This is a genomic window from Anabaena sp. UHCC 0253, from assembly GCF_009712085.1.
In the GTDB taxonomy this organism is placed as follows: domain Bacteria; phylum Cyanobacteriota; class Cyanobacteriia; order Cyanobacteriales; family Nostocaceae; genus Dolichospermum.
This window is the reverse complement of record NZ_VILD01000011.1, coordinates 91,982-149,652: the sequence shown is the minus strand read 5'-3', so window position 1 is coordinate 149,652 and position 57,671 is coordinate 91,982. Positions and strand designations below refer to the sequence as shown.

Here is a 57,671-nt window from a genome sequence, read left to right as displayed (position 1 = left end):
TTACTAGGAGTAGCCAGCATTGCCTTAGAATATGGTGCAAATGAAGATGAAGCGATCGCTGCCCTCTTACATGATGCCATAGAAGACCAAGGCGGAGCAGCCACTAGAGAAGAAATTCGCCGTCGCTTTGGGAATGCCGTTACAGCCATTGTTGATGGTTGTACAGACTCAGACGCTACACCCAAACCCCCTTGGCAACAACGAAAAGAAGCCTATATTGCCCATATTCTTACCGCTTCCCCGGAAGTATTGCTAGTTTCGGCTGCTGATAAACTCCATAATGTTCGGTCAATTATTAAAGATTATCGCATTATCGGTGACGTAGTTTGGGAACGATTTCAAGGCGGTAAAGAAGGCACACTTTGGTATTATCGTTCCCTAGCAAATGCTTTTCAGAAAAATCAAATTACTCCCTTAGTAGCAGAATTAGAAAGAGTAGTTTCAGAACTAGAAATGTTAGCTGCATACAAAAAATGAAGAACGAAAATTTTCATCCTTCACAATTTATATCTCATCCTTTTGGATGATAGTTATTCGTTACTTAACGGAATAAACTACTAAGTGAGCTATCTTCGTGAATTCGCCAAATCGCTTCTCCGAGTAAATTAGCAACTGAAAGCGTCACTAATTGAGGAAACTGGCTGCTCTGTGGGATAGGAATAGTATTAGTGACTATAACTTCCTCAAACACTCCACTGGATAATCTCTCAATTGCCGGTGGAGAAAATACAGCATGAGTAGCACAGGCATATACCTGACTTGCTCCTTCTTGACGCAGTAGCCTCGCGCCTTCAGCAATAGTACCGCCTGTATCAATCATATCATCTACCAATACAGCGGTTTTGCCTTTCACATCACCAATCACATTTAAAACTTCAGCGACATTATGAGCCTGACGACGTTTATCAATAATTGCTAGAGGTGCATCATTCAACTTCTTCGCAAATGCCCTTGCTCTTGCTACCCCACCCACATCAGGGGAAACAACAACAATATCCTGTAATCCTTTAGTAATGAGATAATCCAGAATAACTGGTGAACCATATACATGATCAAAGGGGATATCGAAATAGCCTTGAATTTGCGCTGCGTGCAAATCCATTGCCAGAATTCGGTTAGCACCTGCTTGAGTGATCAAATTCGCAACTAACTTAGCAGTGATTGACTCTCTTCCTGCTGTTTTTCGGTCAGCACGAGCATAACCATAATAAGGAATTACTGCTGTGATCTGTCGTGCAGAAGCCCGACGACAGGCATCAATCATAATTAGCAATTCCATTAAATGATCGTTGACGGGTTGGCAACAAGGCTGAACTAAATAGACATCACAACCCCGAATTGATTCTTGGATTTGAACATAAAGTTCTCCATCCGCAAATCTTTTCCGAATCATCGGACCTAGATCCATTCCCAGGTAACGAGCGACTTCTTGGGACAGTGTTATATTGGCAGAACCAGAAAACAGCCGCAGGCGATTATTATCAGATAGTCCCGTTGCCACTGACTGGAGTGGTAAAGTTGCAGAACCCAGCACAGCAGATTCTCGAAGTGCATTCATAGCCATATCATCAGAAATTGAGCAGATTTAACCGAAATGGAGGAAACAAAACATCTGTAAGTTTTGTTGAATTTTAAATTAACAGTTCCTAATTTTTAGTCTTTCTGGGAAATAGATCACTATCTAGTTGAACTGACATCTAGGTTGTCAAATAGTTTCAGAGTTCCAAATTTTTGGTTTAGGGTAATATGCCCAACTCTACTTATGCTATCTGGTTTTTTCGACCTAGAGTAAATAACTCACAGATAATAGTAATCTTCAAGTTAGCTCTGGTGTGGTAAAACACCTATGATTAAAGCACTGAATGTGCAAACAATTATTCTAGGATACTAGTGACCAATTTATAAACGATTAAATATTTACGTAATAAATCAAAAACCTGAACCAAATCAACAATACACCAAACTCCCGCATATATTAAGTCTGTAAGCATTAAAAAGTAACATTGACATTGCCAGTGATGCCGCTTTATTTACCTATTCTGGATTATAGCTGCTACCATGTTGGACATATCCTGACTAAAGGCAGAATGTGAGAATAGAATAATGTAAAACTTAATTCTAGTATACACTTCCTTTTAGGCAGGGTGACTGAGAAAAATTACGGAAGTCACAATTAAAACATTTGAATTCATGTTGTGGATGAATGATGCTTTTGCTAAGTTCTAGCTCAGTCGCTATTATATTTAATCAATAGACCATGCAATCACCGATTACAGTTGGTACTATCCTGCAAAATCGCTACCATATAATCCACATTATTGGACAAGGGGGTTTTGGTAGAACTTATCTTGCAGAAGACCAAAGACGCTTTAATGAGCTTTGTGTTCTCAAGGAATTAATTGCTTTAGTCACGGGAACATCTAGTGGGGGGAAGGAACAAGAATTATTTGAGCGAGAGGCGGCTACCTTATATCAGATTGAACATCCACAAGTTCCTAAGTTCCGCGAAAAATTTACCCAAAACGAAAGATTATTTTTGGTACAAGATTTTGTGGCAGGTAAGACTTACCGCAATTTGCTGAAAGAACGCCAAGAAGTGGGAACGACTTTCACTGAAGCAGAAGTATTATATTTTTTACGGGCTTTATTACCTGTTTTAACGTATATTCACGGTTTAGGAATTGTTCACCGAGATATATCCCCAGAAAATATAATTTTACGAGAAAGGGATGCTCTACCTGTATTGATTGATTTTGGGGTGGTGAAGGAATTAGCTACAAAATTACAATCCTCAAGTCCCACACCAGTCACTACTGTTGGTAAATTGGGTTATGCGCCTAGTGAACAAATGCAAACAGGCAGAGTTTATCCTAGTAGTGATTTGTATGCTCTGGCTGTGACGGCGATCGTTTTGTTGACAGGAAAAGAACCAGCAGATTTATTTGATGAACAGCAACTAACTTGGAATTGGCAAAACTGGGCTAAAGTTAATCCACAATTTGCTGGAGTTTTGCAGCGAATGTTGAGTTATATACCGGGGGAAAGATATCAAACGGCTGTTGATGTTACTCAAGCATTATTAAATATTAATCAACTGAATCAACCCAATGTATCTACGTCTCATGTATCTTATCTGCAAACTGTTGCTGTCGGTCATCGTCCTGAATCCATATTAAAGGAATCGGAAAAGTCTCAACCTTCAGCTTCTCCTCACCAAAGTAATTCTATTTTAGATAATCCTTTAGCGTTAGGGGCAATTGGTGGGGCTGTGGTAATTTTAGCAGGATTTGGGTCTTGGACATTGGTGAGTTCACTGAAAAGTCAGTCCCGTCAACCAGCAGAAGAAATAATTACAACTCCACAATCATTTCCTTCTCCAGTTATTCCCAGTGTGACAACAACTCCGACACCAACTCCGACTCCTACAGTTAGTGAACCTGTTGTTAATCGTAAACGTCTCAGATTGGATGCGACTAATACAGGGAATGTGTCAGGAACACTCAGGGAAAACGAATTAGTTCAATATAGTTTGCGAGCTAATGAAGGGCAAAAATTAACTGTATCTGTAAATGAAGGTAGTGGGGTTGTACTGACGATTTTAAATGATGATGGTGAAATCATTAATACTCAAGATCAACAATCTCTATCTTACGAGGGAATATTACAGAATAATGGCAGATATATTATTCAGTTAGGTCTGTCTGGGGGTATATTGGCTGCTGATTATAGTTTGAATGTGGTTTTAGAAGCGCCCACACCAACGGAAACTCCCACACCAACGGAAACTCCCACACCGACGGAAACTCCTACACCAACGGAAACTCCCACACCGACGGAAACTCCCACACCAACGGAAACTCCAATTCCAAATCTAGAAGATAATATTCCTACACCTGAAGTTACACCAACATCAGGGTTCACTGGCACTAATTAAGGCTAAATTAGTTAATAATACTTTGTCCAAATCAAAAAAAGTCTTGATTTGTAGGTTGGGTTGACGTATGTTACCCAACAAATGCGTCGGGTTTCACTTCGTTCTACCCAACCTACAAAAAATGGATAAGGTGCTGAGTTAAAGAACTCAATTAGTTGTCATTTTTAGCAAAAAACGTTGTTGAACACTTTACTGATTACGGGAACTGATACGGAAGCTGGTAAAACGGTTGTCACGACAGCATTAGCAGCTTATTGGCAAAAATATTATCCCCAGCGCAGTTTGGGGATTATGAAGCCAATTCAATCGGGAGTAGGGGATAGGGAACTGTATCAAACTCTGTTTAATCTGGAACAGTCCCCAGAGGAAATTACACCTGTGTATTTTCAAGCACCTTTAGCCCCTCCCATAGCCGCTGCTAAGGAAAATCGTCAGGTTGATTTAGCGATAGTTTGGAAAACTCTGTTAGCGTTGCAAAAACAACGTGATTTTGTGTTGGTGGAATCTTTGGGGGGTTTAGGTTCACCTGTTACTGATGAGTTGACGGTGGCTGATTTGGCTGGTGAATGGCGATTACCGACAGTTTTGGTTGTACCGGTGAGATTGGGAGCGATCGCTCATGCTGTGGCTAATGTAGCATTAGCTAGGCAAACTAAAATCAATCTCCGGGGAATTATTCTTAATTGTACTCAACCCCGTACAGAAGCAGAAATCGCTGATTTAACTCCAGCGGATTTAATTCAATCACTAACAAATATACCCGTTTTAGGTTGTCTACCCTATCTAGAAAATCCCCATGATTTAGAACAACTGGCTAAAGTTGCTGCGGCTTTAGATTTAATTGATGATTGGTAATGGGTGATTGGGAAGAGTTTTTTAATTTTCAATTTTTAATTTTTAATTGATAATATGGTTTCTACTTTTCCTCATGCTTCAACAGTAAGTCTCAAAAATGTGCGGTTAGAAATTCGGGCGCTACAGCCGCAATTAGTAGAATGGAGACGACAAATTCACCAAAAACCAGAATTAGGTTTTCAGGAAAAAATTACCGCTGAGTTTATTTCCCAAAAGTTACAAAATTGGGGAATTGAACATCAAACAGGTATAGCTAAAACCGGAATTGTGGCTATTATCAAAGGAACAAAACCTGGTAATGGCAAAGTATTAGCAATTCGGGCTGATATGGATGCTTTACCAATTCAAGAAGAGAATGAAGTTACTTATTGTTCTCAATATGATGGGGTGATGCACGCTTGTGGACATGATGGACATACAGCGATCGCTCTCGGTACAGCATATTATCTCCATCAACATCGTCAAGACTTTAGGGGTACTGTAAAAATTATTTTCCAACCCGCGGAAGAAGGTCCCGGTGGTGCAGAACCCATGATAGCCGCAGGTGTCCTTAATAACCCTGATGTTGATGCTATTATCGGTTTACACTTATGGAATAATCTGCCTTTGGGGACAGTGGGAGTCCGCGCAGGGGCATTAATGGCCGCTGTAGAATTGTTCCGTTGTACCATTTTTGGTAAAGGTGGACATGGGGCAATTCCCCATCAAACAGTAGATTCTGTGGTTGTAGCTGCCCAAATAGTCACTGCTTTACAAACCATTGTCTCCCGCAACGTTAACCCCATTGATTCGGCTGTGGTGACAGTAGGAGAACTCCATGCAGGAACAACGGTTAATGTAATTGCTGATACAGCCAGAATGGGCGGAACTGTCAGATATTTTAATCCTGATTTAGCCAACTTTTTTAAAGAACGCATTCAACAAATTATTGCGGGAATTTGTCAAAGTCATGGTGCAAAATATGACTTAGATTATATCCATCTTTATCCACCAGTGATTAATGATGCCGAAATAGCCGCATTAGTCCGTTCCGTAGCTGAAGATGTCATAGAAACTCCCATTGGTATAGTTCCCGAATGTCAAACAATGGGTGGGGAAGATATGTCATTTTTCCTAGAAAAAGTTCCCGGTTGTTACTTTTTTCTCGGTTCTGCAAATCCAGAAAAAAAATTAGATTATCCTCATCATCATCCCCGATTTGATTTTGATGAAACTGCTTTACCAATGGGTGTGGAAATATTTGTGCGTTGTACAGAAAAGTTTTTTGAATGAAGGAGTATTAGGGGCGAAGCATTCGGAAAATGGCCTTGGACAAAAATGGATAATTTATCACCCGAATGCTTCGCCCGTACAGGAGAAAGAAGGAGATCAGAAGAGTCTTGAATCTGGGTTATTAAACGTTGTCAATTGTCAATTGTCAATTGTCAATTATTTAACCCTAGCAGCATTTGGTAAATTCACTTTCAGCCGTTTAAACATAGCTTCTCTTCCTTCCATTGCTAAAGTATCATCTAAAGGTGAAAGTTCAATTTCCTGTTGATATTTCAACCTTAACGCCGTTTGAATTAACCAATCAGCAACGAAAGGATTTTTGGGTAATAATGGACCGTGGGAATAGGTAGCGATCGCATTTTGATAAAACGCACCTTCTGTGCCATCTTCTCCATTATTCCCCAATCCATACACCACACGCCCCAAAGCTTCCACTTTCCCCAATGTCGTCCGGCCACCGTGATTTTCAAACCCAACTAAATACGGCTTTGTCCCTGTCATTGCTTCTAGTTCTTGCGCTAACCGGGAAGCGGTAACTTCTATAACCAAATTACCAATACACCTTTTAGTATTTTCACCAGGATGAATAGAAACTAAATCTAAAATTCCTAAACCTTCAATTCTTTGTCCAAAAGCTGGTTCATAATAATTTCCTAGTAGTTGGGGAGAACCACAAGTAAAAACTCCAGGTGTGCCATGTTCGATTTTATCCCGCATGGCCTCAGCTTTGGACCCTTGTAAATCGCGCATGACAATTTCTTGTTGACGGTCTTGTGCGCCCCCACCAACGATCACATCAACTGATTTGATATCTTCTGCGGTGGAGTCTTGGTCTAAGGGTAATACGATGACATTATACCCCCGCCATTGAGCGCGACGTTGGATAGTGATCACATTACCGCGATCGCCGTATGTACTCATCAACTGGGGATATAACCAACCAATAATAATTTCCATTGCTGTAAAACTCTTATATATAGGAAATGTGTAACAGGTAATACCAATTTTATAGAATGCTACATAGAATAATTATCATCTGTATTGATCTGCGTTTATCTGCGTTTATCTGCGGTCAATTTTCATTGATATCTTACTTCTATGCAACTACATATTAATTTGGTTTCAACCAATATCACTTAACAACTGTACAAATTTACCATCATTACCAATTATTTTAACTAGCTGCTTTCCAACCATTCATACTGGGAGGAAAACCTCGCACATTATCATAACCCAACAAGTGTAAAGACATAACCGCCATTGCAGAACGATAACCAGAAGAACAATAAACTACTACAGGCTGTTCTTTCGGAATCTGGTCGAGGTTTTGAACCAATGTCCGTAGAGGAATATTGATAGCATCACCAATATGACCGGAAGCATACTCAGAAGGCTCTCTGACATCCACCAGAAAAATATTATCTTGTTTTAACAACTGTTTCAACTCTTCCACTTTCCCTACAGTGTAATAGTTTCCAGGTATGGATTTAAGATAATTATCCACTGTTGTTTGCAGGTCAGTATTAGTAGATGCTACTAAGATATTCTGCTGTGGTGATAAGGGGGATGCTATAGCTGATGAGTTATAGCTAACACCAAAAAAGGCATAAATAAATATGCACAAACTCGATAGAATTACAGTTAAACAAAGTCGAATTTTCATGAGTTATTATTTCTTGAAAGTAATCTACAAAAATACTGAGCGAATAGTTAAAATGAATTGACGCACTTATATCAACAGACAAGGCAGTTAGGACAATTCAAAGGCTGTCATTCCCGCGACGGCGGGAATCCATGTCCTAAGCGTTGTCACTGTTGCTGTATATCATTAATTACAAATTAGCAATTATTCGTTTGTGTTAATAGTTCAAAGACAAAATGCGTCCTTGAGTAAAATTAAAGAAAGCTTCTTTTTGAGCTAACTTTGCCCCTTCAATCAAATCTTCTGGTTGATGATTAGCTGCTTTTAAACACATCGGACAGACGTAGATCGAAATCCCTTTTTTAATCAGCTTATTTAACAAAGTTTTTGCTGATTCAAACTCCCTAAATTCAATTACTTTCTCATTTTTAAGAGCAACTTCTACACCTTGAATATCAAAAAACACTAGAACATCTTTATCTTCAGACATTTTTTCAGCTAGGGTCAATGCCATCAATACCCGGTGGGGGTCTTCTGTTCCTCGACTAATGTGAATAAAGACTCCATCCTTAACTGTAGTTTCCATTTTTTCTCTCCTGCAAGTCTGAACTTTTCAGTATTAATTAAACTGTTTTATTTCCACAGTTGTCTTCCTAGCTACTCCGGCAATATGAGGACTGACAATAGGAAAAGAAAGATTAAACTGTTGATAATCAATGCTTTGAAAACCGACATTTTCTAAAATTTCCCCAGTTTCGCGGTTGGGATGACAATTATCGAAGATTGTCTTCCAGACTGGTTCAATTCCATCTTGAATTCTGCGCGTCCAAGTACCGCATTCAGCCGCAACGTGTTCGATAAATAGGAAACGACCATCAGGTTTGAGTACCCGCACGATTTCTTGTAAGGTAGTTGCAACGTCCGTTACAGAACAGAGGACATGGGTACTGACCACAACATCAATACTGTTATCTTCAACATCTAACCTTTCCGCTGACCCTAAGCGTAATTCAATATTATCTAAACCAAGGCGTTCAGCTTCTTCCTGGAGATAAGAATGCATGAAAGGATTTGGCTCAATACCAATCCAGTGGATATTAGGGGGATAATAACAGAGATTTGCCCCTGCTCCCGGTCCAATTTCTAAAACTCGTCCGTCTAAATCTGTAAAGAAAGCCTGTTTGAGTTGTGCCATAGTTTCATAGCTGCTGTCACCATGCAACTTGATGGCACTGTTATCTGTGGTATTTGCTTTAGCCATTCCCCAAGCAAACAGACTTTTTAACCAGTCTGGAGTTGTTTGTCTGTCTGATGTCATGAAAAAACTCCTGGGAAAACCTCAATTATTACTTACCCGCGCAAGTTTCTAGTCCTAATTGTCGCCACTCCATCATTCCACCACTAATATTGAAGACTTTGGTAAAACCTGCTTTGACCAAATATTCAGCAGCAATGGGGCTGCGGTGGGAAGTTAAACAAATCACAACAATAGCTTCATCTTTGGGTAAATCCCGAAACCATTGAGGATAAAGCCAGCGACGAAAACCTGGTATCATCCCTATCAGCAGCCGTGGCAAACTCAGGTTTATTGCCCCTGGGGCGTGAAACATCCCATACTCAAAGTTGCTACGGACATCTATCAGTAAGGGAGGTTCAGGTAAGTTAGCAAATTCAGAAGGAGAAATATTAATCACCAATGGTTGAATAGAAGATGTAGATGCCATATTAATTGCAACCTGTTATAAAATTAAGTTACTAAACCCACCAAGGTTTTTCACCAGTCCGGGGGTCTATTTCTGTCCAGGGAGAAATGCGGATATACTCACCTTCCAAGTTAACGCCAACAAGCTTGAGGGGAAGCGGTGCAGGACCACGTATTACTCTGCCATCAGGATCATAGCGAGAACCATGACAGGGACATTGAAATTGGCTGTCATTGGGATTCCAAGGAAATGTACAACCCAAATGGGTACAGATATCAACAATTCCCCAAGGGTGCAGAGTCCCATCTGATTGGATTGTGAGGTAAGTAGGTTCTGCTGCTAAACCTGCAACTAAGGCACGAGTACCAACAGGTTCAGTTAAAATCTGGCTAGAAGGAATGAGATTTCCATGAATATCCTTGGCGAGGATAGAACCATCTTCACCCACTTCTGTGGGGGCAACGAAGAATTTAGCCGCAGGATAAAGTAAGCTGCTGGCTGTAGTGGCGACAACTGCACCTGTAAGAAAGTTGAGTAATTGTCGTCTCGACATTGAGGGGCTTTCTAAAGGAAGACTCTCTGACATAAATTTACACTTCCAGTTTTAATATAGGTGTTGAGTGCCTTGGTTAATATTTTGATTGAGTAACCATTGTTTACGCTCTCATTATACTACTATTTAATCATATAATTATTTATTCAGTTAAATCTTTTTCTGTTCCTACTTTTCTTTATCCGTGATGGGTATAAATATACTCACTCTATCTGCGGCGATCGCTTTTGGAAATGCCTTGAACTAAAAACATGATTGTCTTACTATCTAGTTAAGTAGTGTCATGGCGAATTTCTAAAAAAGCGTAGGAATAGAAAGCAGTTTTGTCTTGGCACTTTTCCATCGTTTCTGCGCCAATTTGTAGCAATCGGAGCATTTAACATGGTTCACGTTGTCATACTGGGTGCAGGAATAGGAGGTTTACCAACAGCTTACGAACTGCGGCATTTGTTGCCAAAATGTCATCGCATCACACTTATTTCTGACCACCCAAAATTTACTTTTATTCCGTCCCTACCCTGGGTAGCCTTCGATTTAACCCCACTCGAAAATATTCAATTAGATATAGAAAATTTGCTTTTAGGACGAGGTATTGATTGGATAGAAGGAAAAGTTACAGCCCTTGATCCTCAAGCACAAACCCTAAATATTGCCGGAAAAACCATTAATTACGACTACGCGGTAATTGCGACGGGGGCATCCTTAGCACTGGATGCCGTACCGGGATTAGGTCCAGAGCAAGGTTATACCCAATCTGTATGTAATCCCCATCACGCTTTATTGGCGCGGGAAGCTTGGCAAAAGTTTCTGGATCATCCAGGACCCCTAGTAGTGGGAGCAGTTCCCGGAGTCAGTTGTTTTGGTCCGCTGTATGAGTTTGCTTTACTGGCAGATTATGTTTTGCGACAACGGGGTTTGCGTGATCAAGTACCCATTACTCTAGTGACACCAGAACCTTATGCAGGTCATTTAGGGATTGGTGGAATGGCAAACTCTTCCGAGTTGGTGACTCAACTGCTACAGCAACGAGATATTGAATTAATTGAAAATACGGAAATTACTGAGATTAATCCGGAAAAGATGACCTTAGCAGATGGTCGTATTTTACCTTTTCAATACTCAATGGTATTGCCACCTTTTCAAGGAGCAGAATTTTTGCGGTTAGCAAAGGGATTAACTGATGAGAATGGGTTTGTGCCAATTTTACCGACATACCAACATCCAGACTTTCCCTCAATTTATAGTTTGGGTGTGGTGGTACAGTTAACTCTTCCAGAACAGACATCTATCCCAATTGGTGTACCGAAAACTGGACAAATGACAGAAGCAATGGGAATGGCTGTTGCTCATAATATTGCTAGGGAATTGGGAGTGATCAAAACAGCAGCAGTAACACCAACCCTAGAAGCAATTTGTATGGCAGATTTTGGCGATACGGGGATTATTTTTATTGCTGCTCCGGTATTACCTGATTGCGTAACGGGAAAACGCCGGAGTTCTGTCGCTAAACGGGGTCGTTGGGTGAGTTGGATGAAGGTAGCTTTTGAGAAATTTTTCTTAATGAAGATGCGGTTGGGGATGTCTGTTCCCTGGTTTGAGCGTTGGGGTTTACGGATTTTGGGTTTATCTTTAGTCGCACCAATTCCAGATTCACAATTACCGACAACTGCCAGTAAGAATTAGCACGAAAATTAACTTATATACCCAAGAACTCACTTTAGCATTTTGGCGATCGCTAAAATTAAATCCCCTTTTTTCAGGAGTCATAAAACTGGAAATCCAGTCACACCAAGGTTGTCCTCACTGTCAGAAAAATAATTACAAAATAATATGAGAATTTACTTGACAGAATATATAACTATATAGTTAAATAAAGGAATAAGGTTAACTTGCCTTGAACAACGATTAACCTCGGAATTAAAAATTATGGCTATTTCTCTGCAACAACGCCAAAGTAACAATCTTTGGGATAACTTCTGCAATTGGATTACCAGCACTAACAACCGGATGTACATTGGTTGGTTTGGTGTACTAATGATTCCTACACTTTTAACAGCAATTATTTGTTTCACCATCGCTTTTATTGCTGCACCACCTGTAGATATAGATGGTATTCGTGAACCTGTGAGTGGTTCTTTACTCTATGGCAATAACATCATTTCTGCTGCGGTTGTGCCTAGTTCCAATGCTATTGGTTTACACTTTTATCCCATTTGGGAAGCCGCTACTTTAGATGAGTGGCTCTATAATGGTGGTCCTTACCAACTAATTATTTTTCACTTTTTGATTGGTATTTTCTGCTATATGGGTCGTCAGTGGGAATTATCCTACCGTTTAGGAATGCGTCCTTGGATTGCGATCGCCTACAGCGCACCTGTTTCTGCTGCCACTGCGGTACTATTAGTCTACTCTGTCGGTCAAGGTTCTTTCTCCGACGGGCTACCTTTAGGGATTAGTGGTACTTTCAACTTCATGATTGTACTGCAAGCAGAACACAACGTTCTCATGCACCCATTCCATATGTTGGGAGTAGCTGGTGTCTTTGGTGGTGCTTTATTCTCTGCTATGCACGGTTCTCTCGTCACTTCGTCTTTAATTCGAGAAACCACTGAAATTGAATCCCAAAACCACGGTTACAAATTCGGTCAAGAAGAAGAAACCTATAATATTGTTGCGGCTCACGGTTATTTTGGTAGATTAATCTTTCAATACGCATCTTTTAACAATAGTCGCTCTTTACACTTCCTTTTAGGCGCTTGGCCAGTCATTGGTATCTGGTTTGCAGCTTTGGGCGTATCCTCTTTTGCCTTTAACCTCAATGGTTTGAATTTTAATAATTCTGTCCTTGATGCTCAAGGTCATGTCATTAATACTTGGGCTGATGTGATCAATCGCGCTAACTTGGGAATGGAAACAATGCACGAACGCAACGTTCACAACTTCCCCTTAGATCTAGCCTCTGGGGATATTCAACCTATAGCTTTAGCTGCTCCTGCTATTAATGGTTAATTGATTCTGTATTCATTTCTCCTGCCCTCAAAAATACTCTCAGCAACCCAAGTTGAAAATGCTTCGGGTTGCTTCTTTTTGGTAATTGACAACGCTTAATCAAGTGAAAACCTCGATAAATCAAGGACAATATGACTCCTTCTAATTCTTCCTCGGTGACTGGGCGCAAGCCCTGCGCCCCTACTTTCTCCTAGCCCTGACAAAAAGACTTTTCCACAAACCCTAATTATTGCAATATATTAATGAATTTCAAGTTTAGTAAATATACAACACAGATGAAAAAACTCATGCTAGATTAAGGGCATGGTACAAAAAGGTTAAAAGTTCAACCTTAAATCAAAACTTTCTCATTAGAGTTTGTACCTCCGGCTCTAGTGTATTGGCAATCAATGTTAGGTTTTTGCTTCCTGTTAAAGTGTTTTCGCCTGAATCTCACCAAGTTGTTATTGGAGGTGTTGAAATTAACAGCCAGAAGTGCCTGCCGTTTGGAAATTGGGAAGCGCAATTTAGATCGGATTTATATTGATTGCCTGTCAAGTTCACCTTAGTTTGGATTTTCTAGTTTTTGCTGAATTACAATCTAATCAAGAAACCGCTGTAAGCTGCTGATGTATCCTTCGTAGCTTGTGGCGGTTTCTGCTATGGATACGAAAACCCAAAAAATATGTTTTTTCATGAATCAAAAACATATATTCTCCGTCAATAGATATATCAGTTATCTACCTGTCTCCAGCGGGGATTATATTATGTCATTACAATCGCTTCGGTTTTTATTGTTGAGTAGTCTTGGTTGTTCTTTATTTTTTGGTAATGCTGTAGCTGTTGCTCAAGTTGTTGTTCCTACAGTCCCATCTGGTTCATCAACTCCAGTTCCAACTGGTTCATCAACCAATATACCAACTTCTACTCCAGTAGACAGTAGTACAAGATTTAGTTGTCAATTCTACAATGGGCTACATACAGTCATGTATCAGCCCCAAAGTCAACCAGGACAGTATTTTGCTTGGGCTGCACCTCAAAATTTAGGAGGGGGTTGGGATGCTCAAAAACGTTGTCAAGCGATCGCCAGCCGCTTAGAATTATATCGCCCCGATGGTTTACAAGAACTACAAATAGCTGTAGAAAACAACGAAAATATTATTTGTGTCACTACTGAAGCCCAGCCCAGTTGTCGAATTGTCTTAACAGTACCTCGCGGCAAAGATCCCTATGCTATTCGTAATAGTGTATTTCAAAACCTAGCTACCGCTGATAGTGGACAACAAACTATTGCCGTTAATACTTACGCTAATCGTAACAGAAGTAATGGAGATAGCTTATACAATTTAGGAAGAACGCTTCTAGGTGGTAATAATCAAGTTAATTCTTCTAAAAACGGTATTAATTTGAAACCATATCTTGATCCCAGAGATGGTGGAACTGGCAGCAATTTGACAAATGGAGTAGGAATTGGACGCAATACCCAACCCAAATCTCCTGTTCGTCTAAATCCTGGTAGATTTCGTTGATTAAGCTGATTTTAGGAGTTAGGGGATTAAGAGAATAAGTCCAGAAATTGTCTTTTTTCCTTTTTCTGAGAGCGTAAGTAGGTAGATGCTAATCAACCCAACTATGTAACGAACTGTAAATTACCCAAAACTCTTGGGATTGCTGCGTTCCACTCTGTTCCACTCGCAATGACATAGTTATAAATTTTCCCACCTACCTACTTGGTGTGATAGAAGCTATGCTTCTAACTCCTCAACTCGGCTGTATTTTTGTGACTATATTTACCTTTTTAGAGAAATTAAATTTACCCTTGATATAATTTTTGTCCTGTATTTAGCTATTAGGTGTTGTAAATATTTCTCAGGTTAGATTGACTTTTCCAGATCAGTTATTACATCAATAATATGCAATAACCTCAGTTTTTGGTTATCTATTTCCTGGTGGTAATTCGTAATTCCGCCCGATTTCCTGTGATCTATTCCCTCACAAGTAACTTAGCTGATGGATAAATATGCAATAGTTAAGCTTGATAAAGCTTTTCAGATTAATAGTAAGTTTGATATTACAAAATTAGCAATTCATGGTATTTTGGTACGATAATATCCAAAATACCGACACACTCACTACTTACAGCTATTTTCAGGGAAATGAACCACATCTTGATTTCTGCATTAAATATGAGAAACCGTGTAATTCCCAGGATATTTACAAAATCAGGGTTTTGGACAAACCGTGAACTCACCTCAGATAAGTAACCTTAACCAAAAGATAACTTGGCTAAAATCTGAGTCTACTATTTTATATAAAGAAGTTAACAATGGTGACAAATCAGATCACAAGCAAAATGAATCAATTTTTACAATTGGGCGATCGCATCCTAGAGTCTGGAGAGGTTTTATCATTATTGTCGGAATACCAGATATTACCGCTACTGATCAAAGAAATTATCATTGATCAAGCGATCGCCGCAGCCGAAATTGTCTGTACCCCAGAAGAAGAAAAACTAGTCTGTGAACAATTAGCCCAACAATATCAAGGACTAGAACCACAGCCAGAAAGTTTCCAGAAATTAAAACTCATGGGTATCCGCTCTTGGAAATTAGAAAAGTTCAAAGATGCAACCTGGGGAGGGGATTTAAACTCTTACTTCTTTCAACGTAAAACCAACTTGGATAGGGTGATCTATTCCCTCATTACTACCCCAGAAATTGGTATCGCTCAAGAAATTTACTTTCGTATCCAAGAGGGTGAACAGTCTTTTGCTGAATTAGCACGAGAATACGCTCAAGGACCAGAAGCCCAAACGGATGGTTTAGTAGGACCCATAGACTTACAATCCCTCCATCCCACATTGGCGAATATCCTATCTAAAAGCCAACCACAGCAACTATCACCACCAATTCAAATTGGGAATTTAATTTTAATTGTCAGATTAGAAAAATTACTACCAGCCCAACTAGATCGCCCTATGCGACAACGGTTATTAAATGAAAAATTTAATCAGTGGTTACAAGCACAAATGACAGAACAGAAATGGCAAATTCAGACATCATAAATCATCAAATTGAGACATTAGCAAAAATCAATTGAAATAACTCACCTCAATAAATATGACTTATATTAAGAATACCTTTGAAGACTTCATCACCACTATTGAAGGGTTTGAGCAACTATCAACTGAAGAAATTACCAAACTCTCATCACCACAACTATTACAACCTTTACGCTATCGTATTGGTCAAAAAATTATCAGCAAAGAACAATTACCAGAAAGGATAGCAATTCTTTATCAAGGTAATGTCAGACTATTGGGATATCATCCCCAAACCCAATTACCCATAACTTTAAAACTACTCAAACCAGGGGCGATAATTGGCGAAATTTCCTGGTTACGTCAGATTCCTTGCGAAACTGCGATCGCTTCTACAGAAGTAGTCTGTTTAACCTGGAATGCAGCCGATTATTTACAATTATTGTCTCAAAATTCAGCCTTTACTAACACTCGTCAAAACCAAAGTCAACTAATTGAAGTATTTGATGTTTTGAGTTTCCAGATAGCACAACGAGCCTTAATTAATCACAACCTCAAAGACATAGCTCAACAAGCTATATCAGATTCAAAAATTCATTATTTATCACCAGGAAAAACTCCCTTACAGACATTAGAAAGTAATCGGATCTGGTTTGTAAGTGGTGGTAATTCTCACCCTGATTTAACCCCTGGAACTCGCTTAGAAAAAGAAGTAATTGAAGTTTCTGGAAACCTTCCTCTCCGGTTGTTGGGAATCAACGCTACAGATTTATCATTACTTGATCAATTTCCCACAGAATCAGAAATATTAGAAAATATATCAGATAGCACAGTAGCTGGAGAAATTCCCTATGCAGAAGAACCGGAATTTATTCCTCCCGATACATCAAAAAATCCACCCAAAAATCAAAAATATCCATTTTTCCGGGGACAAGGAGAACTAGATTCCAGTCTTGCTTGTTTTCAAATGCTATGCAAGCATTTAGAAATTCCCTTTCGGAAAGAAGTAGTCCGACGCATTTTAAATGATCAAATTAAGCGTCAAGGAAATGTATCTTTTCAACTTTGCGCTTATTTATCAGAATTAATTGGTCTGAAATCCCAACTAGTTGATATTCCCGTTGTTTCCATTAACCGTATTCCTACCCCAGCATTAATTCGTTATCGTGACAGTTTTGCAGTCCTCTATGCAGTAGATGGGAAAAAAGTAGTTTTAGGTTTGCCATCTCAAGGTATTATCAACTGTCAAATTAATCAATTCGTAGAAGAATTAGAAACCGATGAAACTAACTTACAACCACAAGTTAGATTATTATTACTAAGTCCCACAAAAGAAACCCCTAAAGAACGCTTTGGTTTAGCTTGGTTTGTTCCTTATTTATCGCGTTATCGCCGCGTTTTAATAGAAGTCTTTATAGCTTCCTTTTTTGTGCAATTAGCAGCTCTAGCTAATCCCCTAGTAATTCAGCTAATTATTGATAAAGTCATCGTTCAAAATAGTATTAGCACCTTAAATATTTTAGGGGTATTACTATTAGCAGTTGGCATATTTGAAGCAGTATTAACCACATTGCGGACATACTTATTTGTAGATACCACCAACCGCATTGATATGAGTTTGGGGTCACAAATTATTGACCACTTACTCCGCTTACCACTCCGCTATTTTGATAAAAGACCAGTCGGGGAACTATCAACAAGAATTAACGAATTAGAAAATATTCGCCAGTTCCTCACCGGGACGGCTTTAACAGTAGTCTTAGATGCCCTATTTTCAGTAGTTTATATAGTTGTGATGCTGTTCTACAGTTGGCAACTAACTCTAGTCGGTTTAGGGACAATTCCTCTGTTTGTGTTGGTGACATTAATTGCTGCCCCCACAGTGAGTAGACAATTAAGAAGCAAAGCTGAACGTAACGCCGAAACTCAATCTTATTTAGTTGAGGTGATGTCAGGTATTCAAACAGTAAAAGCCCAAAATATTGAATTAAGATCCCGTTTTTCTTGGCAAAAGAAATATTCTAAGTTTGTAGCCGCAGGGTTTAAAACCGTTCTTACTTCCACATTAGCTAATTCTACCAGTCAGTTTCTGAGCAAACTTAGCAGCTTATTAGTTTTGTGGGTGGGAGCTTATTTAGTATTACAAGGAGACTTAACATTAGGGGAATTAATCGCCTTTCGGATTATTTCTAGTTACGTGACTACCCCAATCTTACGTTTGGCACAAATCTGGCAAAACTTCCAAGAAACTGGCTTATCTTTAGAACGATTAAGTGATATTGTTGATACCCCCCAAGAAGCAGAAATAGATCGGAATAATATTCCACTTCCGGCCATTAAGGGTGCAATCAAATATGAAAATGTTTCCTTCCGATTTGCAGCCAGTGGACCACTACAACTCAGCAATGTTAGCGTCGAATTTCCCGCAGGTAAATTTGTGGGCATTGTCGGACAAAGTGGTTCTGGAAAAAGTACAATGATGAAATTACTGCTCAGACTGTATGATACAGAATCTGGCAGAATTTTAGTTGATGGTTACGACATTGCTAAAGTCGAACTTTATTCTCTACGGCGACAAATTGGCGTAGTTCCTCAAGATACTCTTTTATTTGATGGTACAGTTCAGGAAAACATTGCTTTAACGAATCCTGATGCCACAACTGAGGAAATTATTGAAGCTGCACAAATTGCCGTCGCTCATGAATTTATTATGACTTTACCTAATGGTTATAATACGCGAGTTGGGGAACGAGGATCATCCCTTTCCGGTGGACAAAGACAGAGAATTGCGATCGCTCGTTCTGTCTTACAAAGACCTCAATTATTAGTTCTAGATGAAGCCACCAGCGCCCTAGATTATCCTACAGAAAGACAAATTTGTCTGAATTTAGCTCGCGCTTTTAAAGGTAGTACAGTCTTCTTTATTACCCATCGTTTGAATACAGTTAGTAATGCCGATACTATCGTTGTTATGGACAACAGTAGGGTAATAGAACAAGGTAGTCATCAAGAACTCATGGCGACTAAAGGCCATTATTTCTATCTTTATCAACAACAAGAAGTTAATTTGTAATTCGTCAATTGTCGGTTGTTAGTTGTCAGTTGTTTCCATAAAATTCAACTGATAACTAAATTAAAGATAAAATTAGACCCCACTAAATATTCAATCTAAAATCCAAAATCCAAAATTATTATGACTCAACTTAATGGTAATCACACCAACGGTAATGGAAATGGCAACGGTAATGGTAAAGCATTGTCCAGAGATACACAAGTATTAACATCTTCTAAACCCAAACCAAAACAGCCAAACAATGATTTCAATTTCGATAACTTTGAGCAATCTGTAGTTTTACGACAATCCCCAATTTGGTCAAGAACCATCATGATTACCCTGATGGGATTAGCTTGTTTTGGGATTATTTGGGCTTGTTTAGCAAAAATTGAACAAGTAGTACCTGCAACAGGTCAATTAAAACCAGAAGGAACAGTTAAAGACGTGCAAGCTCCCATTAATGGAGTTGTGAAATCAGTTTATGTCAAAGATGGACAAGAGGTAAAAACAGGGGATTTATTATTAACATTTGATTCTATCGCTACCCTAGCAGAATTAAATTCATTAAATAAAATCCGTGTAGCTTTAATTCAAGAAAATAACATCTATCGCCGCTTAATGGGAGCTAGTACAGGCATAGATTCGGAAATAGAATTTTTACGCAGTAGACTACCAGGAGAATCAGCTTTCTTGCTGAAAAGTCGCGCTTCTTTAGTAGCAGACAATAATTTATTACGTTCTCAATTAAGAAATTTACCGGGAACAGCAGGGATAGGAATTGATGAAAAACAACTACTGGACGTTGCTAGAACAGAATTAGCATCTCGTTCCAAAGCCGCAGATTTAGAAGTTGAAAAAACTAGAAAACAACTTTCTCAAACTAAATTTAGATTACAAGATACTCGCAATGGGTTAGCAATTCAAAGTCAGATTTTAGCTAGTCTCAAAACCTTAGCTGAAGAAGGTGGTATTTCTAAACTGCAATATCTTAATCAACAACAACAGGTACAAACTCTCCAAGCCGAAATATCACAATTGCAAGAAGAAATAAAACGTCTCCAATTCGATATTGATAAAAGGAAAGAAGAATCAATCAATACAGTTGCTAGTTCTGATAAAGGGATTTTAGAAAAAATAGGTAATAACAAACAACGCATTGCTGACATTGATAGTCAATTTATGAAGATTATCTTAGACAATGAACAGCGTTTAGCAGATATCAATAGCAAAATATCCCAAACACAATTAAACGTTAAATATCAAGAACTCCGCGCACCTGTCGCTGGTGTAGTTTTTGATCTCCAGGCTAAAAATGCTGGTTTTGTTGCTAACACTACACAAAAATTACTACAAATCGTTCCCAAAGAAAACCTCACAGCAGAAGTTTTTATCACTAATAAAGACATTGGTTTTGTTAAAAAAGATATGAACGTAGATGTGAGAATTGATTCTTTTCCTTTTAGTCAATTTGGTGATATTAAAGGTAAGGTAATTGATATTGGTTCAGATGCGTTACCTCCAGATCAAAACTATCAATTTTATAGATTTCCAGCCAGAATCAAGTTAGATAGTCAATATCTAAATCTTGTTAATCAAGATCAAAAGATATCTTTACAGTCTGGGATGTCTATTACTGCTAATATTAAAGTTCGTGAAGAACGCACGGTTATGAGTTTGTTTACAGAGATGTTTACGAAGCAAATTGAGAGTTTAAATGAGGTGCGTTAAGGATTGTTAGAATCTAGTATTTAGTACCTATAATTTTGCATATTAGGTACTGAAAAACGGCGTTGCTGATTAAGGGTATGAATTTTAGTCTCACGCAAAGGCGCAAAGGTAAGAGTTTTAACGGTTCAATTTGGGAATTTCATACCTCAATATGGCTATCAGCAACGCCTGAAAAACCAAACAACTGAAGTTAGGGAACGCACCTATAGTGAGAATGCGTCCCTGGTTGCATCAAAAATTAATTTCTCAGTTGTACAGGCATTGCTAAATAAGTCATTTTTAAACCACCCAAGGGAGTAAAAATGACTGGAGTTAAACTTTGATTTAGGTGCATTTGAATTTCTGAAGATGGTAATTCTTTTAAACCTTCCATGAGATATTTGACATTAAAAGCAATGTCTATATCTTCTCCAGATATTTGCGCGGGCATTGATTCTGTACCACTACCAACATCTTGCGCTTCACAAGATAGAGTAATTTCTTGATTGGCGTTATCAATGCTAACTTTGACAATATTATTTTTCTGATCTGCTAATACAGCAATTCTTTCTAAAGTGCTGATAAATTGCTTTCTTTCTAATGTGACTTGGCGTTCAAATTGCCGAGGAATTAATTGCCGATAAGCGGGATATTGTCCTTCTAAAGTGCGGCTGGTTAACCGTTGATTTTGCCAAGCAAAGACAACTTGACCTTGATCAAGATATACGGCTACAGTTTCTTCTGAAGTGGCATTATGCCCTAACATCCGTTGTAGTTCTCGTAATGCTCTGGCGGGTACTGTCACCTCTACTTGTTCACTACCTTCAACAGGACGCTCATTAGTGGTTTCTAGGACTGCTAAACGGTGTCCGTCGGTAGCTGCAAATTCTAATGTGTCTTGTTTTAGAGTCAAATGTACACCTGTGAGAACTTGCTTCGTTTCATCTGAACTAGTAGCAAACAAAGAACCTTTCAGTCCTTCAATTAGTGCCGCTGTGGTGAGATGAATGGCTTCGGCGTTTTCAATAACTGGTAATTCGGGAAATTCTTCTGCTCCCATGGCGCGAACTTGGTAACGTCCGCTTTTGGGTTTGAGAGTAACGATTATACCTTCTCCACCTGCATCTACTGAATCATCGAGGGTGATTTCCCCTTCTGGTAGGCGAGAAGTGATATCTACAAGGAGTTTGGCAGGGAGAGCGATCGCCCCACTTTCTAATACCTCAGCACTAAAACTAGTACGGATACCTAGACTGAGGTCAAAGGCGGTTAAACTCACTTGATTAGTTTCGGCATCTGCTTGTAATAAGATGTTAGCAAGTACAGGGTGAGTTGGTCTAGATGGGACTGCACGACTGACGAGGGAAAGATTGCTGCTGAGATCACCTTGAGAACAAATTAATTTCATCTTTAAAATCAAAAATGGGGGAATTGGTAATTGTAATTGGTAATGGGTAATTAGGTATTTACCGATTTCCCCATTACTGTGTGATTCTAACTGCTCAAAGCTTTGATAAATCGTTGTAAACTCTTAAATACACCGGGTTTTCTGGCGGGTGTAGCGTCGGTAGTATTTTCCGTTTGTCCCCCCATAAGAATCCCATCTAATTCGTCACCTGATGGTTTTTTGGGGAGTTCGGCAACTTTTTGATATTCGCCTGCTGTTTCTAACCATACTTCCCATAGTCCAGGGTAGCAACGGAAAAGGGCAGATTCATCATCTACGGGACGGATATAGTAACAAGATTCGATGGTGCTGATAAAGCGACGACGGGTTTCTCTAGCTGTGTAACCGATACCGACTACACTGGAATCTTCTAGCCGGGGTGTGAGCATAATTACGGGGCGTTCCCCGATGATTTCACACAACTTTTCTAATTGTGGTACTTCTACGGATGTGGGAGCAATAAATAGGAAAATTTCATCTTCTGGTTGAATTTTTGCTTCTAAAGATGCAGCCCTACCTGTACCAATATCTAAAATTTTGAATTGTGTGTCTTGCCAGTCACGACGGGCTAAAGCAGCCGCACCAGCATCAGCAAAGAAGACTTTGAGACGGGATTCATATTCAGTAAATTCGGGAAGAAACTGTTCTGCAACTGTCATGAATTTGAGTTCTGGAAATAATAACTCAACTTGAATGCGACTCACACCATCAGCTAAAGCTGATTTTACCGCGTCACAAGATTGAGCGATCGCATCTTCTAGGGTTTTTGGTAGTTCAGCCATAGTTTACAAAGTCTCTATATCAATCTTTAATCTTTAATTATCGCCAATAACGTCATTTATGACCAATTTTCCGAATAAGTGTCAGTTCTAGTTGCTTAAACATGAATTTTTGTAAATTCTTAATGAGTAGTATTATCTTTTTTGCTAATAATTTGTATCCTGGTTTTATTATAGATATTTTTTTGTTTTGTTATTGGCACTCGAAAACAATCAGTGTTTGACTTTGTGACCTGGACAATAGTATTATATGCCAGTATTAGTGTATACATAAAACCCTAAAATCGCTAAATACTCAACTTTCCCTTCTTCTGTTTTTGTAATCCAAAAATTTAGACCTCACCCGATAGAGGTATGGGATATTACGGTGTTTAAGATAAAAACCCTACTTTTGAATTACTGAAAATTATGGCGATTATCTCCTCAAAAAAACAGCCTCCAGAACCCAACGGAGAACCAAAACAGCAACAGAAATCAGTCAAAGTCCCCCCTGCTGAAAATATTTTGCAGTCTGAAGCGGCTCTTAATGAACAAGGTAAACCAGAGGAGAGTATTCGTCCCCAGCGATTTGCTGATTATATAGGACAAAAGGATTTAAAGGATGTTTTAGATATCGCTATTAAGGCGGCTAAATCTAGAGAGGAAGTGCTGGATCATTTGTTGTTGTATGGACCACCAGGTTTAGGGAAAACCACAATGGCGATGATTTTAGCATCAGAAATGGGAGTAAGTTGTAAAATTACCAGCGCCCCAGCTTTAGAACGTCCACGAGATATCGTAGGTTTATTGGTAAACCTGAAACCAGGAGATGTACTATTCATAGATGAAATCCATCGGTTATCACGGATGACAGAGGAGATCCTGTATCCAGCGATGGAGGATTACCGCTTAGATATTACGGTGGGGAAAGGTTCTAGTGCCAGAATTAGAAGTATACCTTTGTCTAAGTTCACCTTAGTCGGGGCGACAACTCGCGTCGGAGCTTTAACTTCTCCATTGCGCGATCGCTTCGGTTTAATTCAAAAGTTGCGTTTTTATGAAATTGAAGAACTAACTAAGATTGTTCTTCGTACCGCTGAATTATTGCAAACTCCAGTTAACCCAGATGGAGCGACAGAAATAGCCAAACGTTCACGGGGAACGCCCAGAATTGCGAATAGATTACTAAAGCGAGTCCGTGATTATGCGGAAGTTAAATCTTTTACAGAAATTACTGCAATTGTTGCAGCAGAAGCATTACAACTATTCCAGGTTGATCCTTGCGGTTTAGATTGGACTGATAGAAAAATGCTCAGTGTGATAATTGAAAACTTTAATGGTGGTCCAGTGGGGTTAGAAACTATCGCTGCTACCACTGGGGAAGATACTCAAACCATTGAAGAAGTTTATGAACCGTATTTAATGCAAATAGGTTATCTGAGTCGGACACCCAGAGGAAGAATAGCAACTAAAGCGGCATATCAACACATGGGTTTTAAACCACCTAATGAACAGTTATCCTTACTGTGAAAAAATATAGCCCCCTGACTTCTTAGAGAAGTCGGGGATCTATGTTCATGAGCGATTCCTCTGGTAAGCTATCTCTTTTCTTTGATACACGAGAGCGATTCCTACGGAGCGCTTCGCTATCGCACTTCCTTCACCATTAATAAGAAGCGATACCTTCGGTAAGCTACCGCTAACGCACTTAATAAAAATCATTTAACTATAATTCTTCAATTTTCACTAAACCACCTTCTGTAAATTGGATAGATAACTCATATCCATCAAGTAAACCAGTGCCTAATAATGGCAGTCTTCCTGTAGCTAAAACATTAACTTCTCTTTCCTCACCATTCCAAATAATAGTCGCTTGATGTACTGGTAAAAGCACACGACTATTATCTGCTAAATTTGCATACATATCATAAACAAAAGGCAAACCCAAAAGATTAACTGCTCTTGGAGGTAAAGAAAGAAACTCTGTAAAACCTGTATCAATCACAAATTCAATACTAAAATCTGGTTGCTCTGGCAATCGAAATATGACATTGACAGTTGCTCGTCCATTTTTAATAATGCCAGTTATCACCGATAATCACGCTCCATTTCTCCACTAAAAGATGCAGCGACTTTGTAACCAATGCGAATCCCAAAAAGTCGAGCAAATCTGTTTTTATTCCGTAAATAATGCGCTGATTCTATGCCTGTTTTATCAACAGCATATTCACCTGTTTCTATATCAATAATGATCATTTTGCCGATGTTGTCTTCGGTTTCGACTTGTTGACGAATACCATTGTCATATAATTCTTTGGCTCGTTTTGCGACTTCTTCGCTGCTGAGGAGAATGGCTTGCATTTTATTTCATCCTTTTTTCGTGATTATGTATTTATTGTACTTGATTAGCAGTACAGTTTATTCTTCCTCAAGCCACTGTTCATAACCACATAGCAGTAATCTTTCCTTTAAATGAGCGATCGCTTCTGGTGCGGGTATATCAATTGACTGTACCCGATATACATCATTGAGGACAACACTATAATCTTTACCGCTATAGTAAGCTACAACTTCAGCCAAATTTCTATCTGACATTTCTTCACTTAGTAATGCTAAAAGCGGTAAATAAGATTGTGATTCTATTCCCTTGGGGAAAGCATTTTGAATTAATTTATATGTACTTTGTAGATGTGGTGAAATAGTGATTTGCATGATTAATTACCAATTAAAGGAAACGGTAGATGAATATATACATGAAAATCCACACCTTGAGCAGAAGCGGCTCTCACTGCTTTTGCATCTGCTGTGGTGGTGACAATATTTAGTTGATCACCTGTGCCTAATATAATAATATCGTTTATTCCTAATTTTCGTGTTGGTTGCAGATTTAAAGCTCTAGGTGATGGGTTATCCGGGATGATAGTTACTCTTTGTAAAAAGCGATTAGCTCTAGTTTGTTCTGATAGTCTAGCAATAGTTTTCACTATGTTAGTGAACTCAGAAAAAGCGGTTTGAGTCATTACCATTTCTTGTTTATTTACATATTGTCGCAACACATAACGGATAGTGGAATTTTCGGCTATAAAAGCTATAGCAGTGCCAGTATCTAAATTAATCATTCAAATATTTTTCTCAGAAAAAATGGTAAATAAGTTATGTATTTTACCATTTATTACCTTTTTACTTAAAAGCGATTACTCGGTCATGCGTTGCGATCGCACACCTTATACCATAAAACTATCTGATTAAATTTTTAAGATTTTGTAAATTTAGGTCTTGACTCTTTGCGTACATTTAGCTATACAATATATAACAGCTAAACACAAATCATCAAGTTTCGATGATTACTTATACTAGCTACTTAAATCACTTGCGGTAATAAGTATTGATTTCCGTTGTTGATCCTGCGACGGTGTATTTCACGGTTAGCTTTACGACGCGTCCATCGTCTCGAACGGCTTTTCCTTTTCGGAATAAGCGAGAATACAACTGCAAGTGATATTTTTTCTTAATTATCTATGACGGACAAAGTGCAAAGAGGCTCAAATTTAATTCTTAAACAAAAACCTGAATTTTTCAAAGAGAAATTTTACTCTTTAAAAAATCCCATGGATATAGCCGACCTTTTAGGTATTTCCTATGGTCGTCTTGTTTATCATATATATGTTGTTAAAACTGAAAATCGTTATAAAACTTTTGAGATTCCCAAAAAATCTGGTGGTATTCGTCAAATATCCACCCCGATAACTGCACTTAAAATTCTTCAAAAAAAACTTAATCAAGTTTTACAAGCTGTATATCAAATAAAGCCATCAGTACACGGTTTTGTGAATGGTAAAAATATTGTAACTAATGCTCAAGCTCATGCTAAAAAACGCTATGTTCTAAATATTGATTTAAAAGATTTTTTTCCTTCTATAAATTTTGGTCGGGTGCGGGGTATGTTTATGTCTACTCCCTATAATTTACATCCAGATGTAGCAACAGTTTTAGCACAAATTTGTTGTTATAACAATCAGTTACCTCAAGGCGCACCAACTTCACCAATAATTACTAATATGATTTGCGCGAAAATGGATAGTCAATTACAAAGGTTAGCTAAAGATTGTAAAGCTACTTATACAAGATATGCAGATGATATTACTTTCTCCACAACTTTACCTCAATTTCCCAATTATTTAGCATACACAGGGACTGAAGAAGATACAGAAAAAATTTTTATTGGTAATCGTTTACTAGCAATTATTCATGAAAATGGATTTGAGGTAAATGAGCAGAAAATTAGACTGCAAGTGAAAGGTAATCATCAGGAAGTAACAGGATTAACAACTAATGTTTTTCCCAATGTTGATAGAAAATATGTGCGTCAAATTCGCGCTATGCTTTATGCTTGGGCTAAGTTTGGACTTGAAGCTGCGGAAAATGAATATTTTGAGAAATATGTATTTAAGTCAAGATTATCCATAAAACCAAAACTAGAATTTCAGCAAGTATTAAGGGGAAAAATTGAGTTTATAGGTATGGTTAAAGGTAAAGAAGATTCTATTTATCAAAAATATATGAACCAATATAAAATATTAGCTAGATTATCAATTTTTAATAAAAAGGGCGAGGATTAATAGATGGATAATTTACAAAAAATATTACTGGAACAAATAAATTCAAACTTACAAAGTATTTCCTTATATATAGAAAAGTTAGCTAGAGAAGAAATTAAGATAGATCATAGTAAAATATATTTGATTGATTATTCAATTTACGAATGGCTAAATACATCAGAATATGAGTCCTTGAGAGAAATACTTGAAAAAGAAAATCAAGAAGCGGTTAATGCTATCATGAATAAAGATTTTGGAGAGTATTGCCGTAAAGTATATCTACAAATAGAAATTTTGCTTAATAAATTTATAATGGAATATGATAAAGACAATATTCAAGATATTGAATCTTCTAAATTTAGGAGATTAAACTTTTTCTTTAAAAATGTAAAAGAACAAGATAAACAATACAAGAAGATTATTACTAATATTATGAATATTAGGGATATTAGCAGTCATGGAGATTCTAAAGGTAGATCAATATCAAACAGAGTTGAAATTAAAGGTAAGAGTATAAAAATAAAATTGGAAAAATTAAAAAAGACTCTTCTTACAAAAGAAGTACAAGATATATTTTCTGAATTTATAGATTATCGTCATCCATGGAATCCAAATATTACTGGTGATCCTAAACAGGGATATGCTTATATTCTTTTATATAATTTAAAAGATGAATACTTTGATCCTAATTCGATTATAGAATATATTGAAAACAATAGAAGACTTGTATACCAATATAAACTAGGAAATGATTTCAAGATTTTTTTAGATAATTATCAACCTAAAAATGAACTTAAAAAATTTTTCGATGAACAAGAAAAAAATTATACAACAATAAGAGATACAATGAACTGGTTTATTCAAGAAATAGGTAAACATCTAAGCATAACTTAGCAACTTCATAATTATGACTAGAAAATACAACCTTATCACTCTATTTTCGATCATAAATTTGACAATTTTCCTCACTATAACAAAATAATAACAGAATGTATGGAGGTGATAACATAGGATCAATCCATACTTGTGTAAAAGTATAGTTATTCTTCGCTACCCAAGAAGCGTTTTAACATAGTTTTATATTTATTCTTCAACTTCTTAGAAATTAATCCTCCCTGTTGAATTTGTGATACAATATCAGCAGATAAACAATCTTTAGGAATAGGACTACCAGAAGTTATACAAATAGCAAGATCATTTGCATCCATTTCACGAGCAAAATAGTAAGCTATAACAGATTCCTTTTTAATAAAACTTGGTAAACTCGGATCTGGTGCTAAAACACAAACTCTTTCAGAGTTATTTTTCTTGTCGGTTAAATTAACAAATAAATATTTATTATCAGAAGTTTTTGCAATTGCGACATAAAAATGTTGGCCATTAGGAGGTGTATCAATTAAAAATACATCTCCTATGTTTATAGAAATACTAGACACTTAGCACCTCATCTAAATATGCTTCCCTAAGTGCTATTTGTCTAATTTCCTCAATTTCTTCCTCACTTTTACCAACATTTTTCAGAATATCTTCTACTGAAATGGGAATAGCAGAACCATGAGGATCTTTCCACTCTGGTAAATCATGAGTCCATTCAGCAACATGAAATGGATCAAGATGTCCAAAGCTTTGATATACCTCTTGAAGAATCTCCTCTTCTTCTTCGCATAGTTCATCATTTCCTGGATCTTTAACTAAGTAAACAAAGTTCTTATCACCAGGAGAAATATACTCAGACCACAGAGGTAGAGCATCATCAATAGGTTTACCTTTAATTAAATCATAAATACCACTAAGAACAGGACCATATTTCATTGATACATAATGATCACCTGTAATTGGTTGTTCTATTCTTTCTAAGGCAATACGATCAGCTATATAGAGCATTTTTAGCAAGCCTAAATACTTCATAGGCTTACCATGCAGCTTTATCAGTATAGCTGCTGCTTCTACAGCTTTTTCTGGGTGAAACCGAAACTGGATAGACATAATTATCCTTGAGAAGCAGTGTAGTACATCTATATTATAAATCTTGATCTGAAAACGCGAAAATTTATTATACAAATCTCAGACTATATCATTACTCAGTTTATTTCAACTTTGATCTTCTCCCTTCCTCCTCTCTGCGACTCTGCGCCTCTGCGTGAGAAAAAAAACAAAAAAAACGGCAGAGAACCGAAATCCTCCACCGTTCAATTAACAATTAAAAAATCCTAACTACGACTCAACACCAGGGGTTGATAACTCCCGTGTTTGTTGAGAACTAACTTGAACAATGCCATTTTCATCAACATCAACAAGAGCAGTATCGCCATCTTTGATGCGTCCAGACAGAATTTCTTCCGCTAAACTATCTTCCAATAAGCGCATAATTGCCCGACGTAATGGCCTTGCACCGTAGCTCGGACTGTAACCCTCCGTGATCAAGCGATCCTTGAAGCGGTCTGTGACTTCTAAGACAATGCCTTTTTCTGTCAACCGACCAAACACTTCCTTGAGCATGATTTCGGCGATTTGGGTAACTTCCAGCTTGTTCAATTGACGGAAGACGATAATTTCATCTAACCGGTTCAAGAACTCAGGACGGAAGTATTGTTTCAGTTCCTCATTCACCAAAGAGCGAATTCTGTTGTATTGTGTCTCAGTCGCATCTTCAGAGAACTCAAAGCCGATACCGCTACCACCTTTTTCAATTACCTTAGAACCAATGTTGGAAGTCAAAATCAGCAAGGTGTTCTTAAAGTCCACGGTGCGACCTTTTGCATCGGTTAACCGACCATCTTCCAAAATTTGCAATAGCATATTGAACACATCTGGGTGTGCTTTTTCGATTTCGTCAAACAGCACCACAGTGTAAGGACGACGACGGACAGCTTCTGTTAGCTGACCACCTTCGTTGTAGCCGACATAACCAGGAGGTGAACCAATCAGTTTACTGACGGTGTGACGCTCCATGTATTCGGACATATCCAAGCGAATCATTGCTTCTTCCGAACCGAAGAAGTAGGAAGCCAAGGATTTCGCTAATTCAGTTTTACCTACCCCAGTCGGACCTGAGAAGACAAAACTAGCGATCGGCCGATTAGGATTTTTCAATCCCACACGAGCGCGACGAATAGCACGGGAAACAGCCTTCACAGCGTCTTCTTGTCCAATCAGGCGCTGGTGTAAGGTGTCCTCCATGTGCAGCAATTTCTCGGACTCAGATTCGGTGAGTTTGTTCACCGGTACACCAGTCCAGGAAGCGACAATGTGAGCGATGTCTTCTTCTGTAACTACAGGTTCAATACCGTCACCACTAGCACCGTTACTCTTAGTTTGAGCAATAGTGCGGATTTCGGCTTTGATTTCCATTTCCCGATCGCGCAATTCTCCAGCCCGATCAAAGTCCTGGGAACGCACTGCATCATCTTTTTCTTTTAAGATTTGCCGTAGTTCCTTGTCTAATTCCTTCGCTGCTGGGGGCAGTTGGGAGTTAATCAAGCGCACCCGTGAGCCGGCTTCATCAACCAAGTCAATGGCTTTATCTGGCAAATAGCGATCGCTAATGTAACGATCAGACAACTTGGCCGCTGCCACCAATGCTTCATCGGATATCTTCAGCTTGTGGTGTGCTTCGTAGCGATCGCGCAAACCATATAAAATTTCTATTGTTTCATCAACAGAAGGTTCACCCACCATCACAGGCTGAAAGCGTCTTTCCAACGCTGCATCCCGTTCAATGTGCTTCCGGTACTCATCTAAAGTAGTCGCACCAATACATTGCAATTCACCCCGTGCCAAAGCTGGCTTGAGGATATTTGCCGCATCAATTGCCCCTTCAGCCGCACCTGCACCAATTAAGGTGTGAACTTCGTCAATGACGAGGATGACATTACCCGCAGAGCGGATTTCATCCATAATTTTTTTCAGGCGTTCTTCAAATTCACCTCGATATTTAGTTCCTGCTACCAGCAACCCAATATCCAGAGTCACTACACGCTTATCTTCCAAGATATCGGGGATATCCTTGTTAGCAATACGTGAAGCTAAACCTTCAGCAATGGCTGTTTTACCAACACCTGGTTCACCAATCAACACGGGATTGTTTTTAGTCCGGCGACCCAAAATTTGAATCACTCGCTCAATTTCCTTGGCGCGTCCCACCACCGGATCGAGCTTGTTATCTATGGCCATTTGGGTCAGGTTTGATCCAAACTCATCCAGAGTTGGGGTCTTAGTGCGACCAGAGGGGCCACCCGGCGTAACTTCCGCCGTTTCTCCCAACATCCGAATCACTTGGGTTCGCACCTTGGTCAAATCTACACCGAGATTTTCTAGCACCCTGGCTGCTACACCTTCCCCTTCGCGGATCAGGCCCAACAGCAGATGCTCGGTACCAATGTAGTTATGCCCCAATTGGCGTGCTTCTTCCAAGGATAGTTCTAAAACCCGCTTTGCCCGTGGCGTAAACGGAATTTCCACGGCTACAAAGCCCGAACCCCGTCCTATGATTTTTTCAACTTCAATGCGAGCATCTTTAAGATTGACTCCCATTGATTTCAGCACCTTGGCGGCTACTCCTGTGCCTTCGCCAATCAGACCCAAGAGGATCTGCTCAGTTCCGACAAAGTTGTGACCTAAACGGCGGGCCTCTTCTTGGGCCAGCATGATTACCTTAATGGCTTTTTCTGTGAAGCGTTCAAACATGGCATTTTTCCCATCACCTGCGTCGTGCCGGTATGCTGATTTTAGCACAGGCTAAAATTTTGGGTATCTGTATAAAGAATTTAGATATCCCAGGACGATGACACAGGTTGATAGGTTAATGAGTAATTATTGATTACTTTTTATGTAGCTATTGTACTGAGGAGAGTGATTTTACCAGTATTTTTGGGACTTAATGCCAATAATTAACTATTAATGTTGAGATTTTTAATAGTTGTCCCAAATAAAATTTAATATCACAGAATATATATTAATGTCAATAGCTTTAGTTGATAGATAAGTTATTTTTATTAAAAAATCTAAAGTCTGAAAATATTTTGATATAATCTCAGGTCAGAAAATTTATTTTATCTTCACAAATGTGGTTTACAAAAAAAGGGAACAGGGAACAGGGAATAGGGGATAGGGAATAGGGGATAGGGGATAGGGAACAGGGAACAGGGAACAGGGAACAGGGAATAGGGAATAGGGAATAGGGAACAAAGAACAGGAAAGAGCGGGAGGAAAAGTCATTCTCTCCCCTGCTCTCCTGCCTCCAGCGATGACTACAAGTGCAATTGCTGAAGAACTGTACTCACCAAATGATGGGTAACTGGTAGACTATCAACCACCATTCCCAAACACAACAGCATCATGTAGGAAATGGAATACAAAAATAACTCCCGCGCTATTGTTTTATCTTCGGGATTTTGCAACAAGCGCCAAGACTTATGGACAAATACCCCACCTAAAGTCAAGGCAATACCAGCATAGACAATACCGCTGGCGTGCAAGGGATAAAACAGCAAGATTGTTGCAGTGACGGTAATCACCGTATAAAACCAGATTTGTCGTACTGTTGCCTTATCACCCGCTACTACAGGCAACATAGGTATGCCAACCTTAGCGTAATCATCACGAATCATTAGAGCTAAAGCCCAGAAATGGGGAGGTGTCCACAAAAAGACAATGGCAAAAATGAGCCAAGCCGCCCAGCTTAAAGTATCTGTCACCGCAGCCCAACCCACTAAAGCCGGAATTGCGCCGGCTGCACCGCCAATGACGATATTTTGAGTGCTATGACGTTTTAGCCAGTGGGTATAGACTAAAACATAGAAAATGATCCCAGAAAATGCTAAAAATGCTGCCAGGAGATTGGCATAGACAGTGAGGAGAGTAAAAGAAAGTACCGCTAGAGCGATCGCAAAAATTAAAGCGTCACGGGGTTGTACCTTACCAGAAGGCATAGGACGATGGCGCGTGCGCTCCATATCATAATCTATATCACGGTCATAGATACAATTAATCGTTTGGGCGCTGGCTGCTGCTAAAGTCCCACCAATCATCGTGATAATTAACAACCAGGGATCTACCTCACCCTTTGCGGCTATCCACATACTTCCCGCCGTGGTAATTAACAACAGGGGAATAATTCGGGGTTTGGTTAGCTGGTAGTAACTTTGAACGACTTGGAGAAATGTGTCGTGCTGACGACGAGAGACATTAGTCTCAATCATGTTGGCTCTCTTTCCTTATTTTTCAAGAACTGATCTGCTTGCCGCAGCGCTACACCATCCGCAACCCGCTTTCTGCGATGATGCGTCTTTTTCTGTATGGCTGGGAATCTATGTCTTTCGGGCTGTATCCCTGACGGGAGAGTGAGCTATTCTCAAAGAGTTCTCATTACAACTTTGCTTGTAGAGTCAATAAACTTTAGCTAAAACAGCAGAAGCCTCTCACTTGCCCGAAGGGAAGGGACGAGATGAATGCGAGTGAGTTGACGATAGTTCCCTGCCCAATGCCGAAGGCGAGGAAAGAGAACATAGAGGAAACGAACACGGTAATTTGTGTTATCATTTTCAGGATCTCGACAAGGCGAGAATATAGCGAAAACCAAGCTAGATACATAATCAATAATTTGATTAATCCTTGTTTTACCTACGGAACGTGGGAGTAGCCTATCGCCAGATCGTCAGACTCGTTGCTTTTCGGAGTAAAAAGCAGGTCTTTGGGTAGGAAGCCTACACTTAGCCGCAAAGGAAGTGTAAGTAGTTCACTCTGCTATTGTTGTCACGGTGGAAGCCTGCACTTCCCAATTAGTCAACCCATCCCGCATTGATAAAACCGTAAATACTACCAAAGTACCTAGTAAAGTCGCACCGATAGCTTGGTGAGAAACAGTGAGAGGTTCAACTTGTAGATGTAAACGGAACGTAGCCACACCTAATAAGAGTTGTAAAATCAACAAGCTACCAGCCATATTTGCCAGTTTCCGCAAAGTCGGGTGTAGTGCTGGTGTGCGCCAAGAAATTAAGACAACTGCCAAAGTAGCTATTGTTGGCGGTACTAACCCAAAAATATGGCTGTACATGACATCACAAAGTTGATCACCCGCCAAGCATTGGTGTAAAGCCCAGCGAGAACCCACTAAAGCGCCGAGTAAACTTTGTAGGTAAACGAAAACAGCAGCAGTGAAACCCAACACAGGCAATTTACCGACTGTTCCTGTTCCTTGATAGGGGATAAGACTCGTACCGATAATTAACAAAGTGGTGAAAAATAGCAGTGCCGTTCCTAAATGGGCGGTAACGATATCAAACCGCAACAATTCAGTCACAGTCAGTCCTCCCAAAATACCTTGGAAGACAATTAAAAACAGCGCAAATGTAGATGCCCAAGGCAGCCATTTGGGTAAGGAACGACGATACCACCAAGATGAACCGCAAAGGGCGATCGCACTAAAGCCTATTAAAGCTGCATCTAGGCGATGAAACCACTCCAAAAACACTTGGAGATTCATTTGCTTGGCTGGAACTAACTCCCCATAGCACAAAGGCCAATCAGGGCAAGCTAGTCCAGCATTCATCACCCTGGTGGCACTGCCTATAGCCATCAAAATTAAGGTGGCTACGCATATTTTCCACACTAAGCGACGAATCATATCCTTTGGCTGTAGTGCAACTGAAGCCGCTTCATTTTGTTGTTCTAGGACAAATTCGCTCATTAACAATACCTTCTTGCCCGCTTGTGCTTGAACTTGAAAATTTTCTATTTTGATTCAGCGTCAACCTATCATCACCCTAACGTATCCGTCAGAATGTAGAAATTAGCTTTCCCCTATACTTTGGATCACTTTAGCTAGTTTTAGCTGTAAGATTTTGTGCTTTTTGCAGATGGGAATAATTGATAAATGGCAATTCATGGGAATTTCCGCAAATTTCCCGGAAATTTTTTTACTAATTGTCATCTGCTCACTCGCAATACAACTTATCTCTCTTGTACTCAAAATTGTGATCTTAATCAAAAAAATTAATAAAGATTTCAGACCAACGGATACTATATCCTATAGCCTGCACTACCTTAGTAAGTGGAGTCACTTTAGTAATTAGACCTCTTTCACAAGTAATTTTTGTCAGAATAGGGAAAGGCTAACAGAAAAATACTCCCCCTTTGCCCAACTTCTACAAGAAGTCTAGTGAAGTAACTTTAAGATCAAGTAGTCAATTCATAAGAAAAAAGCCGTGAAAATTCCAAGTGCAATCTGGACATTACTCATTGGCATTGTCCTCACCCTCACCAGTCTCTGGTATGGTCAAAATCACGGTCTGTTACCTGTAGCGGCTTCTGATGAAGCCTCCTTGGTAGATGGTTTATTCAACACAATGATGACTGTTTCTACAGGCATATTTTTGATTGTTGAATGTGTTTTGATTTACTCTGTTGTCAAATATCGTCGCCGGGCTGGTGACAACGAAGATGGACCACCAATTGAAGGTAATATACCTCTAGAGATACTCTGGACGGCGATCCCCGCAATTATCGTGATCGGTATTTCTGTCTACAGTTTTGATGTATACAACAACATGGGCGGCTTTGATCCCCATTCTGCTCATGCTGCTCCGATGATGGAAGATGCTATGAGTATGCCAGGAACGGCAATGGCTGCCACTCTAGATGATGCACCTGCTACTCAGCGATCGCCTATACAAATATCACAGTTAGATCCTGGTTCTGAAGCAGTTGTCAATCCCAACGAATTAATCATCAATGTCGCTGGACTCCAATATGCTTGGTTATTCACTTATCCAGACACAGGCGTAACCACTGGTGAACTTCATCTCCCTATTGGGAAAACAGTAGAAATCAACTTGACAGCCAACGATGTCATCCACGCCTTTTGGATACCCGAATTTCGGCTGAAACAGGATGCCATTCCTGGTAGAGAAACTAGTCTACGTTTCACCCCCAGAATACCGGGTGATTATCAACTAATTTGTGCTGAATTGTGTGGACCCTATCATGGGGTGATGAAAAGTCAAGTAGTTGTAGAGACGCAGGAAGCTTTTGATCAATGGATGCAAGAACAACTAGTTGCTAGTAAAGATGTTCCAAATCAAGCGGTGGCAATGAATTCTCAGGAAATGACTGCCGATGAATTTCTCGCTCCTTACACCAAGGATATGGGAATTCACTCAGAAATTCTGCATCAAATTAAGTAATTTAGGAATTGCAGAAGTTACAGCAGTTACAAAATAAACTGTTAAACCTTTTAGTTACACATTCAAGCAGGAGCAAGAGGAGCAGCGGCAGCAGGGGAATAATTTTCCTTGTTGATCCTGACTGGGCGCAGGCCCTGCGCCCCTACTTCCTGACTCGATGACTCCTTTTTTAAAATATGACACAAACACAGTTACAAGAAAGTGCTAATCTTCCCAACTCTGTGGAAGAACATGGGGAAAGGCATTGGCGAGACTTTTTTGGTTTTAGTACGGACCATAAGGTGATTGGTATTCAATACCTGGTCACTTCGTTTATTTTCTACTGCATTGGCGGCGTAATGGCTGATTTGGTGCGGACTGAATTACGCACTCCTGAAGTGGATTTTGTCACGCCAGAAGTCTACAACAGCCTATTTACACTCCATGCCACAATCATGATTTTCCTCTGGATTGTGCCAACAGGGGCGGGATTTGCCAACTATTTGATCCCGCTGATGATTGGGGCGAGAGATATGGCATTTCCGCGCCTGAATGCAGTGGCATTTTGGATGGTTCCCCCAGCAGGTGTATTACTGGTTGCTAGTTTAGCTGTAGGTGATGCCCCCGATGCCGGTTGGACTTCCTACCCTCCTCTGAGTTTGGTGACAGGCCAGGTGGGAGAGGGAATTTGGATTATGAGTGTGTTGCTATTGGGGACTTCTTCGATTTTGGGGGGGATTAATTTTATCGTCACCATTTTGAAGATGCGTGTTCCTAGTATGGGCATCTATCAAATGCCGTTGTTTTGTTGGGCAATGTTGGCAACTTCGGCTTTGGTACTGGTATCTACACCTGTATTAGCTGCGGCTTTGATTCTGCTGGGTTTTGATTTGTTGGCAGGAACAACATTTTTTAATCCGACTGGTGGAGGAGATCCGGTGGTGTACCAGCATATGTTCTGGTTCTATTCCCACCCAGCGGTTTACATCATGATTTTGCCTTTCTTTGGGGCAATTTCAGAAATTCTGCCAGTTCATGCCCGCAAACCGATTTTTGGCTATAAAGCGATCGCCTATTCATCTCTAGCTATCAGCTTTTTAGGTTTAATCGTCTGGGCGCACCATATGTTTACTAGCGGTGTCCCCCGGTTGGTTGCGGATGTTTTTCATGATCACTACTATGATCATTGCTGTCCCTACGGGCATTAAAATTTTTGGTTGGTTGGCAACTATTTGGGGTGGTAAAATCCGCCTTAATAGTCCCATGTTGTTTGCAATGGGCTTTTTAGCAACTTTTGTGATTGGTGGGATTAGTGGCGTAATGTTGGCCGCAGTTCCTTTTGATATTCACGTTCACGATACTTACTTTGTGGTGGCACATCTCCACTACGTTTTATTTGGTGGTAGTGTGTTAGGGATTTTTGCCGCTATTTACCACTGGTTTCCGAAAATGACGGGACGGAAAATGAACGAGTTTTGGGGTCAGGTGCATTTTGCTTTGACTATGGTTGGTCTAAATATGACCTTCTTGCCCATGCACAAACTCGGACTCATGGGTATGAACCGCCGGATTGCTGAATATGATCCTAAATTCACTTCTCTGAATGAAATCTGTACCTACGGATCTTATATATTGGCGGTTTCTACATTACCCTTTATGATCAATGCCATTTGGTCTTGGTTCTATGGGGAAAAAGCCGGCAATAATCCTTGGCAAGCACTGACTTTGGAATGGATAACTACTTCTCCACCAAGTATTGAGAATTTTGAACAACTCCCAGTTTTGACTCATGGACCTTATGATTACGGCGTAAGTAAGGAACAAATTGAAACTGAACCTGTATTAACTCCCCAAACGGAATCAGCACTTTAGAAGAGGCAGGGGGAAAGGAGGCAGGGGAGCCGAGGGGCAGAGGAGCAGGGGAGAAATATATTATTCTTTTGCCTCTTATCAATCACCAATAACCAATTACCAATTTATGCAAAGTCAAACTATTGACACCGCGAATACTGAATTAGATCATAGCCACACAGCCATTTCTCATCACGAAGCACATCCAGATCATCGTTTGTTTGGTCTATTTATGTTCTTGGTGGCTGAAGGAATGATTTTTATGGGTTTGTTTGGTGCATACCTAACTTACCGTTCTAGTATTCCTGTATGGCCACCAGCCGGAACACCAGATTTAGAATTGTTGTTACCTACTGTGAATACATCTATTTTGATAGCCAGCAGTTTTGTCATGCACAATGCTGATACTGCTATTAAAAAAAATGATGCCAAGGGAATGCGGATTTGGTTAGCAATTACCGCAGTTATGGGGGCGATTTTTTTGGTAGGTCAGGTTTATGAATATACTCATTTAGAGTTCGGTCTGACTACCAATTTATTCGCTAGTGCATTTTACGTTTTGACTGGATTTCACGGTTTGCACGTTACTATCGGTGTTTTAGCGATTTTAGCAGTTTTGTGGCGATCGCGTACTCCCGGACACTACAGCAATGAACAGCGTTTCGGTATTGAAGCTGCGGAAATTTACTGGCACTTTGTAGACGTAATTTGGATTATTTTGTTCGGATTACTCTATTTACTCTAGGTATTTATTACTTAGTTGTTCACTCCACTCGAATAACCTTCAGTCCCCCTCTTGGGGGTTTTTTTTGTTTATATTGGTGAATAAAATGTGTTGCATTTATACTACAAGTATGTATATGAGTAGGTTGGGTTAAGCCTAAAACTCTTTTTTTTAAACGATAGCGAAGCGTGGCGTTAGCTATACCACTCCAGGCACAGAGGACACGGAGGGAAGAAATCTTGGTATATTTATATTAGACATTGTTTGAAAAGTAATTATTTAAAATCCCTGTTTTTATCCTGTTCATCCTTAAATCCTGGACATCCTGATTCAGACAATGTACTTTAATTCAGATTTAAAGCAAATGAATTTACATAAAATGCAGCCCAGAGAATCATTAAATAAAGCCTTTCTAAAAGTTAAGCCTAACAGAAACGATATTGAACATTTTAAAAAGAATTTGCAAAGCCTAATTGAAAAAATTAACGAAACCGAATCAGAAGAATTTCATAAAAATCTGATTGGCGATTTTTTAAAGAACACATATTATAGTAAAAATTATTTTATTAATACTAAAGGACGAAATGATTTTGTTATTCATAATGGCAAAGATCCTAAAAGCAGTGTTGGTGTAATTCTGGAAACTAAAAAGCCAACCAACAAAAGCGAAATGCTCAAAGTTGATAATCTGAATACTAAAGCTTTCCAGGAATTGGTTTTATATTTTCTGCGGGAACGTCTAATAGAGAAAAATATAAAAATTAAATATTTAATAGCTACTAATATTTATGAATGGTTTATTTTTGATGCAAATAATTTTGAAAAAGCATTTATTGAAAATAAACCCCTACTTAAGCAATTTACAGATTTTGAATCAGGAAGATTAACAAATAAGAAGACTGATTTCTTTTATCAGGAAATTGCTCAAGTTGCTATTACAGAAATTCAAGATCAAATTACATTCACACATTTTGATATTCGAGAATATCAGAAATATTTACAACCTCGTGAAAATCCTCATGATCATAAATTGATTGCGCTGTTTAAGTTATTTTCACCAGAACATTTATTAAAATTACCTTTTGCGAATGATAGCAATACTCTTGATAAAGGATTTTACAGTGAATTATTACATATTATCGGTTTGACGGAAACTAAAGAAGGTGGTAAAAAACTCATTCAACGCAAAAAAGAAAATGAGAGAAATCCGGGTTCACTAATTGAAAATGCAATTATCCAACTTGATAGTTTAGATAAAATTTCTCGAATAGAAAAACCAGAACAATTTGGAGAAACTTATCAAGAACAACTTTTTAACGTTGGGTTAGAATTAGCAATTACTTGGGTAAATAGAATTCTGTTTTTGAAGTTATTAGAAGCGCAATTAATCAAATATCATAAAAATGATCAGTCGTTGGAATTCTTGAATTTACAGAAAGTCCAAAATTATGATGATCTTAACAGTCTTTTTTTCAGCGTATTAGCTCGCAAACAAGATGAAAGAACCGAAAGTGTAAAAAAGATATTTGCTCATGTTCCCTATTTGAATAGTTCTTTATTTGAACCTACGGATATTGAACAACTAACTATTTTTATTAATAACCTTAGAAATGAGAAACTAGAAATTTTCTCTGCTACTGTCTTAAAAGACAATAATGGAAAAAAACGAATTGGTGAAATTAATGCTTTAGAATACCTGTTTGAATTTCTCAATGCTTATGATTTTAGTAGTGAAAGCGGGGAAGAAATTCAAGAAGAGAATAAAAGGTTAATTAATGCGTCTGTACTTGGTTTGATTTTCGAGAAAATTAACGGTTATAAAGATGGTTCTTTCTTTACTACCGGTTTCATTACTATGTATATGTGTCGGGAAACAATTAGAAGAGCAGTTATACAAAAGTTTAATGAAATTAAAGGTTGGAATTGTGTAAGTATTGATGATTTATATGAAAAGATAGAAGATAAAAAAGACGCTAATACAATTATCAATAGTTTAAAAATATGTGATCCTGCTGTGGGTTCAGGACATTTTTTAGTTTCTGCTCTCAATGAAATGATAGCAATAAAAAGCGAATTGAAGATTTTACTTGATAGGGAAGGTAAAAGATTAAAAGAATATGATATTGAAGTTGTCAATGATGAATTGATTATTCTTGATGAAGATGGGTTATTATTTGAATATAATCCTAAAAATAAGGAAAGTCAACGAGTTCAAGAAACGCTATTTTATGAAAAACAAACGATTATTGAAAACTGTTTATTTGGTGTAGATATAAATCTAAATTCCGTGAAAATATGTCGGTTACGGTTATGGATTGAACTTTTAAAAAATGCTTATTATCAAACCGAAAGTGATTATACAGAATTGGAGACTTTATCCAATATTGATATTAATATTAAATGTGGTAATTCTTTAATTAGTCGTTTTTCTTTAGATACTGATTTGCGAACAGCTTTAAATAAAAATAAATGCAGTATAGAAGCTTATAGAAATACTGTACAAACTTACCGTAATGCTAAAAATAAGGAGCAAAAGCGGGAAATGGAAAGATTGATTAATGATATTAAAGGTAATTTAAAAACAACATTACAAGGAAGTGATCTAAATAAAACTAAGTTAAGGAAGTTAGAGGGTGAAGTTTATAATTTAGAAAATCAAATTTTATTGTTTGAGGAAACAAAAGCTGAGAAAAAGACGCGGGAGAAAAAAATCGCTAAGTTAAATAATGAGATTGATAAATTAAAAATTAAAGTTGAAGAAATAGAAAGTGGTAAAATATATGAAAATGCTCTCGAATGGCGTTTTGAGTTTCCTGAAGTTTTGAATAATGATGGTGTTTTTGTTGGTTTTGATGTCGTTATTGGAAATCCTCCTTATTTCTCACTATCTAAAATTAAAGAAAAATATCAAACTGCTTATTTTGAAAATAATTATCAAACTTATACAAAGGGTTCAGATATTTATTGCTTGTTTTATGAAAAAGGAAGTTGCATTTTAAGAAAAGCAGGTTTTTTAACTTACATTACTTCTAATTCTTGGTTAAAAACTATTTATGGTAATTCACTAAAGAAATATTTAATTGAAAATCTGCAACCCCAGACTTTATTAAATATTGAAGATATTCAAATTTTTGAAGAAGCAACTGTTGAATCAAATATCATAATCTTGAAAAAAGATCACGCTAATGGATTTTTTGATGTTGCTAGTCTAAAAAATAATTATCTTATCGGTTCTTCATTAGAGAAATATTTCTATAAACACTGTTTTCAATTTACAATACCTAACACATCAGAATGGATTATAGGTAATGAAGAAAGTGGAAGTTTGAAACAGAAAATAGAACAAATAGGTAAACAGTTAAAGGATTTTAAAATAACAATAAATTTTGGGATTAAAACAGGATACAATGATGCTTTTATTATCAATGAGGAAACTAAAAATCAATTAATTGCTGAAAGTTCTAATTCTGCTGAAATAATTCAGCCAATTTTAAGAGGTAGAGATTTAAAAAAATATAGTTATGAATTCTCAAATCAATGGTTAATATGTACCTTCCCTAGTTTAGCTTTAGATATTACAAAATATCCAGCTATTATGACCTATTTGGAAAAAATTGGCAAAAAAAGATTAGCACAATCTGGTATTCAAGGTAGTAGAAAGAAGACAAATAATCAATGGTTTGAAACCCAAGATTCTATTGCTTACTGGAAGGATTTTGAAAAACCTAAAATTGTTTGGGGTGAAATTTCTGATCAACCTAAATTTGCTTTTGATGATTCTAACTATTATGCTGAAGCTACTACCTTCTTAATGACTGGTGAAAAACTTAAGTATTTGTTAGCAATATTAAATTCTAGACTATCACAATGGTATTTTAATCAAATTTCAACTACTACAGGAATGGGTACAAATAGATGGAAAAAGTATAAAATTGAAATACTTCCTATTAAAGAACCGACTGAAGCGGAAGAATTGTTATTAGAAACATTAGTTGATCAAATTCTCACTGCTAAAAAATTAGGTTTAAAAGCAGATACAACCACATTAGAAACAGAAATAGATCAGCTAGTTTATCAACTTTACGAATTAACAGCAGAAGAGATTAAAATCATAGAAGGGTAAACACCACAAATCCCATATCTCTGACTTCTTTTTTTATGTTGTAAATAAATGATAAATTGAGTCAAAGTCCCAGATTTTTCGTTACTGAAATCAAAACCATAGAACTTAACTATCGTCAGCATTATCTAAAAAGCCCGTGACGAGGATTGAACTCGTGACCTCACCCTTACCAAGGGTGTGCAAAATAACGAAATATCAAGACTTTTAACCATTTGCGTAGTTGGGTTATGCAAGAACTATGCAACTTGGAAAATGTACGAGACTGGAAAGCTATCGTCTAGAGTTCCCAAGATAACCCCACGCAACAATAATAATGGAATCATAATTAGGTTTCAATACCAAGGGAAACAATACCTATTATCCCCCGGTGGTAAATATGGCGATAGACTAGCAATGGCGAATGCCGATAAAATAGCTAGTCAAATTAAAACAGATATCATTGCTGGTTACTTCGATCCCACACTAAAAAAGTACCAACCAAACGTTAAACAGCCTGATAACGTTGTTTCCATTAATAAAGATGTAGCACTAAACCTACAAGAATTATGGCAACAGTACAAGGTTGCTAAACAAGCAAGTGTAGCTAAAACAACTCAAAAAGAGAAATGGTTACAGATTGATAGATGCTTAACAAAAGTATCACTTGAGATGCTAAATCCAGAAAATGCTCAATTATTGATACCAGAATTGCTTAAAACCTATGCTGGTACTACACTAGAACGCATCATTAATGATATACACGCTTGTAGTAATTGGGCTTTCGAGATTGGATTGATTAGTATTAACCCTTGGAGAAGACTAAAACAGCAGTTACCAGATAAACCCCAAAGTAGTAGAACAAAAAAAGCATACTCACGGGATGAGGTCAACGCTATTATTCAAGCGTTTAGATGTGATTGGTACTGCAATATCAAGTCAGCTTTCAAAGATAGCTGGTATGCTGACTTTGTTGAATTTTTGTTTCTAACTGGATGTAGACCGGAAGAAGCTATTGCACTTACTTGGGATTGTGTCAAAGATAAGGTAATTGTCTTTGATAAAGCATACTCTTGTGGTATTTTAAAAAACACAAAGAACAATAAAGCGCGTATGTTTCCAATAACACCGCAAATTAGAGAGTTATTAGATCGGCGTTTGACTTATGTTTCTACTATCTCTAGCAAGCTACTGTTTCCAGCGCAAAACAGTAGTTACATCAACTTGAGAAACTTCACACAACGTTACACTAAAAGGATTGTAGAAAATCTAGTTAATGAAGGTAAGGTCAAGCAATACTTACCTACTTACAACCTAAGAAACACAAGTATCACGCATTATTTACGTCAAGGTGTTGATATAGCTACGGTAGCGGCGTTAATGGAAACATCAGAAGAGATGATTAACCAGCATTACTGGAGTCCAGATGATGACATTATCCATAATAATGTTCAGTTACCGGAAATTTAGAACTATAGCCATAACAGGTACAACTGTCAGAGTTGTAATTGCATTATCTTACTGCAACTAACACTACTTCAAATAAATACAGTAAGAAAACAAGGGATAGTAATGAACACAGTTCTACTATCCTTTTATTTTGCACCATTAACTATGCACACAATAACTCACTTTAGAATAACGTCATTACAACTAAATGCAGTTAGCGTATTATTCGTTAACGCAGTTATTACTTAAATCACTTTAAATTCCAAAATAAGAGCCGCTAAATACGAAATCAAATAACGTACTTTAATAATGCTCAAATAACTAACGTTAGTATTGCAATAACAAGAATAAAGATAACTCACATAACTATAATTACAATAATAGCGATAACAGTTATGTTGATATTGCGATTACGTTAATTAGATTATGCAATCTCAACTAACTAAAACTTGATAACTCAAATAGCGAGTATGAGAAACATGAGTTATGTGATATAAGATGTTAAATTCTTATTAGAATCAGCAAATATAACAAATACTAATGTTCCTTATCTATCACCTTATTTTGCGAAGTCATTGTAATTTAAACCTTGTGATTAAAAAACAAAATTAACGAGTAGAATTCAAGTATATTTTTTTTAAATACAAAAAACTTACAAAATGTAAACATAACTTGGCGATTACGTTTACAATATTAATTGTGAGGAATAAAACAAGCATCTCTGAACCTTGAAAAATGAATATCCAAGACGCTCTGAGGTAACAGAGGCATCGAATAGTCAAGGATGCCGACGGTAGGTAAAAAACGGGCTGAGGATATTCTGCATAGTACCTGACCATACTTGTAGAACAAGTCCGGTTATTCCTTTTCGTAAGAAAGGAAGAGTTATCTATTCAGATAACTAGGTTGTGTTTCTCAAGTTAACTTTAACTATAAACATAGCAATGACAACTATTAAACAAAACTCTCTAACGCGTGTTGTACCGACCAGATTAACCCTTAATAACTATGACCTTTTATCAGATATCGCTAAACAAAATAAAAGTACAACTTCCGCTTTAATCAGACATATATTGATGGAGTGGATAGATAAAAACGAAGAAATACCAGCAATTGATTACTGGTATTTCGACTCATAGGAGTTCAATTATTATGAATTTGACTGATTATGTGAAACTGACTGATTTAACTATACTTAATAACAATTATTATAACATGACAAACACAAAAGCAAACGAATCTGGCACGAATTCTCGTAATGAAACTATTAAGTGGCTACAAGAAAATGGTTATCCAGTATTACCAGTAGCACCAGCACAAGATGCTAATAAATATCCCAAGCTGAGAAAAGATACTAGAGAAATTGAGTTAGACAAAGATGGTAATCCTCAATCACTATTCACTGGTAAAAATCCATCTTATTTAGATAAAGATGGTAAGCCACATCTTATTTACCACAGTAATTATCAAGAGCAGCTACCTACTGAAGATGAATTAAATAAGTGGTTTTTACATCCAGATACAGGTGTTGGCACGTTAGGTGATTGGAACAATACTATCTGGCTTGACGTTGATGTTAAAAATTTTGACTCTCCAGAAGATTGTAATAATGCAGTTGATAATCTTCTGAAAGATCATCCAAAACTACAAGAAACATTCACGGAACGCACTCATAGTGGTGGATATCGAATTGGGGTGAAAGTGAAGCAATCACCAGATTTCAAAAACTTCACTCTCCAACTAAATGGTAAGCACGTTGGTGAGGCACTTGGTAAAGGTAGTTTTACTGTGTTAGCTCCAACTGTGGGAGTTCCTGGCAATACTTACCAAAATATTAAGCGAGTTCCATTAGTTGAAGTAGACTCGCTGGAGTCAATTGGAATTTATCCAGTAAGAAAGAAGAAAGAAGAAACAAACACCAAAAAGGAAACAAAACGCGATCCTCAACCAGCTAATAAATCTGGTATCAAATTGGAATTGTTAGGAAGCGAAACGAGTCAAAGTATTTTGAAAGGTCAAGCTGACAATAATGATCGTTCTGAAGCTCTCACAACTGCCATTAAAGAATGGTTCGGTTGGGAAAATTGGTGCAACGAAAATGGAATTGACTACAATGGCACAACTGAGGAACTAGCTAAAGAAGCTGGTAATCAGTTGGGGACTGATTCAGATAAGATTCAACGAATTCTAGATAGTGTTGATAGTGATGATTGTCATCCAGCAGCGTTATTTATGGGAGATGGATCTAACTGCTGGTTGAAAGTTCGCAAACTAGATAAGAAAGTCTATGAAGCTAATTGTCCAGACGGCATCAAACAGGAGATTGAACAGCAGAACAAGTCTAATTCTTCACAAGAGTATGTGTCTGTTATGAATGAAATGGAACGAATATTACAGATTGAAGATCCTGGATTGCAGAAGTGGGATCTAGAACAACTATCAAAGCAAACTAAAATTAAAACCAGCAAACTCGTAGAAATTTACACAGCCAAGTCAACTGCTAGTCAGACTTTTGCTCCTATTGATATTCATGACTTCCTAGCCAATAACCCAGATGAACGTGAATGGCTTATTGCGGCTCATATCAGTTTAGCCACCACCGTCTTGTTATATGCTGATGGTGGTGTGGGTAAAACATTACTTGCTTATGCTTTAGTTAAAGCAGTTGCAACTGGTGAAGCTTGGAATGGCTTCATAACTAAACAAGGTCAAGTATTAATTATTCAAACTGATGAACCAGAAGTTGACACATCAGAACGATTGAATATTGCTGGCTTTAAGGATATACCAAAAGGAGTAGTAACAATTGAAACTAACTGGCAGTTTTCACAGATACGCCAATTGAAGCAATGGATCGAGCGTGAACGTCCTTTATTTGTGGTTATTGATTCCCTTACATCAGCTAACCGTAACAGTGGTGTAGAAGAAAAAGACACGTCCTACGGTAGTGTGTTATATGAACTACGAGATATAGCTAATGAGTTTAAATGCTCAATTATGGTTCTACACCACGAAAATAAGGCTGGTGGTACTAGAGGTACAACAGCGATTTGTGACAATGTATCTGAAGTTTGGCGATTGCGTAAGGGTGAAGCAGAAGAGAATTTATCTGACACACAACGGGTGTTAGAAATAAGTAAGTCCCGATCTGGTTGTACGGGAAAACATCAAATTGATTTAGATACAGATAACTACTCTTGGAAACATCAAGGTAAGTTTGGTGAACCAGAAAACGCTCCCAAATCGCTCAAAGACAAATTACTAGGGTTTCTGGAAGATCAACCAGGGCGTAAATACAAAGTTAAGGAACTGGCAACAGAATTAAATAGCAACGAAGAAACTGTTAGAAATAATTTAAATAAGCTATGTCAAAAGGGACAGATTAACCGTGAAGAGGCAAAAGCAGACACACCTGGCGGTAAGCAAAAAGTAACTTTATATTTTGCGCCGCATCTACTAACAAGCATGGAACCTTTGCCTGAAATGCAGTCATAGCAAGCGTTAGAAGCCTCCACACTAGGGTTAAACAAAAGGGTCAACACTACTTTGATGTTGACCCTTATAACCAAAAACCTGATTACTGTTATCAGAATAAATTTTTATTATGGTGACATTAATGATGATTAATATCAACAAAAAAAAGATATTTCATTATTCAATCAAGTTAATAAATGACTTATTAATATCGTATCAAATCACTTGGTTTATCTAGTTCTAATATAGCGAAGCTTACATCAACATTAGTTATTAAACAACCTACAATAACTAAGTTTGATAGTTTGATGGTTAGTCCGCCCGATTATCAATTAGCTAAACAATATCAAATAGGAGATCGCCGCATCACTTATTTTTCTTACTCTGATGAATTTATTGTTGAACGAGTTGACTATAATAATGCTCAACCTAAGCAATTGTTTCCTAAATATCAAGAAGATAAGTTATTGAGATTGTTAATAGATATGCTAATACATATATTTTAAATAGACTATTCCTATAAGTGGATAATAATTACTTTTATTAACTGTTTTAGCTTTGATGCCACTAACTAAGTTTGTTATCTTAACCAATAACGAACTTCCTTAGCAGCACCTAATATATTACTAAGTAAACCTCTAGTTCCTCTAGATACCTTTAATATGTTTCTTACTTTGTCGTGGGTATTAGATGTATGTTGTTTAATTCGTTTGTTCTTACTGCCTTTGCGTCTACCACGTTTAAAGGAAGTTATGGAGTAATCAGATAATAGAAACATTGGTTTAACTGCTTAATATCTATCATTTAATTATACAAATAGTTATTGATTGATATTGTATTTTGTGGTGATTTGATAGATGATAATTTGATGAATGTTCTTGCAAGTTACGCTATGTATGATATTGGCAGTAGGATACATAACTTGTTTTACTTGAGCCAATAACGTAATAATTTACAACCTCAAATTGTTAAATCAATTCTACTTGAGCCGTTCCTTTAGGGGAATTTGCTCTTTATCTCTATGCTGTGGACAATATATATCTTGCGCTATGAAATGGATACTACTATATACAGAAAATATTGCTTTACTTTCTTTTTCTGTAATCTTATTCTCTTTAATTTTCTTTGTTAAATCATCATTTATATCGTTGATGATAGTGATTTTATTCTTACCTTGGTCAAGCTTATTGCAGTATTCTTTAGCTTCTTGTATTGCCTTTTCTCTACCAAAAAGTTCTTGATAAGCAACTTTTTGTGTGTAACTGTCATCATCATTATCTAAGAAATATTTCATTTTGATTTCAAATTCATTATCAGAATTATTAGTTTTACTTTCTATGTCTTGAGTTTTTGGATTTGAACAGGCAGATACAGTGAGTATTAATAACATCAAAGACGGGAATATCTTGCAGAAGTTTCTAATCATGTTTTGTTAATAGATAATTATGTAATTTAACTATACTTTGCGTTTTTATACAAGTCAAGTATCAGTCTTTATATTTAGATGCTTAATGTTACCGATTGAGATTACACCAGATAACTGATGTAAATACCATCACCATCAAAGCTGACATGAATCCTAACTATAATCATTTTTTCTATCACGCCGCTACTGTTGCCATACAAGCGCAATTAAAAGCAATTACTTCCTAACTTGATTAAACGTAATTTAAAACCGCCTAACTATATATACCTCTGAAACAGCCGATATCACTTTTGCATGACTGTTTCTACCTGAAACTCAAAACAGAGGCATTACAGGTCAATATGACGCGAGTATTTATCTGATATACGTGATTAAGTCACAGAAAGATAGTTATTATATAAGACGATTTTATAGATAAGTTTGTTTTAATAATTAATCCTGTTATGCAAGTTCTATGCAAGTTACCATCAGTAATGAGATACTGGTAGAGTACCGCCAACTTATGCAACTGGCTAAAACCCTAATTTTCCGTCATTTTGAAAAGCCCGTGACGAGGATTGAACTCGTGACCTCACCCTTACCAAGGGTGTGCTCTACCACTGAGCCACACGGGCAAAATTGAAATTCGATAATTAGGATTTATCATGCTGTGAATTATTTAGTTACACAGCATATATAAATCTTAATATCTGTAGGAGATGGGCCGAGCTGGATTTGAACCAGCGTAGGCGTAAACCAACGGATTTACAGTCCGTCTCCATTAACCACTCGGACATCGACCCGTTTTGTCCCACAGTTAACTATAATAGCAGCAGTTCCTGGATTTGGCAAGGGGTTAAAGAAAAGAAATTGTGAAAAATCTAGATTCCTTACAGCAAGCCAGTTTCAGAAGTTCATTCTATCAGTTCTCCAGTTTCTTGGAGAGCGTGTAAGCGGTGGTAAATGCCATTTACGCTTAAAAGTTCAGCATGACTACCAACTTCGACAATTTTCCCTTGATCGAGAACTACTATTTTATCAGCTTCCCTCACAGTGCTGAGGCGATGGGCAATAATAATTGTGGTGCGAGTCCCCTGAATTGAACGCATGGCTAATTGAATAGAACGCTCAGATTCGTAATCTAGGCTAGAGGTCGCTTCGTCAAAAATCAGTACGTCTGGTTCTACCAACAACGCCCTCGCAATTCCTAGCCGCTGTCTTTGTCCCCCCGATAACCTCACCCCCCGCTCCCCCACAACGGTGTAATAACCGTGAGGTAGGTGTTCAACTACTTCATCAAGTCTGGCGATTATACAGGCTTCCTGTACCTGTTCCAAGGTTGCATTTGGTCTACCATATTTGAGATTATCCAAAATAGTTCCGTTGAAAATGTCTACTTCTTGGTGAACAATTGCTAATCTGCGCCTATACTTACCCACATCTAAGGTGCAAATATCTTGACTATCAATTAAAATTTGCCCTGTTTGCGGTTCAAAGTAACGCAATATCAACTTGATTAAAGTAGACTTACCAGAACCAGATTTTCCTACTAAAGCAACTGTTTGATAAGGCTCAATTAACAAGTTAATATCTTGCAAAACTTGCCGATTGCTATCATATCCAAAACTAATTCCAGAAAATTCAATTTTTCCAGAAAATTGATATGGTGATTCTGGCTGATTTAATTCTGTTAAAAGTTCATTTGCATCTCTTCCTGATGGTGTTTGTATAAATTCATGAAATCGGATCATTGCGGAATATCTACGAATAAAAGATTCTGCTAATTTACTGATAGGTTCTAACTCCCCATAAGCCATACTAGAAAGAGTCAATATCATCACAAAATGACCAAGAGAAATTTCCCCATTTACAGTGGCAGCTAGAGTTAAACATAAAATCATAAAGACGCAAAACTGAATTACAGTTTTTTGCAAAGTAGCCAGTTCCACATAACCTTTATGAAGACGATAATCAAATACGGTTAATTCTCGATGTAAACGTTGTTTTTGTCGTTCTAGTTCCTGCTGTTCTGTTGCATAAGCTTTAACAGTTTTGATATTAGTAATTATCTCGGAAGTGCGGCTGTCTGTGTTCTCCATATATTTATCTAGGCGAGTTTCACACAAACTTAACCGCTGCAATTGTTTCCAACTCAAGCTGAGTATAAATATACAGGAAATCAGCAATAAAACCGCAATTTTCCAATCAATAAAAGCAATGAAGAAAAATATTCCCACCACACACAAGAGTTTAGGAATAAATTGTCCAGCAATTTCCGGATAACTCCAGGTGTGGTTAGCAATACCTCTACTTACTCTTCCCCCAATCCTGCCAGGGTTATTTTCATCATAAAATTCTAGTGGTAAAGTGAGAATTTTAGATATGGCTATTTCACTTTGATTTCGTCGCGCTTTTAAGGCTATATCCCAGTGAAACCATGCTGTTAACCAAGGCTGTGTAGGCGCTCTCACAACTGTAATGAGGAAGATTAAACCAAGCAATACAGCCAAAGACAAAGTTTGATTAACTGGGTAATTGGTAATATTTGATGAACTGATTATTACTCCTTGTATTGCTTTATCCAAAGGTTGATTAGACAAAACATTTAAAATTTGTCCAATTGCATAAGGTACAACTAAATCAATAATTTCGTAAATACCAGATACAGTAATACTGAAAATACTCAGTTTCCAGTCAGGACGAAAATAGTTGAGAATATTTCTAAATTGAACCATAATGTATAACATTCCAAAGCCCGAAAATTAGCCGGGAATACTGATACTACATATCTACTAAATATAGATTACAAAAAGTTCACCCCCTTTGGGGATTTAAAAATAAAAAAGAAGCATCTGATTTTTAATTGAAATGTAATTGGCTAAGTAGGTAGATGCTAATAAACCCAAATATGTAATGAACTGTAAATTACCCAAAACTTTTGGGATTGCTGCGTTTCACTCGCAATGACATAGTTATAAGTTTTCCCACTTACCTATAATGATCGAGAAAATTCCAGCCGATAACGATATAATGCTACTGGTCGAGAACCTGCGGTAAAATAATCAGGATCTTGGGGGGAAAGATAGACTGCGGTTACTTGATCTGCTGTAATGGCTGGAGAGGTGGTGGAAAGTTTTTGATAAGCGGTGGTTGATTCTACAGAATTAAAATAGGGGCGAGAACCACCTTTAAATAACTGTTGAAAAACTTCTGTAGTGATGAATTGATCATCTGGTGTTGTTTCTGTGACGCGATCGCTTACAATGGAAATTAATTGGCGTTCACCACGGAAAAATGTAATTTGACGATTGGGAGATTCAGGATCTACTTTGGATGATAATACAGCTTCATCTCCTAAATAAGCCCTGGTTAAATTTAAACTATTAAATTCTCTATCAGCTACTAATATTGATGCTTGATTTTTGAGGTTGGGAAAAATTTGTGAACCCGAATTATTTGGTTTAACTTTCACAAATTTAACTAAAAAACTAATTGGTTGATTTAATTGACTGCGATTACCTTCAAAACCTGGTGTAACTATATCCGGTGCTAAAGGTGCTGCTAAATCTACTAATGTGCTGGTAACTTTCCACTTACCAGTCATCCATTCAGGATAAACTAAGTCTCCCTTAGCTGGTTTGACTGATGTTAATTTTTCCCATTGAGGAAACTTGGCTAAATGTTCGGCTAATTCTCCGGCTTGGGCTTCGTTATTTCCTAAAACCAAGAAAAGCATTAAGCAAAAACTAACAATTAGTTTAATTAACATATTAAAAATCGAGAATTAAAAATTAAATTCCCCTATTTCTTTAAGAATTCGGGGAACTGTTTCAAACTACAAGGTTTCTAGGGCTAAAGGTTGCCAAATTTCTCCATACTTTTCTTTTAAAACTTGCCAAGCTTCTACTTGTCCTGGTTCGTATTCGCCGGGTTTACCCCATTGTAAAAATATGCTTAATGCAGGTTTTTCTTCTCCATCTAAAAACCGAATTGCATAGGTGGTAAAGTTCCCTCTTTTGGCTTCCCCTGTTTCAAATTTAACTTTTTGAATCATATCCATATTTAAGTGAAATTCAAAGCCTTCGGTGTGCATATTCGCATATTTACCTTTTGGTAATTCGGCGTAAAATAGCTTTTCAATTTTTCCTCTAGCTTCTAAAACAGCCGCGCTACTGGTGACAATTAAGCGCAAAGTTCCCAAGGTTTCACAAGCTTCTAAAAATTCTTTCAATGTTGTTGTCATAGTTTTTTGTTTTTCAGTTGCTTATTGTTCAATTTTTGATTTATAGCGTTTTTTTGATGTAATACAATCCAGAAAGCAAGAGGGCGCAGACCCTGCGCCCCTACGTTTCGTATTTCTCATAGGCAGAAACAATGCGTTGTACTAAAGGATGACGAACCACATCTTTTTGAGAGAATTCGCAAATTGCAATTCCTTCCACGTTTCTTAAAATTTGTAAGGCTACGTCTAAACCAGATTTTTGATGAGGTGGTAAATCGGTTTGGGTGATGTCACCTGTAATTACCATGCGGGAGTTAAAACCCAATCGGGTTAAAACCATTTTCATTTGTGCCGGTGTGGTATTCTGGGCTTCATCAACGATGATAAAGGCGTTATTTAATGTTCGTCCCCGCATATAAGCCAATGGTGCGACTTCGATGATTTCCCGTTCGATTAAGTTGGGGACTTTTTCGGGGTCTATAAATTCATTAATGGCATCATAAAGGGGACGTAGATAGGGATTGACTTTTTGCTGTAAGTCTCCTGGTAAAAAGCCGAGTTTTTCCCCTGCTTCCACTGCGGGACGGGTTAAAATCAGCCGTTCAAATTGATTACTGAGTAGGGCTTGAACGGCGACAACTACAGCCAGATAGGTTTTTCCTGTTCCCGCAGGACCAATACAAAAGGTTAAATCACGTCTGCGGAGTGCGTCTATATATTGGCGTTGGTGGAAGGTTTTGGCGCGAATTTCAAACCCCCGACGGGTTTTGGCGAGGATATCCCGCTGTAAGTCTTGGAGTTGGTCTTCTCTATTGGTGTCTAGGGCTTGACGGGCTGTGAGAATATCAGCACTGGAGATATTATTACCTTTACTCCACAAATTTTCCAGCGATCGCACTAACCGATTTGCTAATTCAATTTGCTTGGGTGTTCCCGAAATTAACAGTTCTTGTCCACGCAGGACTATGTTAGCTCCTGTTTGTTGTGATAGAAACTTGATATTTGCCTCACTATATCCGGCTAGAGCGATCGCACTGGACATATTAGGCAGTTGAATGGTGACATCATCTGCCATATTATTCCTGAATGGGGTGAAAAGTTGTTTTTAACAAAATTAATATTTTCCTATTGATTAAATGTAGGATGAAAATCCTATAATTTTCTATTAATTAGAATTTTTATTATTTGGAAATGGGCTGACAACATTTGCTATTTCTTGGCTTGTAAATCCGTAATAAACACGGAATTATCAGCCAAGATTTTACAATTTTGTTGTCCCCTGTCTCCGTCTGTCCCAGAATTTAATCTGTTCTCCACTATTTAAACTAACTAGGGCAATGCGGTCAAAATAACTAACAATTAAAAACCCTTAAAAAGCTTTTTTAATTTGCTTTTTTTAATTTTTTAATTTTTTAATTTTTTAATTCCGATCAAGCTGTACTAGCGTAAACGTGGTTTAACAACAGGTCTGGGAATATTACTCTCTCTTTCTCTCGATTTGGGTGGTAGTATGCGATCTTCTTGTTCTTCATCAAAAGACATACTATCTCGACTTTGGGAACTACTACCGTATATATCCAAGTATACTGATTGCCCAGCTAGTTCTGCTGCGGCGGCAATAACAGTACGAATTGCCTGGATATTTCGTCCCCCCCGACCAAACACTTTACCTTTATCTGTGCTGTCAAAAGCAATGCGAACCCAAACCCGCTTGAGGATTTGAGATATTTCACAATCTACGCTTAAAGATTCTGGAGATTCTAAAAACGGCTGCACAAGAAACTTCACCAGCCCAACATAATTGGGACCGGTTGCTGGGGATTTAATTTCAAGACTATGATGCGGCTGTTGCACGGACCTGTTCAAAAACGTTAGCTTTTACAAGGATACGACGAACTGTATCGGTAGGTTGAGCGCCTTGTTGTAGTCGCTTAACGATACCAGGAATGTCTAGTTTTACTTCATCAGTTCTGGGGTTATAGAATCCTAGTTCTTCTAGGGGGCGACCGTCACGACGAGCAAGGTTGTTCATGGCAACAATCCGGTAACTTGCTTCCCGCTTTTTCCCAAATCTTTTTAAACGCAGTTTGATCATGTTGAGAAATGTTTCTCCTGTTCCTAGAGAGTGAATTTGTAATTGAATGAATGAGGAAGTGACTAGGCGATAATACCCACATTCAAAACTTCCCACACTGAAATGCTAATTTTAGCACTTCCTAGCCATGAATGGCTATTAGTTAGTTGTCAATTGTCAATTGTCAATTATCAATTATTTCTAAAGAGTACCAAAGCCTTTTTTCTTTTTCTCTTTCTTTTTCTTGGTTGGTGGTGCGCCGCCGGGGTAGCCACGCCAACCGGCTGAAGGACGATTTCCTCCTGCGGCTAGAGGATTACCACCGCCGCCAAACATTCCTCCCATACCGGGGATACCACCTTGTCCCATTTGCTGCATGAGCGATCGCATTTTTTGGAAGTCTGCCACCAGTTTGCTTACATCTGCTTCTCTATACCCAGAACCAGAAGCTATGCGGCGGCGGCGACTGGGAGAACTCGATAATAAATCTGGATCACGGCGTTCTTTACCAGTCATGGAATTAATCATAGCTTCGCAACGTTTTAGCTGAGTTTCCCCCTGCTTCAACTGATCATCGGAAAGCTTATTCATTCCGGGAATCATTTTCATGATGCCCCCCAAAGAACCCATGTTTTTCAATAACCGCATTTGCTTGAGAAAGTCAGTAAAATCAAATTTCGCTGACAGAATTTTCTCCTGCATTTGCTCGGCATCTGCCAAATCTATCTCTTCTTGGGCTTTTTCTACTAAGGTGAGAACATCCCCCATACCCAAAATCCGCGAAGCCATCCGGTCAGGATAAAAGGGTTGTAGTGCCTCAACTTTTTCCCCCACACCCACAAATTTAATCGGCGCACCGGAGATTTGCCGCACTGACAACGCCGCACCACCCCGGCTATCACCGTCCATTTTGGTCAGAATTGCCCCAGTAATGCCAATTTGATCATGGAAGGTGCGAGTCAGATTTGCTGCCTCTTGACCCGTCATTGCGTCAACAACCAAGAGGGTTTCATCGGGTTGGACTATTTCTTTGATGCGGGCTAATTCCGCCATCATATCTTCGTCAATTTGTAAGCGTCCGGCAGTATCAATAATTACTGTATTTATTCCTTCGGCTCTAGCTCTTTCCACACCTTGACGGGCAATTTCTACGGGGTCTGCTTCAATTCCTAGTTCAAATACTGGGACATCAATTTGTTTACCCAGGGTAATTAACTGGTCAATAGCTGCGGGACGATAGATATCTGTAGCCACTAGCAGACAACTACGGTCTTGTTTGCGTAAATGCAAAGCTAATTTAGCGGTGGCTGTGGTTTTACCAGTCCCTTGTAAACCAGCCATTAAGACAACGGTGGTCTTACCTGCAACTTCAGCCAGAGGAACATTTTCTTCCCCCATCACCTGCACTAATTCATCATGAACAATTTTGATGAATTGTTGGTCAGGACGCACGCCGGCGATAACTTCAGCCCCCTGGGCTTTGGTTTCGACTTCGCTAATAAAATCTTTGACCACCTGGAGATTGACATCTGCTTCCAACAAAGCCCGACGCACTTCCCGCAAAGCGTCTTGGATATTGGATTGGGAGATTTTATCCTGTCCTCGCAGTTTTTTCCAGGCGGATTCTAAACGGTCAGATAGTGCATCAAACATAATTCAG

General features: G+C 38.1%; 47 protein-coding genes, 2 tRNA genes and 1 pseudogene (1 of these 50 cut by a window edge). 21 read left to right on the top strand and 29 right to left on the bottom strand.

Translation table 11 applies throughout. The features are described 5' to 3' along the window. Positions 1 to 477 carry the 3' portion of an HD domain-containing protein gene (locus FJR38_RS24535; RefSeq protein WP_168498421.1) on the top strand. 96 nt of this gene lie to the left of the window's left edge, so 477 of the gene's 573 nt are visible here — the last part of the coding sequence; the start codon falls outside the window, past its left edge; it ends in the stop codon at positions 475 to 477. 64 nt (positions 478 to 541) lie between these two features. Here FJR38_RS24535 and FJR38_RS24530 read toward each other — a convergent pair whose 3' ends face one another. Continuing rightward, complete coding sequence (locus FJR38_RS24530) at positions 542 to 1,558, bottom strand: ribose-phosphate pyrophosphokinase (RefSeq protein WP_168498423.1); 1,017 nt, start codon at positions 1,556 to 1,558, stop codon at positions 542 to 544. A 699-nt stretch (positions 1,559 to 2,257) separates the two neighbouring features. Here FJR38_RS24530 and FJR38_RS24525 point away from each other — a divergent pair. The 3 genes from FJR38_RS24525 to FJR38_RS24515 all read left to right on the top strand — a co-directional run bounded on the left by FJR38_RS24525 (position 2,258) and on the right by FJR38_RS24515 (position 6,061). Further along, entirely contained in the window at positions 2,258 to 3,934 is a 1,677-nt protein-coding gene (locus tag FJR38_RS24525) for a serine/threonine-protein kinase (RefSeq protein WP_168498425.1), read from the top strand. A 177-nt stretch (positions 3,935 to 4,111) separates the two neighbouring features. Then, the gene (bioD, locus tag FJR38_RS24520; RefSeq protein ID WP_174763565.1) at positions 4,112 to 4,789 is read left to right on the top strand and encodes a dethiobiotin synthase; all 678 of its coding nucleotides are present in this window, start codon (positions 4,112 to 4,114) and stop codon (positions 4,787 to 4,789) included. A gap of 54 nt (positions 4,790 to 4,843) precedes the next feature. Beyond that, on the top strand, positions 4,844 to 6,061 hold the full coding sequence (locus FJR38_RS24515; RefSeq protein WP_168498429.1) for a M20 family metallopeptidase: 1,218 nt from the start codon (positions 4,844 to 4,846) through the stop codon (positions 6,059 to 6,061). A 156-nt stretch (positions 6,062 to 6,217) separates the two neighbouring features. Here the strand turns inward: FJR38_RS24515 and FJR38_RS24510 are convergent, their stop codons facing one another. The 6 genes from FJR38_RS24510 to petC form a co-directional block, all read right to left on the bottom strand. Then, positions 6,218 to 7,018: a type 1 glutamine amidotransferase gene (locus tag FJR38_RS24510; protein WP_168539963.1), complete on the bottom strand. Its 801-nt coding sequence runs from the start codon at positions 7,016 to 7,018 to the stop codon at positions 6,218 to 6,220. A 217-nt stretch (positions 7,019 to 7,235) separates the two neighbouring features. Then, positions 7,236 to 7,724, bottom strand: coding sequence for a rhodanese-like domain-containing protein (locus FJR38_RS24505; protein ID WP_168498433.1), 489 nt, complete (start codon positions 7,722 to 7,724; stop codon positions 7,236 to 7,238). 196 nt (positions 7,725 to 7,920) lie between these two features. Further along, positions 7,921 to 8,289 carry a DsrE family protein gene (locus FJR38_RS24500; protein WP_168539961.1) on the bottom strand — a complete coding sequence of 123 codons (369 nt, stop codon included), beginning with the start codon at positions 8,287 to 8,289 and terminating at the stop codon, positions 7,921 to 7,923. Between the two features lie 33 nt (positions 8,290 to 8,322). Then, positions 8,323 to 9,021, bottom strand: coding sequence for a class I SAM-dependent methyltransferase (locus FJR38_RS24495; protein WP_168539959.1), 699 nt, complete (start codon positions 9,019 to 9,021; stop codon positions 8,323 to 8,325). 28 nt (positions 9,022 to 9,049) lie between these two features. Continuing rightward, positions 9,050 to 9,427, bottom strand: coding sequence for a rhodanese-like domain-containing protein (locus FJR38_RS24490; protein ID WP_168539957.1), 378 nt, complete (start codon positions 9,425 to 9,427; stop codon positions 9,050 to 9,052). A gap of 31 nt (positions 9,428 to 9,458) precedes the next feature. Next, positions 9,459 to 9,992, bottom strand: coding sequence for a cytochrome b6-f complex iron-sulfur subunit (gene petC / locus FJR38_RS24485; RefSeq protein ID WP_168539954.1), 534 nt, complete (start codon positions 9,990 to 9,992; stop codon positions 9,459 to 9,461). Positions 9,993 to 10,340: 348 nt separating this feature from the next. Between petC and FJR38_RS24480 the strand changes: the two genes are divergently transcribed. The 6 genes from FJR38_RS24480 (at position 10,341) to FJR38_RS24455 (ending at position 20,770) form a co-directional block, all read left to right on the top strand. After that, entirely contained in the window at positions 10,341 to 11,642 is a 1,302-nt protein-coding gene (locus FJR38_RS24480; protein ID WP_168539952.1) for an NAD(P)/FAD-dependent oxidoreductase, read from the top strand. A gap of 243 nt (positions 11,643 to 11,885) precedes the next feature. After that, complete coding sequence (psbA, locus tag FJR38_RS24475) at positions 11,886 to 12,968, top strand: photosystem II q(b) protein (RefSeq protein WP_168539950.1); 1,083 nt, start codon at positions 11,886 to 11,888, stop codon at positions 12,966 to 12,968. 746 nt (positions 12,969 to 13,714) lie between these two features. After that, positions 13,715 to 14,476 (top strand): COP23 domain-containing protein, encoded by a 762-nt coding sequence (locus FJR38_RS24470; RefSeq protein WP_168498446.1) that lies wholly within the window; start codon positions 13,715 to 13,717, stop codon positions 14,474 to 14,476. Positions 14,477 to 15,300: 824 nt separating this feature from the next. Further along, a complete protein-coding gene (locus FJR38_RS24465) occupies positions 15,301 to 16,011 on the top strand; it encodes a peptidylprolyl isomerase (RefSeq protein ID WP_168539948.1) in 711 nt (236 codons plus the stop codon). A gap of 55 nt (positions 16,012 to 16,066) precedes the next feature. Beyond that, a complete protein-coding gene (locus FJR38_RS24460) occupies positions 16,067 to 19,060 on the top strand; it encodes a peptidase domain-containing ABC transporter (protein ID WP_168539946.1) in 2,994 nt (997 codons plus the stop codon). Positions 19,061 to 19,180: 120 nt separating this feature from the next. Beyond that, positions 19,181 to 20,770: an HlyD family efflux transporter periplasmic adaptor subunit gene (locus FJR38_RS24455; RefSeq protein ID WP_168539944.1), complete on the top strand. Its 1,590-nt coding sequence runs from the start codon at positions 19,181 to 19,183 to the stop codon at positions 20,768 to 20,770. 238 nt (positions 20,771 to 21,008) lie between these two features. Here the strand turns inward: FJR38_RS24455 and dnaN are convergent, their stop codons facing one another. Both dnaN and FJR38_RS24445 read right to left on the bottom strand, forming a co-directional pair. Beyond that, positions 21,009 to 22,157: a DNA polymerase III subunit beta gene (gene dnaN / locus FJR38_RS24450; protein ID WP_168498454.1), complete on the bottom strand. Its 1,149-nt coding sequence runs from the start codon at positions 22,155 to 22,157 to the stop codon at positions 21,009 to 21,011. Between the two features lie 86 nt (positions 22,158 to 22,243). Next, positions 22,244 to 22,978, bottom strand: coding sequence for a DUF1995 family protein (locus FJR38_RS24445; RefSeq protein ID WP_168539942.1), 735 nt, complete (start codon positions 22,976 to 22,978; stop codon positions 22,244 to 22,246). Positions 22,979 to 23,383: 405 nt separating this feature from the next. Here FJR38_RS24445 and ruvB point away from each other — a divergent pair, with 405 nt between their 5' ends. After that, positions 23,384 to 24,484, top strand: a complete 1,101-nt coding sequence (ruvB, locus tag FJR38_RS24440; RefSeq protein WP_168498458.1) for a Holliday junction branch migration DNA helicase RuvB — start codon at positions 23,384 to 23,386, stop codon at positions 24,482 to 24,484. A 196-nt stretch (positions 24,485 to 24,680) separates the two neighbouring features. Here ruvB and FJR38_RS24435 read toward each other — a convergent pair whose 3' ends face one another. From FJR38_RS24435 to FJR38_RS24420, 4 genes are read right to left on the bottom strand one after another with little or no spacing between them, the layout of a single operon-like run. Next, positions 24,681 to 25,046 (bottom strand): clan AA aspartic protease, encoded by a 366-nt coding sequence (locus tag FJR38_RS24435; protein ID WP_168539940.1) that lies wholly within the window; start codon positions 25,044 to 25,046, stop codon positions 24,681 to 24,683. Continuing rightward, positions 25,043 to 25,315: a hypothetical protein gene (locus FJR38_RS24430; RefSeq protein ID WP_168539938.1), complete on the bottom strand. Its 273-nt coding sequence runs from the start codon at positions 25,313 to 25,315 to the stop codon at positions 25,043 to 25,045. Before FJR38_RS24430 ends, FJR38_RS24435 begins: the two co-directional genes overlap by 4 nt. Before the next feature lie 57 nt (positions 25,316 to 25,372). After that, positions 25,373 to 25,666 (bottom strand): DUF3349 domain-containing protein, encoded by a 294-nt coding sequence (locus tag FJR38_RS24425; RefSeq protein WP_168539936.1) that lies wholly within the window; start codon positions 25,664 to 25,666, stop codon positions 25,373 to 25,375. A gap of 2 nt (positions 25,667 to 25,668) precedes the next feature. Beyond that, a complete protein-coding gene (locus tag FJR38_RS24420) occupies positions 25,669 to 26,073 on the bottom strand; it encodes a DUF1308 domain-containing protein (protein WP_168539934.1) in 405 nt (134 codons plus the stop codon). A gap of 399 nt (positions 26,074 to 26,472) precedes the next feature. Here FJR38_RS24420 and FJR38_RS24415 point away from each other — a divergent pair, with 399 nt between their 5' ends. After that, positions 26,473 to 27,573, top strand: coding sequence for a reverse transcriptase domain-containing protein (locus tag FJR38_RS24415; protein WP_168539932.1), 1,101 nt, complete (start codon positions 26,473 to 26,475; stop codon positions 27,571 to 27,573). A gap of 3 nt (positions 27,574 to 27,576) precedes the next feature. Beyond that, a complete protein-coding gene (locus FJR38_RS24410) occupies positions 27,577 to 28,446 on the top strand; it encodes a hypothetical protein (protein WP_168539930.1) in 870 nt (289 codons plus the stop codon). Positions 28,447 to 28,592: 146 nt separating this feature from the next. Here FJR38_RS24410 and FJR38_RS24405 read toward each other — a convergent pair whose 3' ends face one another. The 5 genes from FJR38_RS24405 to FJR38_RS24380 form a co-directional block, all read right to left on the bottom strand. Next, positions 28,593 to 28,988: a hypothetical protein gene (locus FJR38_RS24405; RefSeq protein WP_168539928.1), complete on the bottom strand. Its 396-nt coding sequence runs from the start codon at positions 28,986 to 28,988 to the stop codon at positions 28,593 to 28,595. Further along, entirely contained in the window at positions 28,981 to 29,538 is a 558-nt protein-coding gene (locus tag FJR38_RS24400) for a Panacea domain-containing protein (RefSeq protein ID WP_168539926.1), read from the bottom strand. Before FJR38_RS24400 ends, FJR38_RS24405 begins: the two co-directional genes overlap by 8 nt. A 228-nt stretch (positions 29,539 to 29,766) precedes the next feature. Next, complete coding sequence (locus FJR38_RS24395) at positions 29,767 to 32,238, bottom strand: ATP-dependent Clp protease ATP-binding subunit (protein WP_168539971.1); 2,472 nt, start codon at positions 32,236 to 32,238, stop codon at positions 29,767 to 29,769. A gap of 563 nt (positions 32,239 to 32,801) precedes the next feature. Beyond that, on the bottom strand, positions 32,802 to 33,752 hold the full coding sequence (locus tag FJR38_RS24385) for a heme o synthase (protein WP_168539924.1): 951 nt from the start codon (positions 33,750 to 33,752) through the stop codon (positions 32,802 to 32,804). Positions 33,753 to 34,288: 536 nt separating this feature from the next. Next, entirely contained in the window at positions 34,289 to 35,239 is a 951-nt protein-coding gene (locus tag FJR38_RS24380; protein ID WP_168539922.1) for a heme A synthase, read from the bottom strand. 517 nt (positions 35,240 to 35,756) lie between these two features. Between FJR38_RS24380 and FJR38_RS24375 the strand changes: the two genes are divergently transcribed. The 8 genes and pseudogenes from FJR38_RS24375 (at position 35,757) to FJR38_RS24340 (ending at position 48,816) form a co-directional block, all read left to right on the top strand. Continuing rightward, complete coding sequence (locus FJR38_RS24375; protein ID WP_168539920.1) at positions 35,757 to 36,734, top strand: cytochrome c oxidase subunit II; 978 nt, start codon at positions 35,757 to 35,759, stop codon at positions 36,732 to 36,734. Between the two features lie 176 nt (positions 36,735 to 36,910). After that, positions 36,911 to 38,585, top strand: a pseudogene (ctaD, locus tag FJR38_RS24370) (cytochrome c oxidase subunit I). 106 nt (positions 38,586 to 38,691) lie between these two features. Continuing rightward, complete coding sequence (locus FJR38_RS24365) at positions 38,692 to 39,309, top strand: heme-copper oxidase subunit III (RefSeq protein ID WP_168498489.1); 618 nt, start codon at positions 38,692 to 38,694, stop codon at positions 39,307 to 39,309. A 343-nt stretch (positions 39,310 to 39,652) separates the two neighbouring features. Beyond that, positions 39,653 to 43,411 (top strand): Eco57I restriction-modification methylase domain-containing protein, encoded by a 3,759-nt coding sequence (locus FJR38_RS24360; protein ID WP_168539918.1) that lies wholly within the window; start codon positions 39,653 to 39,655, stop codon positions 43,409 to 43,411. Between the two features lie 393 nt (positions 43,412 to 43,804). Further along, a complete protein-coding gene (locus tag FJR38_RS24355) occupies positions 43,805 to 44,857 on the top strand; it encodes a tyrosine-type recombinase/integrase (RefSeq protein ID WP_254449551.1) in 1,053 nt (350 codons plus the stop codon). Between the two features lie 923 nt (positions 44,858 to 45,780). Beyond that, positions 45,781 to 45,975 (top strand): hypothetical protein, encoded by a 195-nt coding sequence (locus FJR38_RS24350; RefSeq protein ID WP_168539916.1) that lies wholly within the window; start codon positions 45,781 to 45,783, stop codon positions 45,973 to 45,975. Between the two features lie 76 nt (positions 45,976 to 46,051). Beyond that, positions 46,052 to 48,331 (top strand): AAA family ATPase, encoded by a 2,280-nt coding sequence (locus FJR38_RS24345; protein ID WP_217360056.1) that lies wholly within the window; start codon positions 46,052 to 46,054, stop codon positions 48,329 to 48,331. A gap of 287 nt (positions 48,332 to 48,618) precedes the next feature. Further along, positions 48,619 to 48,816 (top strand): hypothetical protein, encoded by a 198-nt coding sequence (locus FJR38_RS24340; protein WP_168539912.1) that lies wholly within the window; start codon positions 48,619 to 48,621, stop codon positions 48,814 to 48,816. A gap of 74 nt (positions 48,817 to 48,890) precedes the next feature. Here the strand turns inward: FJR38_RS24340 and FJR38_RS24335 are convergent, their stop codons facing one another. The 11 genes from FJR38_RS24335 to ffh all read right to left on the bottom strand — a co-directional run bounded on the left by FJR38_RS24335 (position 48,891) and on the right by ffh (position 57,664). Next, the gene (locus FJR38_RS24335) at positions 48,891 to 49,088 is read right to left on the bottom strand and encodes a hypothetical protein (RefSeq protein WP_168539910.1); all 198 of its coding nucleotides are present in this window, start codon (positions 49,086 to 49,088) and stop codon (positions 48,891 to 48,893) included. 201 nt (positions 49,089 to 49,289) lie between these two features. Further along, entirely contained in the window at positions 49,290 to 49,736 is a 447-nt protein-coding gene (locus FJR38_RS24330; RefSeq protein ID WP_217360055.1) for a DUF732 domain-containing protein, read from the bottom strand. Between the two features lie 542 nt (positions 49,737 to 50,278). Continuing rightward, positions 50,279 to 50,350: transfer RNA gene (locus FJR38_RS24325), tRNA-Thr, on the bottom strand. 85 nt (positions 50,351 to 50,435) lie between these two features. After that, a tRNA-Tyr gene (locus tag FJR38_RS24320) sits at positions 50,436 to 50,518 on the bottom strand. Positions 50,519 to 50,629: 111 nt separating this feature from the next. Continuing rightward, positions 50,630 to 52,450: an ABC transporter ATP-binding protein gene (locus FJR38_RS24315; protein WP_168496848.1), complete on the bottom strand. Its 1,821-nt coding sequence runs from the start codon at positions 52,448 to 52,450 to the stop codon at positions 50,630 to 50,632. A gap of 257 nt (positions 52,451 to 52,707) precedes the next feature. Then, positions 52,708 to 53,484: a DUF6816 family protein gene (locus FJR38_RS24310; RefSeq protein WP_168496850.1), complete on the bottom strand. Its 777-nt coding sequence runs from the start codon at positions 53,482 to 53,484 to the stop codon at positions 52,708 to 52,710. A gap of 66 nt (positions 53,485 to 53,550) precedes the next feature. Then, entirely contained in the window at positions 53,551 to 53,958 is a 408-nt protein-coding gene (locus FJR38_RS24305) for a ChuX/HutX family heme-like substrate-binding protein (RefSeq protein WP_168496852.1), read from the bottom strand. 100 nt (positions 53,959 to 54,058) lie between these two features. Then, positions 54,059 to 55,012: a PhoH family protein gene (locus FJR38_RS24300; protein WP_168496854.1), complete on the bottom strand. Its 954-nt coding sequence runs from the start codon at positions 55,010 to 55,012 to the stop codon at positions 54,059 to 54,061. Positions 55,013 to 55,377: 365 nt separating this feature from the next. Further along, positions 55,378 to 55,764: a KH domain-containing protein gene (locus FJR38_RS24295; RefSeq protein ID WP_168497021.1), complete on the bottom strand. Its 387-nt coding sequence runs from the start codon at positions 55,762 to 55,764 to the stop codon at positions 55,378 to 55,380. A gap of 7 nt (positions 55,765 to 55,771) precedes the next feature. After that, positions 55,772 to 56,032 (bottom strand): 30S ribosomal protein S16, encoded by a 261-nt coding sequence (gene rpsP, locus FJR38_RS24290; protein ID WP_168497019.1) that lies wholly within the window; start codon positions 56,030 to 56,032, stop codon positions 55,772 to 55,774. A gap of 180 nt (positions 56,033 to 56,212) precedes the next feature. Further along, a complete protein-coding gene (gene ffh, locus FJR38_RS24285) occupies positions 56,213 to 57,664 on the bottom strand; it encodes a signal recognition particle protein (RefSeq protein WP_168539906.1) in 1,452 nt (483 codons plus the stop codon). Between the last annotated feature and the right edge of the window lie 7 nt (positions 57,665 to 57,671).

Excerpts from the sequence above, each read along its gene's own strand:
- FJR38_RS24530 (WP_168498423.1), bottom strand. The coding sequence starts at position 1,558 with ATGAATGCACTTCGAGAATCTGCTGTGCTGGGTTCTGCAACTTTACCA.
- FJR38_RS24525 (WP_168498425.1), top strand. The coding sequence starts at position 2,258 with ATGCAATCACCGATTACAGTTGGTACTATCCTGCAAAATCGCTACCAT.
- FJR38_RS24515 (WP_168498429.1), top strand. The coding sequence starts at position 4,844 with ATGGTTTCTACTTTTCCTCATGCTTCAACAGTAAGTCTCAAAAATGTG.
- FJR38_RS24510 (WP_168539963.1), bottom strand. The coding sequence starts at position 7,018 with ATGGAAATTATTATTGGTTGGTTATATCCCCAGTTGATGAGTACATAC.
- FJR38_RS24505 (WP_168498433.1), bottom strand. The coding sequence starts at position 7,724 with ATGAAAATTCGACTTTGTTTAACTGTAATTCTATCGAGTTTGTGCATA.
- FJR38_RS24500 (WP_168539961.1), bottom strand. The coding sequence starts at position 8,289 with ATGGAAACTACAGTTAAGGATGGAGTCTTTATTCACATTAGTCGAGGA.
- FJR38_RS24495 (WP_168539959.1), bottom strand. The coding sequence starts at position 9,021 with ATGACATCAGACAGACAAACAACTCCAGACTGGTTAAAAAGTCTGTTT.
- FJR38_RS24490 (WP_168539957.1), bottom strand. The coding sequence starts at position 9,427 with ATGGCATCTACATCTTCTATTCAACCATTGGTGATTAATATTTCTCCT.
- petC (WP_168539954.1), bottom strand. The coding sequence starts at position 9,992 with ATGTCAGAGAGTCTTCCTTTAGAAAGCCCCTCAATGTCGAGACGACAA.
- FJR38_RS24480 (WP_168539952.1), top strand. The coding sequence starts at position 10,341 with ATGGTTCACGTTGTCATACTGGGTGCAGGAATAGGAGGTTTACCAACA.
- psbA (WP_168539950.1), top strand. The coding sequence starts at position 11,886 with ATGGCTATTTCTCTGCAACAACGCCAAAGTAACAATCTTTGGGATAAC.
- FJR38_RS24470 (WP_168498446.1), top strand. The coding sequence starts at position 13,715 with ATGTCATTACAATCGCTTCGGTTTTTATTGTTGAGTAGTCTTGGTTGT.
- FJR38_RS24465 (WP_168539948.1), top strand. The coding sequence starts at position 15,301 with ATGAATCAATTTTTACAATTGGGCGATCGCATCCTAGAGTCTGGAGAG.
- FJR38_RS24460 (WP_168539946.1), top strand. The coding sequence starts at position 16,067 with ATGACTTATATTAAGAATACCTTTGAAGACTTCATCACCACTATTGAA.
- FJR38_RS24455 (WP_168539944.1), top strand. The coding sequence starts at position 19,181 with ATGACTCAACTTAATGGTAATCACACCAACGGTAATGGAAATGGCAAC.
- dnaN (WP_168498454.1), bottom strand. The coding sequence starts at position 22,157 with ATGAAATTAATTTGTTCTCAAGGTGATCTCAGCAGCAATCTTTCCCTC.
- FJR38_RS24445 (WP_168539942.1), bottom strand. The coding sequence starts at position 22,978 with ATGGCTGAACTACCAAAAACCCTAGAAGATGCGATCGCTCAATCTTGT.
- ruvB (WP_168498458.1), top strand. The coding sequence starts at position 23,384 with ATGGCGATTATCTCCTCAAAAAAACAGCCTCCAGAACCCAACGGAGAA.
- FJR38_RS24430 (WP_168539938.1), bottom strand. The coding sequence starts at position 25,315 with ATGCAAGCCATTCTCCTCAGCAGCGAAGAAGTCGCAAAACGAGCCAAA.
- FJR38_RS24425 (WP_168539936.1), bottom strand. The coding sequence starts at position 25,666 with ATGCAAATCACTATTTCACCACATCTACAAAGTACATATAAATTAATT.
- FJR38_RS24420 (WP_168539934.1), bottom strand. The coding sequence starts at position 26,073 with ATGATTAATTTAGATACTGGCACTGCTATAGCTTTTATAGCCGAAAAT.
- FJR38_RS24415 (WP_168539932.1), top strand. The coding sequence starts at position 26,473 with ATGACGGACAAAGTGCAAAGAGGCTCAAATTTAATTCTTAAACAAAAA.
- FJR38_RS24410 (WP_168539930.1), top strand. The coding sequence starts at position 27,577 with ATGGATAATTTACAAAAAATATTACTGGAACAAATAAATTCAAACTTA.
- FJR38_RS24400 (WP_168539926.1), bottom strand. The coding sequence starts at position 29,538 with ATGTCTATCCAGTTTCGGTTTCACCCAGAAAAAGCTGTAGAAGCAGCA.
- FJR38_RS24395 (WP_168539971.1), bottom strand. The coding sequence starts at position 32,238 with ATGTTTGAACGCTTCACAGAAAAAGCCATTAAGGTAATCATGCTGGCC.
- FJR38_RS24385 (WP_168539924.1), bottom strand. The coding sequence starts at position 33,752 with ATGATTGAGACTAATGTCTCTCGTCGTCAGCACGACACATTTCTCCAA.
- FJR38_RS24380 (WP_168539922.1), bottom strand. The coding sequence starts at position 35,239 with ATGAGCGAATTTGTCCTAGAACAACAAAATGAAGCGGCTTCAGTTGCA.
- FJR38_RS24365 (WP_168498489.1), top strand. The coding sequence starts at position 38,692 with ATGCAAAGTCAAACTATTGACACCGCGAATACTGAATTAGATCATAGC.
- FJR38_RS24360 (WP_168539918.1), top strand. The coding sequence starts at position 39,653 with ATGAATTTACATAAAATGCAGCCCAGAGAATCATTAAATAAAGCCTTT.
- FJR38_RS24355 (WP_254449551.1), top strand. The coding sequence starts at position 43,805 with ATGGCGAATGCCGATAAAATAGCTAGTCAAATTAAAACAGATATCATT.
- FJR38_RS24350 (WP_168539916.1), top strand. The coding sequence starts at position 45,781 with ATGACAACTATTAAACAAAACTCTCTAACGCGTGTTGTACCGACCAGA.
- FJR38_RS24345 (WP_217360056.1), top strand. The coding sequence starts at position 46,052 with ATGACAAACACAAAAGCAAACGAATCTGGCACGAATTCTCGTAATGAA.
- FJR38_RS24340 (WP_168539912.1), top strand. The coding sequence starts at position 48,619 with ATGGTTAGTCCGCCCGATTATCAATTAGCTAAACAATATCAAATAGGA.
- FJR38_RS24335 (WP_168539910.1), bottom strand. The coding sequence starts at position 49,088 with ATGTTTCTATTATCTGATTACTCCATAACTTCCTTTAAACGTGGTAGA.
- FJR38_RS24330 (WP_217360055.1), bottom strand. The coding sequence starts at position 49,736 with ATGATTAGAAACTTCTGCAAGATATTCCCGTCTTTGATGTTATTAATA.
- FJR38_RS24315 (WP_168496848.1), bottom strand. The coding sequence starts at position 52,450 with ATGGTTCAATTTAGAAATATTCTCAACTATTTTCGTCCTGACTGGAAA.
- FJR38_RS24310 (WP_168496850.1), bottom strand. The coding sequence starts at position 53,484 with ATGTTAATTAAACTAATTGTTAGTTTTTGCTTAATGCTTTTCTTGGTT.
- FJR38_RS24305 (WP_168496852.1), bottom strand. The coding sequence starts at position 53,958 with ATGACAACAACATTGAAAGAATTTTTAGAAGCTTGTGAAACCTTGGGA.
- FJR38_RS24300 (WP_168496854.1), bottom strand. The coding sequence starts at position 55,012 with ATGGCAGATGATGTCACCATTCAACTGCCTAATATGTCCAGTGCGATC.
- rpsP (WP_168497019.1), bottom strand. The coding sequence starts at position 56,032 with ATGATCAAACTGCGTTTAAAAAGATTTGGGAAAAAGCGGGAAGCAAGT.
- ffh (WP_168539906.1), bottom strand. The coding sequence starts at position 57,664 with ATGTTTGATGCACTATCTGACCGTTTAGAATCCGCCTGGAAAAAACTG.